Source organism: Achromobacter aegrifaciens, assembly GCF_902859735.1.
In the GTDB taxonomy this organism is placed as follows: Bacteria; Pseudomonadota; Gammaproteobacteria; order Burkholderiales; family Burkholderiaceae_B; genus Achromobacter; species Achromobacter aegrifaciens.
This window is the reverse complement of record NZ_CADIJY010000023.1, coordinates 1-57,211: the sequence shown is the minus strand read 5'-3', so window position 1 is coordinate 57,211 and position 57,211 is coordinate 1. Positions and strand designations below refer to the sequence as shown.

The following is a 57,211-nucleotide window of genomic DNA, read 5'->3' as shown; positions in this document are numbered from 1 at the left end:
GCGCAGAATGCGCATGGCGTCGTCGCGGTCGGCCGGTTTGCCCAGTACTGCGCCCGCCAGGATGACCGTGGTGTCGGCGGCCAGCAGCGGCAGTTGCGGCAGGTCCTGGCTGAGCATCCAGTCGCGTCCGCGCAGGGCCTTGTCGCGCGCAGTGCGCTGGACATAGTCGGCGGCGCTTTCGCCGGGATGTTGGGGTTCGTCCTCGCCCGGCGGGGCGGGTACGAGCAGGACTTCGTGGGCCAGGCCGACCTGGGTCAGCAGCTCGCGCCGCCGGGGACTGGCGGAGGCAAGGTAGAGGCGCGCGGAGGTTGCGGTGTCGGTCATGCGTCAGCAGGATGGGCGCCGGCCCGGCCAGCGGTCAGGCGCGGTGGTAGGGATGATTGGTCATGATGGCCCAGGCCCGGTAGAGCTGTTCGGCCAGCACCACGCGCACCATGGGGTGCGGAAGCGTCAGCGAGGACAGGCGCAATTGGCCGGAACAGGATGCCTTCAGGTCGGCATCCAGCCCGTCCGGGCCGCCGACGAGAAAAGCAACATCCTGACCGCCGGCGCGCCATTGTTCCAGCTTCTGCGACAACGCCATGGTGGTGAGGTCGCGTCCGCGTTCGTCCAGCGCCAGGCGCAAGACGCTGGCGGGCAGGGCGGCGTCGATCCGCTTGGCTTCCGCCGCCATCATCTGGGCGGGCGTCTTGCCGGTGGTGCGGGGTTCAGGCTTGATTTCGCGCAGTTCCAGCGCGCAGTCGGCCGGCAGGCGCTTGGCGTAGTCGTCCCAGGCGGTTTGCACCCAGTCCGGCATGCGCGTGCCCACGGCCACGACGATCAGCTTCACGGCGCGCTCAGTACTCGGCGTCGTGCGCGCCGTCGTTGGCGACCGGCGCGGGGCGGGTGGACTCGGGCAGGAGCTTCACGCGCACCGGCTTGCCGCCCCAGATCTCTTCCAGGTTGTAATACTGGCGGATGGCGGGCTGCATGATGTGCACGACCACGTCGCCCAGGTCGACCACGACCCATTCGCCCGTGTCTTCGCCTTCGATGGTGATGCCGGAGAGATCGAGCGCACGGCCGCGATCCGCCACGCTGGAAGCGAGGGCGCGGGTCTGGCGGTTGGAGGTGGCGCTTGCAATCACGACGCGATCGAACAGGCTGGTCAGATGCGTGGTGTTGTAGACCTTGATGTCTTGCGCCTTGACGTCTTCGAGGGCGTCGATGACGGCGCGTTGGAGTTTTTGTATATCCATAGTCAGTAAATATAACCCGCGGGCGGACAGCGGATGCTGGCCCCGTGGCGCTTTCAGCGCACCGCGGGTGTAGGTTTATCGGTAAAGATGGTGCGCCGCAATATACGCGGCCACCGGAGCGGCAAGCAGGCCTTCGGTGGATTCGCCTTGCGCCAGGCGCTGGCGGATCTGCGAGGCCGAAACCGGCATGGGAGCAAAAGGCAGTTCCTGCAGTTCGCGTCCCTGGCCGCGCAGGTGTTCGGCCAGCGCCGGCGGGGCGCTGAGCGCCGTGCCCGGGCGGGTGGCCACGGCCAGGTCCACCAGGCTGGCGATGTCCTGCCAGTCGCGCCAGGTGCAGAAATTCGCCAACTGGTCGGTGCCCAGCAGCCAGACGTAGCGCGCGTCCTGGGGCAGGGCGCGCAGCGTGTCGATGGTGTAGGTCGCGCCGCCGCGGTCGATTTCGATGGGATTGACCACCAGGCCCGCATGGCCGGCGATGGCCAGTTGCAGCATGTCGCGGCGTTGTTCGGCCGTGGCGTGCAAGGCTGCGCGTTGCCAGGGATTGGCCGCGGGGATGAGCTGCACCTCGGCCAGGCCCAACGTCTGCAAGGCATTCTGCGCCAGGGCGATGTGCGCGACGTGGACGGGGTCGAAACTGCCGCCCAGCAGGCCGATGCGCTTCAAACCCAGTCCCGCGGTTTGAGGTAGGCGGCCAATTCGGCCTCGGGCGTGCCTGCCTCGGGCTGCCAGTCGTAGCGCCACTGCGCCAGCGGCGGCATGGACAGCAGGATCGACTCGGTGCGTCCGCCGGACTGCAGGCCGAACAGCGTGCCGCGGTCGAAGACCAGGTTGAATTCCACATAGCGGCCGCGGCGGTAGGCCTGGAAATCGCGCTCGCGCTCGCCGTAGGCCTGGTCGCGGCGGCGTTCCACGATCGGCATGTAGGCCGGCAGGAAGGCGTCGCCCACCGATCGGGTCAGCGCGAACGAGGCGTCAAAGCCGGGAGCGTTCAGGTCGTCATAGAAGATGCCGCCCACGCCGCGCGTTTCATTGCGGTGTTTTAGGAAGAAGTACTCGTCGCACCAGCGCTTGTAGCGCGGGTAGTAGTCGGCGCCATGGCCGGCCAGGGCATCGCGGCAGGTGGCGTGGAAATGGCGGGCGTCTTCCTCGTAGGGATAGTAGGGCGTCAGGTCGATGCCGCCGCCGAACCAGAAGACGTCGGCCTCGTCGTGGCCGGGCCGGGCTGCCGCCAGGAACATGCGCACGTTCATGTGCGTGGTGGGCACGTAGGGATTGCGCGGGTGCAGCACCATGGACACGCCCATGGCTTCCCAGGACCGGCCGGCCAGTTCCGGGCGGTGCGCGCTGGCCGAGGGCGGCAGCTTGCTGCCCTGGACATGGCTGAACAGCACGCCGGCCCGTTCGAACAGCGAGCCGCCTTCCAGCAGGCGCGACAGCCCGCCGCCGCCCTCGGGGCGGACCCATTCGTCGGTACGGAAGGCCGCGCCCTCGGCGGCTTCCAGGGCGCCGACGATGCGGGCCTGCAAGCCGGTGAGGTAGTCCCGGACGGAAGAGACGGGCAAGGCGTTCATCGACGGTTCCGGCTAGGCGTTGGGCTTGGACTTCTGCTGCGAAGGCTTGAGCGCGCGCCAGCCGATGTCGCTGCGATACTGGCGGCCGTCGAAGTGGATGCCGTCGATCGCTTCGTAGACGCGGTCGCGGGCCATCTTGACGGAGTCGCCCAGCGCCGTGACGCACAGCACGCGGCCGCCGGTGGTCTTGACTTCGTCGCCGTCGAGCTTGGTGGCGGCGTGGAACACCATGCAGTCCTCGGCGTCGGCGGGCAGGCCGCGGATGACGTCGCCGGTGCGCGGCGTGTTGGGGTAGTTGTGCGCGGCCAGCACGGCGCCCAGGGCGGTGCGGCGGTCCCAGGTGATGTCGGCCTGGTCGAGCGTGCCGTCGACGGCATGCTCCAGGGCGTCCAGCAGGTCGCTCTTGACGCGCATCATGATGGGCTGGGTTTCAGGATCGCCCATGCGGCAGTTGAATTCCAGGGTCTTGATCTCGCGGTCGGGGTCGTCGCCCGGGGCGATCATCAGGCCGGCGTACAGGAAGCCCGTGTACGGGATGCCATCGCGCGTCATGCCCTGCACGGTCGGCAGGATGATTTCGCGCATGATGCGGTGGTGCAGTTCCGGGGTGACGATGGGCGCGGGCGAATACGCGCCCATGCCGCCGGTATTGGGACCCTGGTCGCCGTCCTGCAGGCGCTTGTGGTCCTGGCTGGTGGCCAGGGCCAGCACGTTGCGGCCGTCGCACATGACGATGAAGCTGGCTTCTTCGCCCACCAGGCATTCCTCGATGACGACGCGCGCGCCGGCGGCGCCCATGGAGCCGTCGCCCAGCATGGCGTCCACGGCGGCATGCGCCTCTTCCAGCGTGGCGGCGACCACCACGCCCTTGCCGGCGGCAAGGCCGTCGGCCTTGATCACGATGGGAGCGCCTTCCTGGTCGATGTAGGCGTGCGCCTTGGCCGGATCGGTGAAGGTTTCGTAGCGGGCGGTCGGGATGTTGTGCCGGACCATGAAGGCCTTGGCGTAGTCCTTCGAGCTTTCCAGCTGCGCTGCGGCCTTGGTGGGGCCGAAGATCTTCAGGCCGCGGGCGCGGAACACGTCGACGACGCCAGCGGCCAGGGGGGCTTCAGGGCCGACGACGGTCAGGGCGACGCCTTCGCGTTGCACGAAATCGGCCAATTCCTCGGCATTGGTGAACGGGACGTTCTCGATCTGTTCGGCGCGTTGCGTGCCGCCGTTGCCGGGAGCGACGTATACCTTGTGGACGCGCGGGGAGCGGGCCAGCCGCCAGGCGAGGGCGTGTTCTCGGCCGCCAGAGCCAATTACCAGGAGTTTCATGTTGCGAGGTTCTTTAGGTTGCCAGTCGAGCGCCGCAAGGCGCCAGCCCGTGGAGTAGGCCAGGATCCAGGCGGACCCGGATCCGGTGACAGCGTGGCGCCGGGCAGGCAAGGCCCGCCCGGCGCCGGGGTAATGGAGTTACTGCGCTTCGTCGAAAACGACGTTCGTATAGACTTCCTGCACGTCGTCCAGGCCTTCCAGGGCGTCGAGCAGTTTCTGCATCTTGATGGCGTCTTCCCCGGCGAGTTCGGTCTCGTTCAGGGCTTTCATGACGATGCCGTCCACTTCGGCCTTCAGGCCGGCGGCGTCGAAGGCGCCGCGCACGGCGGCGTAGTCAGCCGGGGCGCAGACCACTTCGATCACGCCTTCCTCGTCGGTCGTCACGTCTTCCGCGCCGGCTTCGAGGGCGGTTTCCATGACCTTGTCTTCCGAGGTTCCGGGGGCGAAGACGAATTGGCCGCAATGCTTGAACATGAAGGCGACCGAGCCTTCCTGGCCCAGGTTGCCGCCGTTCTTGGCGAAGGCGTGGCGCACTTCGGCGACGGTGCGGGTGCGGTTGTCTGTCATGCAGTCGACGATGACGGCTGCGCCGCCGATGCCATAGCCTTCGTAGCGGACTTCTTCGTAGGCCTCGCCGTCGGCGCCGCCCGCGCCGCGCTGGATGGCGCGCTGGATGTTGTCCTTGGGCATGTTGGCGTCGGTGGCCTTGTCCCAGGCCATGCGCAGGCGCGGGTTGCTGTCCGGGTCAGGGCCGCCGGCACGCGCCGCCACGGTGATTTCACGAATGATCTTGGTCCAGAGCTTTCCGCGCTTGGCGTCTTGGCGCCCTTTGCGGTGCTGAATATTGGCCCATTTGCTGTGTCCGGCCATGGCTTCCCAGGGTAATTTGTCTGCAAAAATGGCATTTTACCGTGCCAGCGCCCGGCGCGCCCGGGGGCGGACCGCATGTGTCCATATTGCCACGCGCACAAGCGGCGCGGCAGGCTCTACACTTGGGCATCCATCTGATTCCCTGGTCCGGAGAGCTGCACATGCCCAACCCCATCGTCATCGCCAAGAATGCACAGACCGAATTGGCGCTGCTACCCGCCCTGGCAAACCGCCACGGCTGCATTACGGGGGCCACGGGCACCGGCAAGACCGTCACCTTGCAGGTTTTGGCCGAATCCTTCTCCCGTATCGGCACGCCGGTGTTCATGGCCGACGTCAAGGGCGACCTGACCGGCATTTCCCAGGCCGGCACCGCGACTCCCAAGCTGCTGGAGCGCCTGAAGAACCTGGGCCTGAACGAACCGGCCTGGGCGGCCAGCCCCGTCACCCTGTGGGACGTGTTCGGCGAGCAGGGGCTGCCGGTGCGCGCCACGGTGTCGGACATGGGGCCGCTGCTGCTGTCCCGCATCCTGGAATTGAACGACACGCAGGAAGGCGTGCTGACGCTGGTCTTCAAGGTCGCCGACGACGAAGGCCAGTTGCTGCTGGACCTGAAGGATCTGCGTGCCATGCTGCAGAACGTCGCCGACCGCGCTTCGGAGCTGAAGACACGTTACGGTAATGTGTCTTCCGCCAGCATCGGCGCCATCCAGCGCGGCTTGCTGGCGCTGGAATCGCAGGGTGCGGAGAAATTCTTCGGCGAACCCATGCTCGACGTGGCCGACCTGATGCGCACGGATGCGCAGGGCCGCGGCATGGTCAACGTGCTGGCCGCGGACAAGCTGATGCAGGCGCCGCGCCTGTATGCAATTTTCCTGTTGTGGCTGCTGGCGGACCTGTACGAGAAGCTGCCCGAAGTCGGCGACATGGACCAGCCCAAGCTGGTGTTTTTCTTCGATGAGGCCCACCTGCTGTTCAACGATGCGCCCGCCGCTCTGCTGAACAAGATCGAGCAGGTGGTGCGCCTGGTCCGCTCCAAGGGCGTGGGCGTCTATTTCGTGACGCAGAACCCGCTGGACATCCCCGACACCGTACTGGGCCAATTGGGCAACCGCGTCCAGCACGCCTTGCGGGCATTCACGCCGCGCGACCAGAAGGCCGTGAAGACGGCGGCCCAGACGATGCGTCCCAATCCGGGGCTGGACATCGAGGCCGCCATCACCGAGCTGGGCGTGGGCGAGGCGCTGGTTTCCTTGCTGGATCCCAAGGGGCGGCCAATGCCGACCGAACGCGCCTACATCGTGCCGCCGGGCAGCCGGATCGGCCCGGCGACCGACGCGGAGCGGCAGGCGTTGCGCCAGGGCAGTCCGCTGGCGTCGAAGTATGAGAAATCCATAGACCGCGAGTCCGCCTATGAAGTGCTGGCCGGGCGTGCGGCCAAGCCGGCGGACCAGGCCGGCGCGGCCGGGAACGGTTCCGCACAGCCCGCAGGCAAGGGCGCTGCCGAGGAATCGGGTGGCGGCCTCATGGACAGCCTGAACGAGGTCTTGTTCGGGTCGACGGGGCCGCGCGGCGGCAAGCGCGACGGCGTGGTGCAGACCATGGCCAAGAGCACGGTCCGGTCGATCGCGCGTGAACTGACCCGGGGCATTTTGGGCTCCTTGCTGGGCTCGAAAGGCCGGCGTTGAAATCCTGATCCTGCGTGCCTGCCAGCAGTGGCTGGCGCGTCCGATTCGGGGCCGTATCGAGTAACATTTCCGTGCAATGATATGGAGGCTGCGCGTGGCCGCTCAGACCCGCGGCGCGCATAGTGCATCCAAGGAAAACAAAGGAAGACGTGGTGGCAAAGAAACACAAGATTGCGGTGATTCCTGGAGACGGCATCGGCAAGGAAGTCGTGCCTGAGGGCTTGAAGGTGCTGGACGCGGTCGCAACGCGATTCGGCATCGATTTTCAGTGGGACCATTTCGACTGGAGCTGCGACTACTACGCCAAGCACGGCAAGATGATGCCGGACGATTGGCAGGCGCAGATCGGCCAGCACGAAGCGATTTTCTTCGGCTCCATCGGCTGGCCCGCCACGGTGCCTGACCACGAAGCGCTGTGGGGCTCGCTGTTCAAGTTCCGCCGCGAGTTCGACCAGTACATCAACCTGCGCCCGGTGCGCCTGATGCCTGGCGTGCCCTCTCCGCTGAAGGACCGCCAGCCCGGCGAGATCGATTTCTTCATCGTGCGCGAGAACACCGAAGGCGAATACTCCAACAGCGGCGGCCGCCTGTTCGCGGGCACCGAACGCGAAGTGGTCATCCAGGAAAGCGTCTTCACGCGCATCGGCGCCGACCGCGTCCTCAAGTTCGCCTTCGAACTGGCGCAGAAGCGCGGCAAACATCTGACCGCCGCCACCAAGTCCAATGGCATTTCCATTTCGATGCCCTGGTGGGACGAGCGCGTGGCCGAGATGGGCGAGAAGTACCCGGACGTGCGCTGGGACAAGTACCACATCGACATCCTGTGCGCGCATTTCGTGCAGCATCCCGACTGGTTCGACGTGGTGGTGGCTTCCAATTTGTTCGGCGACATCCTGTCCGACCTGGGACCGGCCTGCACGGGCACCATCGGCATCGCGCCTTCGGCCAACCTGAACCCGGAACGCAAGTTCCCGTCCCTGTTCGAACCGGTGCATGGTTCGGCGCCGGACATCTACGGCAAGGGCATCGCCAACCCGATCGGCCAGATCTGGAGCGGCGCGCTGATGCTGGACTTCCTTGGCTATCCGGACGCTTCCGCTGCGGTGGTCAAGGCCATCGAAACCGTCCTGGCGGAAGGTCCGCGTACCCGGGACATGAAGGGCACTGCCTCCACCGCCGACGTCGGCAGCGCGATTGCCGCGCTGATCGCGGCGGGCTGAGGCAAGTCGCCGGCAAGGCCTCCAGGCCAGTCAATGGACGATTCCGTCTTTTCCTCCTCCGCTGCCCAGGTGGGCAGCGGACGGGCCGACCGTTTCGTGCGCAAGCTGTTTCGCGTGCTACGGTCGCGCACGCAGAGGCACAATCAACACTTGTGGCCTTTCGTCCGGATCTGGCGGGGCAGGTCGGGCGCCATCAGCGGTTTTCGAGCCTTTGGCAGGTCGCAGCCGGTCACGCCGCTGGCCGCGGGATACGATTCCGCCGACAAGGAAGTTCATCTGATCCTGAGCGGCCCGTCGGTTACGCAGATTCCATATGATCGGCTGGATATCCGGGCGGCGATGGGCGTGAACGGCGCCATCATGCTGGCGCGCAAGTTCGACCTGCCGTTCAAGTATTACTGCATCATCGACCAGAACTTCGTCCGCGAACGTATCGACCTGGTGCGCGAAATCGTGTCGCGCGACCTGACCCTGTACGTCTTGCCCGAGGTCTTGCGCTACATCATGCAGGGCTTGCCGCAGGAGTCGATCCGCTGCCGCATCTGCATCATCGAACTGATCTCCGAGCGCGCCTACCAGCGCATTTCCGCGCCGTCCGTGCTGCAGCGCATGGCGGCAGCCTCGCCCGACGTGCAGCTGCTGGACGCGAAACGGGGCATGGGGTTCAGCTTCAATGTGGAGCTGGGCGTATTCGACGCCGACACCGTGGCTTATGCGGCATTACAGGTGCTGGTATCCAGCGGCGCGCGCAAGGTCTACGCGCACGGGCTGGATCTGACGCTGCAGAACGGCTTGCGCTTCTATGATGAAGGGCAGACGCCCCAGTCCAGCAGGCTGGCGCGCAAGTTCGCGCAACTGATCGAGCCCTCATTCCGCTTCGCCGCTGCGCAATGGCGCGCTCGTGGCATCTCGGTGTTCAACCTGTCGCCCACCAGCGCCTTGCCGGCCGACGTCATCGAGCGCGCCGACTGGCAGGTCTTGCTGAAGGAATAGCGTTCTTGTGCCGCCAGGCCCTGGACGCAGATCGGTCCGGGGCCTGGCGCTACGCCTCAGTGGGCGCCGGCCGCCGCTTCGGCCGCGCCGCCGCCGCCCGCCTTGGCCGACCGGGGACGAGCGAACCAGACCAGGCCGGTGAGTGCCAGGAAGATGATCGCGGAGGCGTAGAACACGTCTACCGCGGACATCGTGAAGGCTTGCGCATTGATCAGTCCGTCCACCATCGTCAGCGCTTGCTGATGCGTCACGCCCAGCCCGTTCTGCAGCGTCGCCATGGTCTGGTCGAACGCCTGCTGGCCGGGCTTGGCGACTTCGGTGAGCTGCGCGTGATGCATGGTCGCGCGGTTTTCCCACAGGGTGGTGGCGATGGACGTGCCGAACGCGCCCGCGGTCAGGCGCAGGAAGTTCGACAGACCCGAGGCCGCGGGAATGCGCCACGGCTCGATGCTGGACAGCGTGATCGACGTAAGCGGCACGAAGAACGTCGCCATGGCCGCGCCCTGGATGATGGTCGGCACCATCAGCGTGCGGACATCGGTCTGGGTGTTGAAGCCGGAACGCATGAAGCACACCAGCGCGAAGATCAGGAACGCCACCGTCGCGATCTGCCGCGGATCGCGCGTGGCCAGCATCTTGCCGACGATGGGCGTCAGCAGGATCGCCAGCAGGCCCACCGGCGCGGTCACCAGCCCCGCGTAGGTCGCGGTGTAGCCCATGTTGCTTTGCAGCCATAGCGGCAGCAGCACCACGTTGCCGAAGAAGACGCCGTAGGCCACCGCCAGCGTCAGCGCGCCGACCGTGAAATTGCGGATCTTGAACAGGCGCAGATCCACCACGGGGTGGGCGTCGGTCAGCTCCCAGATCAGGAAGAAGACGAAGGCGACGAACGCGGTGGCGGCCAGCGCGATGATGGTGCCGCTGGCGAACCAGTCCAGCTCCTTGCCCTTGTCCAGCATGATCTGGAGCGCGCCTACCCATACCACCAGCAGCGCCAGCCCGACCTTGTCGATCGGCAGCTTGCGCGTGACCGATTCGCGGTCGCCATAGATGCGCCAGCTGATCCAGGCGGCCAGCAGGCCCACCGGCACGTTGATGTAGAAGATCCACGGCCAGGTGTAGTTGTCGGAGATCCAGCCGCCCAGCAAGGGCCCGGCGACGGGCGCCACCAGCGTGGTCATGGACCAGACCGCCAGCGCCATGCCCGCCTTGGACTTGGGGAAACTCGCCAGCATCAGCGCTTGCGACAGCGGAATCATGGGCCCGGCGACCGCGCCTTGCAGCACGCGGAACGCGATCAGCGCTTCCAGCGAGGGCGCAAAGCCGCACAGCCATGACGCCAGCACGAACAGCAGAGTGGAGATCAGGAACAGCCGCACCTGTCCAAAGCGCTGCGTGAGCCAGCCCGTGAGCGGCACTGTGATCGCGTTGGCCACGGCGAACGACGTGATGACCCAGGTGCCCTGGCTGGTGCTGACGCCCAGATCGCCGGAGATGGTCGGGATGGACACGTTCGCGATGGACGTGTCCAGCACGTTCATGAACACCGCCGTGGACAGCGCGATGGACCCGATGATGCGGGTCGCGCCTTCCAGCGGCGGGTGGCCGCCGGGCGGGGGCGCCGGCGCGGCGGCGGGCTGCTTGGCTGCGCTCATGATGCGAGGTTGGCCTCGATGATCTTGCTGATCATGGCGTCGACTTCGTCATGGGCCGGCTCGAAGGCGCGCGTCGACCAGGCCGGCTCCTTGCGTTCGGCCTGCGTCAGCGGTTCGCCTTCCTGCTTGCCCACGTCCACTTCCACGTCCATCGACAGGCCCACGCGCAGCGGGTGCTTCTTCAGGTCCTCGGGGTCCAGCGCGATGCGCACCGGCACGCGTTGCACCACCTTGATCCAGTTGCCGGTGGCGTTCTGCGCGGGCAGCAGGGCGAAGGCGCTGCCGGTGCCGGCGTCCAGGCCGGCGATAGTGCCGTGGTAGGTGACCGAGCTGCCGTACAGGTCGGCCACCATCTTGGCCGGCTGGCCGATGCGCATCTTGCGCAGCTGGCCTTCCTTGAAATTGGCCTCGATCCACACCTGGTCCAGCGGCACCACCGTCATCAGGGCCGAACCGGGCGCGACGCGCTGGCCGACCTGCACGCTGCGCCGGGCCACCACGCCACCCACCGGAGCGGGCAGCACGGTGCGCGATTGCGCCAGCCAGGCGTTGCGCAGGCCGGCTGCGGCCTGCTGCACGTCGGGGTGGTCGGCGACCGTGGTGCCCTGGGTCAACGCCTGGTTGGTGGCCAGCTTGGCGCGGGAGGCTGCCAGCGCGGCGCGGGCTTGCGCCAGGCCTGACTGGGCGGACTTCAGCGCGGCTTCGGCGTGCAGGATCTCTTCGCCGCTGACGCCGCCGGACTTGGCCAGTTGCTGGCGGCGGTTGACGTCGCTTTGCGCGCGGGTCAGTTCGGCCTGGGCGCGCAGGATGTCGGCGTTGCGCAGGTCGACGTCGGCGGCCAGGGCGTCGTTCTGGACGTAGATGGTGCGCACCTGGCGCACCGTTTGCGCAAGTTTGGCCTGGGCCTGCTGCAAGGCCACGTCGGTGTCGGCCGGGTCCAGGCGCACCAGCGGCTGGCCGGCGGCCACGGTTTCCGTGTCGTCGGCCTCGATGGCCACGACCGTGCCGGGCACTTGCGGCGTGATCTGCACCAGGTTGCCATGCACGTAGGCGTCGTCGGTGCTCTCGAAATGAGCGCCGAAGAGCGCCCACCAGATGCCGTAAGCGATCGCGATGAGGATGAAGGCGCCGGTTGCCAGCAGCAGCAGGCGTTTGCGGGCGGGATTGGCGGCGGGAGTGGCTGCGGTCATGACGTCTGAGTCCGGGGAGCGTTCAATGGGTGGAGTTCGTGGCGGGGGCCGGCTCGGCCGCGGGGGCGTAGCCGCCGCCCAGCGCATTGGCGAGATTGGCGTCCAGCTGATAGGCGCGGATGCGCAGATCGGTGTCCAGTCGCGCCTGTGTCAGCACGCCGGTCTGCGCAATGAGCACGGAGATGTAGTTGCCCATGCCGGCCTTGTAGCGCTTGACCGCCAGGTCATAGGCGGCGTCGATGGCTTCGCGGGCCTGGCGCTGCTGGGCCTTTTCCTGGTCCAGCAGGCGCAGGCCGTCGAGCGCATCGGCCACCTGGTGCACGGCGTCCAGCACGGTCTGGTTGTAGTCCGACACCGCGAGGTCGGCGTCGGCGCGCCGGCCCGCCAGGTTGGCGTTCAATTCGCCGCCGTGGAAGATCGGCAGCGTGACCGCCGGGCCGAAGCCGGCCATGCGGGCATCCGCGCCCAGCAGATTGCCGGTGCCCATGGCCTGGAAGCCGACGAACGCCGCCAGGTTCACATTGGGGTAGAACTCGGCCTTGGCGCTGTCGATGGCGTGGCGGGCGGCTTCGGCGCGCCATTTCGCGGCGGTGACGTCGGGGCGATGGCCCAGCAGGTCCAGCGGCACGTTGGCGGGCACGCCGCCGGCGGGAGCGGTCAGCGCCACCGGCTGCAAGGATTGCCCGCGTTGCGGACCGGCCCCGGCCAGCGCGGCGACCTGATTGCGCAGCTGCGCCAACGTGGTGTCGGTCTGGGTCAGTTCCACCTTGCCGGCGGCCAGCGACGATTCCGCCTGTTTGACTTCCACCTGGGTGTCCAGCCCGGCCGTGTAGCGGCCTTGGGTCAGTGACAGTACCTCGGCGCGTTGGGCCAGCACGCGGTTGAGCACGTCACGCTGGGCAAAGGCGTTCTGCAGATTCAGGTAGGCGCGGACCAGGGCGCCGGCCAGCAGATTGCGCGCCGCCTGCGCATCGGCCGCGGCGGCGGCTTGCTGCGATACGGCCGCTTGCAGGCGCGACCGGTTCTTGCCCCAGAAGTCCAGCTCATAGCTGAAGTCCAGCGCCAGCCGGTTGTCGCTGACGACCGAGCCGCCCATGGGAGCGGGGTAGATGTAGTCCTTGGACAGGTGTTCGCGGGTCAGCGTGTAGTTGGCGTCCACCCGGGGCAGCAGCGGGGCGCGTGCGATGCCGACGGCGGCATTGGCCTTGGCCAGGCGCGCTTGCGCCGCGCTCATCGAGGGGTTGTTGGCCAAGCCCTCGTCCAGCAAGGCATTGAGCTGCGGATCGCCATAGCGCTGCCACCATTGGGTTTCGGGCCAGACGGTGTCCTGGCTGGTGAGCCCCAGCTTGGCGCCGTCCAGCGCGGCCACCGGCCCGGAGCCGGATTCCATCAATGCGCAACCGCTCAGGGCCAGCACCAATACGGTAGTGAGAAGGCGTTTCATCCTGACTGTTTGCTGAAAGTAATTGATTGATCTGTATTTGCCTAGGCAATCATTATGCCAAATAAAACCCCGAAAGCCGGGGTTCGTTGGCGGACCTTAGCGGTTTGGGGGGGCTGACGAGGCGGAGCCGTTGGCGATCATCCGGCGCAGCAGGTGCTTGAGCTGCGCGACTTCGTCGCTGGAAAACCCGCGCAGGTGGTAATTCAGTACCCGCGCGATATTGGGCGGGATCGCGCGCGCCTTGGCCTCGCCGATCTCGGTGAGTTCGATCTTGACGACGCGGCGGTCTGTCTGGCACCGATTGCGGCGCAGCAGTCCCTTGGCTTCCAGCCGGTCCAACGCGCGGGTCATGGCGCCCGTGTCCATGCCTGTAAGCCTGGCGAGTTCAGCGGGCGTATCGGCGCGGCCCTGGAACACCAGCAGCACCGGACGCCATTGCATCGCGGTGAGTTCCAGCGGGGCCATTTCCTGGTCCAGCATCCGGTTCAGGGAATTGGAAACCAGTTTGATCAGGAAGCCGGCGTTTTCATCCATTACGCAGCTGGCGTCTGCGCGGTAATGGACGGGTCCGTCGGACGGAGAAGGGGGAGGCGCAGCAGTCATATGCGCCGAATTTTACTGCCTAGTCAGTTATTGTCAAGGCTGCGTTTTCGCCGCGATGTCCGGCTGTGCGGCGGGCGCCTGCTTGCGCAGGCCCGACCAGACGATGGCGGCCACGATCAGGGCGGCGCCCGCCATCATGCGCGGCGTGGGCTCCTGGCTGAATAGCGCCCACGCGAAGGCGATGGCGTAGACCGGCTCCAGCGCGATGACCAATCCGGCGCTGCGCGCGTTCAGCCGCGTCAGGCTGGACACGAACAGATAGTGCGACAAGCCGGTGCAGAAAATGCCCAGCAGCGCCAGCCAGAACCAGTCCAGCGCAGGCAGCGCAGGCAACTGGGATACGGCGAAGGGCAGCATTACCAACGCCACGATCAGGTTCTGCCAGCAGGCCACCTGCATCGGGTCCATGCCCGAGGCCGAACGGCGGTTGCTCAGCGCCAGCAGCGCGAAGCTCAGGCCCGACAACAGGCCCCAGGCCAGGCCGATGGTGCCCTGGTCGGCCAGGTCGAACGCGGGCGTGACCAGCACCAGGCCTGCAGTCACCAGGCCCAGCAGCAGCCATTCGGTCGGACGGATGCGTTCCCGGAAGAGCAGGCCCTCGAACAAGGTGATGAAAGCGGGGAAGCTGGCGAAACCCAGCGTGGCGATGGCGATGCCGCCGACTTTCACGGCGATGAAGAAAGTGACCCAGTGGCCCGCCAGCAGGGCGCCGGACACCACCAGCACGAACAGCTGCGCCGGCGTCAGGGCGCCCAGGAGCGGCTTGCGGCGCATGCGGGCGAACAGCCCCAGCGCGAGCACCGCGAAGACGGCCCGGCCCAGCGTGATCACGGCGGCGCTGGCCTGGATCAATTCGCCGAACACGCCGGTCAGGCCGAAAAGCACGGCGGCAACGTGGATGTAGGTGAGGGCGCGGTGTCGGGTCATGCGTGAGGCAGGCGTATGGCGAAGAAAGCGTGGGTAAAGGCGTGCGGTGTTTTTGCACTGAACATAAAATCATCGCATGAATCGCCTTGCCAAGCTTTCGCCGTCCTTCCGCCTTTCCAACCGCACCGCCGGTTTTTTCCTGGCGACCCTGGGCGCAGTCCTGTTCTCGGCCAAGGCCATCGTGGTGAAGTTCACTTACCGCTACGGCATCGACGCGGTCACCCTCATTGCCTTCCGCATGCTGTTCGCCATGCCGTTCTTCGCTGCGGTGGCCTGGCATCAGTCGCGCCGCGCGGCGCGCGGCGAAATCCCCGTGATGACCTGGAAGGAGCGCGCGCAGGTCTGCGTGCTGGGCCTGCTGGGCTATTACCTGTCCAGCTTTCTGGACTTTCTGGGGCTGCGCTACATCACCGCCAGCCTGGAGCGCCTGATCCTGTTCCTGTCGCCTTCGCTGGTGGTGTTGCTGTCGGCGTTCTGGTTCAAGCGCGCGGTCGAGCGCCGCCAGTGGATGGCCATGGCGCTGTCCTATGCCGGGGTGGTGCTGGTGTTCGCCCACGACCTGTCCTTCGGCGGCGGCGAGGTGCTGTTAGGGTCTTTGTTCGTTTTCGGGTCGGCCGCAAGCTATTCTGTGTACCTGATCTGTTCGGGGGAACTGGTCAAGCGCTTGGGGGCGACGCGCCTGGTGGCGTATGCCATGCTGGTGTCCTGCGTGGCCTGCATCATCCAGTTCTTTGCCGTGCATCCCCCGTCCATGCTGATCCAGCCTGCCGGGGTCTACGGGTATTCGGTGATCCACGCCACGCTGAATACCGTGGTGCCGGTGTTCATGCTGATGTGGGCGGTGGCGCTGATCGGCGCGCCCACCGCGTCGCTGCTGGGCATGATCGGGCCGGTGTCGGTGCTGTTTCTGGCGTCGTGGTTTCTGCAAGAGCCCATCACTGTGTGGCAGATGGCGGGGACCGCGTTGGTGCTGGCAGGGGTATTCGTGCTGATGGGGGGCGGGGCCGGCAGGCTGGCGTCCGCCAGGCAGGACGGGGCCCGGCCATCGCGTTGAATCTGGTTTTTCTCGTTCAGGGGCCGCAGACAGGCTCTCGTTAGCATTTTTTCCAATGAAAGGAGGCCAGCATGGCCAGCAATCTCGTCAAGGCAATTCGTATCGAGCAGCACGGTGGTCCTGAAGTCCTGAAGCTGGTCGAGGTGGAAGTGCCTCCGCCCGCCGCCAATGAAGTCACGATCGAGCAGCACGCCGCCGGCCTGAACTTCATCGATATCTATTACCGCACGGGCTTGTATCCCCACGCGTTGCCGCACGGCCTGGGCTTCGAGGGCGCGGGTGTCGTGACCGCGGTCGGCGCCGACGTCACGCATTTGAAAAAGGGCGACCGCGTCGCCTACGGCCAGAGCCCCATCGGCGCCTACGCCAAGGCGCGCAACGTTCCGGCCGCGCAGGTCGTCAAGGTGCCCAAGGGCATCGGCTTTGACGAAGCGGCGGCTTTGATGCTCAAGGGCCTGACGGTGCAATACCTGTTCCGCCAGACCTACCGTCTGCAAGGCGGCGAGACCATCCTGTTCCACGCGGCCGCAGGCGGCGTGGGCCTGATCGCGTGCCAATGGGCCAAGGCCCTGGGCGTGAAGCTGATCGGCACCGTCTCCAGCCCCGAGAAGGCCGAACTGGCCCGCGCCAATGGCGCCTGGGAAACCATCGACTACTCGCGCGAGAACGTGGCCGAGCGCGTGCTCGAGCTGACCGGCGGCAAGAAGGTGCCGGTGGTGTATGACGGCGTGGGCAAGGACACCTGGGAAACCTCGCTGGACTGCATCGAGCCGCGCGGCCTGATGGTGAGCTTCGGCAACGCGTCCGGCCCCGTGTCTGGCGTCAACCTGGCGACGCTGAACCAGAAGGGCTGCCTGTACGTGACGCGCCCGTCGCTGGGCCTGCACGTGAACACGCTGGCCAAGCTGCAAGCCGCCTCCGAGGAGCTGTTCGACCTGGTCCTGAAGAAGAAGATCAAGGTCCGCATCGACCAGCGCTACACGCTGGAGCAGGCCGGCGAGGCCCAGACCGCGCTGGCCGCGCGCAAGACCACCGGCGCCACGGTGCTGATGCTGGACTGATCCGACGTCCGCGATGCGCGGGCCCCACAAGGGCGCCGCGCCAGGCCCGGCACCGCGCTGCGCGTTGCCGGGTTTTTTTTGCCGTGCGCAGAATGACAAAACGCCATGCACGGTCCGACAAGCCTTCCGGGAAGGCCGTTGCTATCCTGGCTTCAACCATTTCGTTGGAGCTTCGAATGTCTTCAGCAAGCGCAAGCGCCGCCGGCCACGCCGGTTCTGACCGCCCGGAACTGGCCGCCATCCGGGAAGCCATGCTCATCGATGGCAAGCCGGTGCGCGAAGGACAAGGCGCGCCCATCGCCGTCCATGATCCGGCCACGGGCGACGTCATCGCCCATCAGCCCGACGCCGGGCCGCAGCAGGTGGACCTGGCGGTGCAGGCCGCCAGGCGCGCCTTCGGATCCGGTCCCTGGCGTGACATGCTGCCTGCCGGGCGCGAACGCCTGTTGCTGAAATTGGCCGACCTGGTCGAGCAGCACGGCACCGAACTGGCCCGTCTGGAAACCCTGAACAACGGCAAGCTGCTGGGCGTGGCGCAGGGCCTGGAAGTCGGGTCGGGCGCGCAGTGGCTGCGCTACATGGCGGGGTGGGCGACCAAGATCACGGGCGACACCCTGTCGCTGTCCATACCGTTTCCGCCGGGCGTGCGGTACAGCGCCTATACCTTGCCGCAGGCGGTGGGCGTGGTGGCCGCGATCATTCCGTGGAATTTTCCGCTGTTGATGGCGATCTGGAAGATCGCGCCCGCCTTGGCGGCGGGCTGCACCGTGGTGCTCAAGCCTGCCGAGGAAACGCCGTTGACGGCGCTGCGCCTGGCCGAGTTGGTGCTGGAGGCGGGCTTTCCGCCCGGCGTCGTCAACGTCGTGACCGGCCGGGGCGAGACCGCTGGCGCCGCGCTGGTTGCGCATCCCGGCGTGGACAAGATCGCGTTCACGGGGTCGACCGAAGTCGGCAAGCTCATCGGGCGCGCCGCGATGGACGACATGAAGCGGGTTTCGCTGGAGCTGGGCGGCAAGTCCCCCGTGATCGTGCTGGACGACTGCGACGTCGACCGCGCGGTGCAGGGCGCCGCGGCCGCCATTTTCTTCAACCAGGGCCAGGTTTGCACGGCGGGTTCGCGCCTGTATGTGCAAAAAGGCCTGTATCCCAAGGTCGTCCAGGGACTGGCGGACCTGGCCGCCGGCATGAAGCTGGGGTCCGGATTCGACCCCGCCACCCAGGTCGGCCCGCTGGTGTCGGCCCGCCACCAGAAGCGCGTCATGGACTACATCGGCCTTGGACGCAGCGAAGGCGGACGGGTGCTGGCGGGAGGAGGCAGCGGCAGCGGCTCGGGCTACTTCGTGCAGCCCACCGTTTTCGCGGACGTGCCGCCGGGGGCGCGTATCGTTCGCGAGGAGATCTTCGGACCTGTCGTGGTGGCGCAGCCCTTCGATACGCTGGACGATGCGGTGCGGCTGGCCAACGACAGCGCCTACGGCCTGGGCGCCAGCCTCTGGAGCAACGATCTCTCCCGCGTGCAAGGCCTGATCCCGCGCATCGATGCCGGCACCGTCTGGGTGAACACGCACAACATGCTGGATCCCAACATGCCTTTCGGCGGATTCAAGCAGTCCGGCATCGGCCGCGAACACGGCCGCGCCGTGCTGGAGATGTACCTGGAGCGGAAGTCCGTTTGCATCGCTTACTAGAACGATGAGCGCGCGGCCCAAGCCGGGAAATACCGGTGGCCGCGCTTTCATGACACCAAGGGGAAGACATGGCAGGCAGGACAGGTAGCCGGGTGCGTCGGCGGGCCACGCTGTTGCTCGCGTGCGCGGCAGCGTCGCAGGCGGCATGGGCAGGAGACCCCAGCGCGCGGGATTGGATACCCGCGCCGGTGGGCACCAATATCATCGCCGGGTATCTGGCGGGATTACGATCCTCGGGCTTGTATGCCGAGGGGCAGCGGGTGGACGGCGCGTCCGTCGACGTGAATGCGCTGGTGTACCGCCAGATGCACTATCGCGACTTCTACGGCAAGACGATGCAGCTCGAATTCATCGTGCCGATGTACCGGACCTCGCTGGACCTGCCGGGCGCGCCCGGCGACCACCAGACAGGCATCGGCGACGTGACGCTCGGGTCGGCCATCTGGCTGTACAACAACGAGCAGACCAAGACCTGGTTCGCCTGGGAGCCCTTTGTGGTGGCGCCGGTGGGCCGTTATGACGGTTCGCGTCCCGACGTGTCTCCCGGCAAGAACCGCTGGTCCACCATCCAGGATTTCGCGTTCGTGCAGGGCTTCGGCGAATCCACCTATCTCGAAGCCATCGCCGAGGTGGAGATCTACGGCCGCAATACGGACTGGTATGGGCAGACGCTGAAGAAGGATCCCTCGTTCCGTTTCTTCGCGCTGGCTTCGACCAACCTGACGCCCGATACCTACACCGGCATCCGTTACCGCTACGAGACGGGCGGCAAGGAAACCTCGTCCGGCGAGACCGTCGCCACGCGGGCGCGCAATCACCAGCTGGCCGTCGAACTGACGCATCAGATCAACGACGCCAACCAGATTCAGATGCAGTACATCCACGACCTGAAGGTCGAGAACGGACCGCGGATGCGTGGCGTGCAGTTGCGCTACGTCTATGCGTTCTAGGAGAACCGGACCATGAGACCAGGAGAATATCGATGAACGCGCCTAGCGCCAGAACATGCGCATCGCGGGCCGGACGGTGGGCGCTATGCGCCGTCCTGGCGGCGTCGGCGGGGCTAGCCCGGGCGGATCTGCCCGTGGAAGAGCTCAAGGGCGGCACACGCCTGCCGCCGGCCACGCCGCACCGGCTGTACGTGATGGATGCCGTCTTCAATCACCTGGTCGACAGCCGGGTCAACATCTATGACGGCGACTCCTTGAAGTTCCTGGGCATGGTGCCCGCGTCGTTCAACGGCCACATGACCGTGTCCGCGGACGGCAAGGACATCTACGTCATGACGACCTACTACGAGCGCTTGAACCGCGGCAAGCGTACGGACGTGGTGGAGGCCTGGGACGCCGAAACGCTCACGCCCAAGTACGAGGTGCCGATCCCGCAGAAACGCGCCCAGGCGCTGAATTACCGCAACTATCTGCAGCAGAGCACGGACGGGGAACTGCTGTTCGTGCAGAACGCCACGCCCGCGTCCTCGGTCACGGTGGTGAACCTGAAGACGCGCCAGTTCGCGGACGAGGTCACCGCGGCGGCAGGGTGCTGGAGCATCATCGTGCTGCCGTCGCGCCCGCGCAGCTTCGCCAGCATCTGCGGCGACGGCGCGCTGCTTACCGTGGACCTGGACCAGGCCGGCAAGCCGGCGGGGCAGCAGCGCAGCCAGCCCATGTTCGATCCCGAAAAGGACCCCATCTTCACGCACACCGAGAACCTGGGCGACACCTACTACTTCGTGTCCTACAACGGCAATGTCTACAGCGCCGACTTCAGCGGCAAGGACGCGGCTTTCGGCAAGCCCTGGTCCCTGCTGGACGCTTCGGGCAAGGACCAGGGCTGGCGCCCTGGCGGCTACAACCTGCTGGCCATCAACAAGGCCGCCAAGCGGCTGTATGTGGGCATGCATCCCAACGGCGCCGAGGGCTCGCACAAGACGCCGGCCGCCGAGATCTGGGTCTACGACCTGGCCACGCACAAGCGGGTGGCGCGGGTGCCGGGCCAGAATGCCTTGTCGATGTCGGTCTCGCAGGACGACCAGCCGCGCCTGTACACGATCGACGGCGGCAACGTGAACGTCTACGACGCCGCGCCGGCCGCGCCGGTCCTCAAGGGCACGATCCAGGCCGCCGGCGAAACCGCGCTGCAGGTCGAACCGCAACCGCGAGGTGCGCGATGAACGATCCCGTGCTGCTGTATGCCGCGAGCGCGGCGCTGGCCTGCGTGCTGCTCCTGGGGGCGCTGGAAAAGTTGAGGGACATGGCGGGCTTCGCCGCTATCGTGTCGGCCTACCGCATCCTGCCGGCGGGGTGGAGCGGCGCGTTCGCGTGGCTCTTCGTGCTGGGCGAAGCGCTGTCCGGCGCCTTGCTGCTGGCGCCGGCACGACAGGCGGCGGGCGCGCAACTGGCGCTGCTGGTGTTGGCGGCGGCGACGCTGGCGCTGGCCTTCAATCTGCTGCGCGGGCATCGCGACATCGATTGCGGCTGCGGCGGCCCCGCCGCCGGCAGGCCGGGGCGCGGCGCGCAGCGTGGCGGGCTGTCGTGGTGGCTGGTGCTGCGCAACGCGGCGCTGGCGCTGTGGACTGCGCCCGCGCTGATCTCCGCGGCGGGCCAATCGCGCGGTCTGCAGTGGGCCGACTCCGCCGCCGTCTTCGGCCTGGCGATGGCTGCCGTGGGCCTGTACTTCAGCGCCAATCACCTGTTGGCCTCCCATCTCAAATTGCGCAATCTCTGAAGGAAACTCACATGGATGCCTTGATCATTTCCAATTTTCTGTTGTGGGGCGTGGTGCTCTGCCTGGTGCTGGTCATCCTGGCGCTGTCGCGGCAGATCGGCGTGCTGTACGAGCGCGTGGCGCCGATGGGGGCGCTGACGATGGACAAGGGCCCTGGCGTGGGCGAGCCCGCTCCGCGCTTCGAACTGCCGGATCTGCTGGGTCGCCGTATCGTCATCGGCGAACGCGGCCAGCACAGCCAGCTGCTGTTCTTTCTTTCCCCGACCTGCCCGGTTTGCAAGAAGCTGCTGCCTATCCTCAAGTCGGTGGCCAGCACGGAAAGCGCCTGGCTGCGCATCGTGCTGGCCAGCGATGGCGAAATGCCCGAGCACCTGGCGTTCTACAAGCAGGCGGGCCTGGAGCGTTTTCCGTACTTGCTGTCGACCGAACTGGGCATGAAGTTCCAGATCAGCAAGCTGCCCTATGCCGTGCTGATCGATGAAACCGGAACCTTGCGCGCCAAGGGCCTGATCAACTCGCGCGAACAGCTCGAAAGCCTGTTCACCGCGAAGGAGCTGGGCGTGGCTTCGGTGCAGGAATTCCTGGCCGCCGGCGCGTTGGAAGAAACCCGGATTTCCCGCAAGGAGAGCGGCAATGCAATGGCTGGATAAACTCGCGGAGCGCGCCGCGCGCTCGGTTGCGCACACCACTTCCCGGCGCAGCGTGCTCAACCGCATCGGCCGGGCGCTGGTTGGAACGGCATTCCTCATGCCGGTGCTGCCGGTGGCGCGGTCAGCGCCCGCTGATCCCAAGAAACCGCAGATGGACGACACGGCGTGCGACTACTGGCGCTATTGCGCGGTGGACGGCTTTCTGTGTTCATGCTGCGGCGGCAGCATGACGTCCTGCCCGCCTGGCACCTCGCCTTCGGCCGTGTCGTGGGTTGGCACCTGCCACAATCCGCTGGACGGCAAGGACTACCTGATCAGCTACAACGATTGCTGCGGCAAGGCTGCTTGCGGCAAATGCATGTGCGCATCCGCCGAGCGCGAGCGGCCCGGCTATCAGATGTTCCTGCACAACGACGTGAACTGGTGCATGTCCAACGAGTCCTCCATCTTCCACTGCACGACCTCGGTGATCGTGGGCCTGGCCAAGCCGAAGCCGAAATCATGAGGCCAGAAGGGCGACCGCCATGGCGCGGGTGGCGCGGGTTGTGCGCCGCCGTCCTGCTCTGCGTGGGCCGGACGGCCGCGGCGGAGCAGGCGGCCGCCGACGCCGACAGGCTGCGTTTGGCCGTCCGCGCCGACTACGTGCTGCAATGCGCGGGCTGCCATCGCGTGGACGGCCGTGGCAGCGGCCGCCACGGCATTCCTGATTTCCGCAATTCGGTGGGCGCGTTCGTGCATCTGCCGCAGGGCCGCGAGTATCTGGTCCGCGTGCCGGGCGCCGCCCAATCGCAGCTCAGCAATGCCGAACTCGCGGCCGTGCTGAACTGGGTGGTGCGGGAATTCAGCCCGGCGCAGTTGCCGGCGGATTTCCGGCCGTACACGGAACAGGAAGTCGCGCAGGTCCGCCCGCGCCGCTACGAGGACGTGGTGCCGGTGCGTCATGGACTGGCTCAGGCGCTGGCGCGGCTCGGCTTCCAGTTGGCCGACTATTCTTATGGCAGCGACAGAAAACCGTAGAGGAACAGGCACTTAGGGGTTGTCACCGATACTCCCTGGCGCCGACCGATGCTAGAAAGAGGCAGCATTCCATTCAACGCTGTAGCTGTGTCGCCAGGCAGGCCGTTCCAGGCAAACAGGCACGCCGTTTCGAGACGCCGGAGTCGCCATGTCCCCATCCCTTCTGCGCAGCGAGCCCAGGCACTTCCTGGACTGCGCAAGCTGGCAGGAAAATGTCAGCGATACCTTCGTTCCCCTGGAAGTGTCCGCGGTGTTTCCGGCCCGTTTCCGCAATAGCGTGGCGGTGGATTCGCTGGGCTGGATGCAGGTCTGCGAGTTGCGCAGCAGCGCCCAGCGCGTGCGCCGCAGCAAGCTGCTGGCCAACCGTTCCGAGTCGTCCGGCTACAAGGTGACGCTGCAGCTCGCTGGCCGCAGCGAGATCCGCCAGTCGGGGCGCAGCGCCTTGCTGGTACCGGGCGAATGGAGCATCTACGACACCACCCGGCCGTACGAAGTCGACGTCGACGATGGCGCGCACTTCCTGGTCATGCAGGTGCCCGGCAAGCATTTCGAGGCCTGGCAGTCTTTCATGCAGAATGCCGTGGCGCGCAGCTTCAGCGCGCGCCAGGGTTGCGGGCGCATGGCGATGGACCTGCTGCGCGTGGCGCTGACCGAGCACGCGCATCTGTCCGAAAGCGCCTCGCGCGATGCCGCCAATGCGGTGCTGCAGATGATGGGACTGGATATCAGCGAGCGGGCAGGCGGGCAGGCCGAACATGACCAGGCCGAACTGCGGCAGGCGCAATTGCGCCGGGTGCAGCAGCACATGCTTGAAAACCTGCATGATCCGGCGCTGTCGCCAGCGGCCGCCGCAGCGGCCTTCCGGATGTCGCGCCGCTATTTGTACAACCTGTTCGCGCAGGCTTCCACGACCCCGGCCGATTTCATCCTCAGCGCGCGGCTGGAGCGTTGCTGCGATACGCTGTGCGACCCCGCTCAGGCGGCGCGGCCGATAGGCGACATCGCCTACAGATTCGGGTTCTCAGATGCGGCGCGTTTCAGCCATGCGTTTCGCAAGCGTTTCGGCGTGTCGCCGTCGGAATACCGGCGCCATGGACGCCCGTCCTGATCAGAGCTGTTCCTCGTTGATCAGGTCTTCCTTGCCGTAGAACTTCACGCCGATGTGGATGCGTTCGCGGCCCTGCGAGCGGCGATGGCGGTTGGTGTCGCGCAGCGAATAGACGCAGCCGCAATATTCCTGCTGGTAGAAGTTTTCGCGCTTGCTGATTTCGATCATGCGGGCCGAGCCGCCGCCCTTGCGCCAGTTGTAGGTCCAGTAGATCAGATCGTCGTAGCGCGCCGCGGCGCGTTCGCCACAGCCGTTGATCTGGTTCATGTCCTTCCAGCGCGAAATGCCCAGCGAGCTGGTGATGGTGTCAAAGCCATGCTCGTGCGCGTAGAGCGCCGTGCGTTCGAAGCGCATGTCGAAGCAGGCCGTGCAGCGCTCGCCGCGTTCGGGAGCGTTTTCCATGCCCTTGACGCGGTCGAACCAGTTGTCCATGTCGTAGTCGGCGTCGATGAATTCGATGCCGTGCTGCTCGGCGAAGCGGATGTTCTCCTGCTTACGGATTTCGTACTCTTTGACCGGGTGGATGTTCGGGTTGTAGAAGTAGATGGCGTAATCGATGCCTGAGGCGGTCATCGCTTCCATGACTTCGCCGGAACAGGGCGCGCAGCACGAGTGCATCAGCACCTTGCGGCGGCCGGCGGGCAGGTCGAGTTTGGGGCGCACGAGTTCGGACATGGCTTGCAGGAAACAAATAAGGCGGAAAACTCCTTATTTTACGCTGAGTTGCCGCTGAAGGGTGCGCCCCCGTCCCCCAATACGCTCAGCCCAGCACGGCATCCCAGAGCTCGCGCACGGCGGCGCGCTCTTCCTGCAGCTGGTCCTGCGGGACGCGCGCCTTTTCCACCCCCTGCAGGCGCATCTGGTGCTGGACGCGGCGCAGGGTGCGGTAGGCGTCGCCGGCGCGCGCGGCCAGTTCGGGAGCAATCAGGCCCGCCTCGCCGGACAGGCGCAGCAAGGCGATATTGCCCAGGTTGCGCACCAGCACCGGATGCGTGCCCGAATGGCACAGCACCAGGTATTGCGTGACGAACTCCACGTCGACCATGCCGCCGCGGTCGTGCTTCAGATCGAACAGCGGGCTGCTGTTGGGGTGGCCAGCATTGATCTTTTCGCGCATCGCCAGCACTTCCTCGCGCAGTCTGGCGGCGTCGCGTGGCAGTACCAGGATGTCTGCGCGGATCTGCTCGAAACGCGCGCCGACGCTGGCGTCGCCCGAGGCGTAGCGGGCGCGGGTCAGCGCCTGGTGTTCCCAGGCCCAGGCGTGCTTGTGCTGGTATTGCTCGAATGCTTCCACGGACACCGCCAGCAGGCCGGCGTCGCCGTCCGGCCGCAGGCGCAGGTCGACTTCGTACAGGCGGCCCGAAGAGGTCATGGTCGAGAGCCACGACGTCATTCGCCGGCCCAGCTTTGCGTAGACCTCGGCGGCGTCGTCGCGCGGGTCGTCGAACAGGAACACCAGGTCCAGGTCCGAGGCATAGCCCAGTTCCTTGCCGCCCAGCTTGCCGTACGCGATGACGGCGAAGCGCGGTTCGGCGCCCTCGGCCTTGTTGACCAGCGGCCAGGTGCGGTGGATGGTTTCGGTCAGCAACAGGTCGGCCAGCGCGGACAGCTGGTCGGCCAGCTTCTCCACGGTGAGTTCGCCTTCCAGATCCTGCGCCAGCAATTGGAAGCTGGCCTGGCGCTGCATGTCGCGCATCAGGTTCATCTGGCGCTCGATGTCCGGATCGCCGTCGGGCAGCCGGCAGGCGTCCAGGTCGGCGGTCAGCTGGCGCGCGATCTGGCCGAAGTCCAGCGGCTCGAACAGGGTGCGCCAATCGATCAGGCTGTCCAGCAGCAGAGGGTGCTGGGTCAGGTATTGCGCGGCCCAGGGGCTGGCGGCGACCATGCGCGCCACGCGCGCCAGGGTGTCGGGGTATTCGGCCAGCAGGGCCAGGTAGGCGCTGCGCTGGGCGATTTTCTCGATCAGGTCGAACAGCCGCACCGTGGCTTGCAGCGGGGCTGGGGTTTGCAGGGCCGCTCGCAGGGCGGCCGGCAGCAGCGCGTCCATGCGCTTGCGGCTGCTCTCGGGCAGACTGCGCACCCGGTGGCTGCCCAGCAGGGTCTCGGTACGGCGCAACAGGTCCTGCGCGTCGTCGCCGAAGGCCTGGCTGATTTGTTCGGCGAGCTCGCAGCTGCTGTCTGGCTCGTCCGGGCCGGACCCGGGGTCGGTGGCGCCGGGCGCGGGCGCCGGCACTTCGGCGTCGCCCATGCCCACCAGCCGGAACACGTTGCGGAAGGTCTGCGAGACGAATTGGCGGTGCGCGGCCAGCGTGCTTTCGAAGTCAGCGGGGCTCATTCCCAGCGCTGCGGCCAGGCCGGCGCGTTGTTCGGGGTCGCCCGGCAGCAAATGGGTCTGGGCGTCCTCGCGGTATTGCAGGGCATGCTCGGTGCGGCGCAGGTAGCGGTACGCCTCTTCGAGCCGGCGCGCGTCTTCCTCGGGCACCAGGCCGGCGGCGCTCTCCGCGTGCAGCGCTTCCAGCAGGCCGCGTTTTTGCAACGCGGGCATGCGGCCGCCGCGGATCAACTGGGCAAGCTGCACCACGAATTCGATTTCGCGGATGCCGCCATCGCCCAGCTTGATGTTGTTGGCGCTGTCGATGCCGTTGCGCGCGCTGGCGCGCCGCTGCCAATCCTGGCGGATGCGTTCGCGCAGGGCGCGCAGGGCCGAGAGCGCATCGAAGTCGAAATACTTGCGATAGACGAACGGCACGCGCAGGCTTTCCAGCTGGCGCGCCTGGGCGGCGCTGTCGCTGCCTTCGAAGGCCTGGGCCGGGATCAGCCGGGCCTTGAGCCAGGCGTAGCGTTCCCATTCGCGGCCCTGGCCGATCAGGTAGTGCTCCAGCGCGTCCAGGCTCCAGGCCAGGGGACCGGCGTCGCCGTCGGGGCGCAGGCGCAGGTCGGTGCGGAACACCTGGCCGTTGGCGTCGACTTCGGACAGCACCGGCATCATGCGCCGCGTCAGGCGGCCGTAGAACTCGTGATGGCTGATGCGGCGCGGACCGTCGGTTTCGCCTTCTTCGCCGTACAGCATGATCAGGTCGATGTCGGACGAGACATTCAATTCGCAGCCGCCCAGCTTGCCCATGCCCACTATCAGCATTTCCTGCGGCTGGCCGGTGGCCGGATCGCGCGGCACGCCATGCACGGCGGCGAGGTCCGCCGCCACGCTGCGATAGGCCGCGGCCACCGCGGTGTCGGCCAGCGCGGTCATGGCGCCCACGACTTCTTCCAGATCGGCGTGGCCGGTCAGGTCGCGCACGATGAGTGTGTTGAAGACCCGTTCGCGCAGCTTGCGCAGCACCATGCGGCAGACCTCCACGGGTAGCGTCTCGCCTGCCTGCGGTCCGGCCAGCTCCGCCTGCCAGCGCGCGATCTGCGCGGGCGTGACGGGTTCGCGCACGGCATCGTTCAGCCAGGCGGCCAGATCCGGGTGGGCATCCAGGCGGCGGCGCAGATGGCCGGACCAGGCGAGGGCGGGGGCAAGCGTAGAGGGCGTGGACATGGCGAAAGGGGCGGCGCGATGGGCGCGTTTCAGGTATAAGTGGGGACGATACTGCAAGACCTCTTCTCCTGCCCACCGATCCGTGTCTGTTTCAAAAAAAGTGCTCTGTTGGGTGTTCTGGGCCGTGCTGACCGTCTATTGCGTCGTGGCCCTCGGACTGCTGGGCGTGCGCTATTGGGTTCTGCCCCGCGCGGACCAATGGCGTCCCCAGATCGAAGCCTACGCCAGCAAGGCGCTGGGCTCCCGAGTGACCATCGGCTCCATCCAGGCGAACTGGCAAGGCCTGAACCCCAAACTCGATCTCACCTCCGTCCAAGTCTACGACGATGAGGTGGACCCGGTGTTGTCCTTGCCTTCCGTTTCGGCGGTGCTGGCCTGGCGCAGCATCCTGGTCCTGTCGCCCAAGCTGCTGCGGTTGCAGCTCGACCGGCCCGAACTCCTGTTGCGGCGCGATCCCGAAAATCATCTATGGGTCGCGGGCCAGGACATCGATCTCAATGACGACGACCAGCGTTCCGACCTGGACCATCCAGCGCTGCGCTGGCTGGGCGCGCAGCGCGAGCTGCGCATCCGCGGCGCGACCATACGCTGGCAGGACGAGTTGCGCCGCGCGCCGGAGCTCACCCTGACGGGCGTCGACTTCCTGGCGCGCAACGGCAGTTTGTCGCATCGTTTCGTGCTCAAGGCCGCGGCGGGCGAGGCGCTGGCGCGCAACGTCGAGCTGCGCGGCGAATTCAATCGCAGCCTGTTTTCGGTGAACGCGGCGAATCCCGGCAATTGGGGCGGCCAGCTATATGTACAGCTGGACGACGCTGAACCCTTGGCCTGGCAGCCTTGGTTCGAGGTCCCGGCGGTGGCGGGCCGCCTGAGCGGGCGGGCATGGCTGCAGCTGGAACGCGGCAAGTTCACCGATCTGACCGCGGACACTGCCGTGCGCGGCCTGAAATGGACCGAGACCGCGCAAGGGACCGCAGCTCCAGGCTTCAAGGCCGGGTACGTCCAGGCCCGCATCCAGGGCTTGCCGGGCGACTTCATGCAGCTGGACAGCGTGCCGCTGGCGCGCAGCCCTGGCGCCCCGGCGGTGTCGGTCAGCGCCAAGGCCGAACAGCTCACTCTGTCCTTGCCGGGCGTCTTCGAGCAACCCACGCTGGCTGTGCGCGACGTGGCGCTGGATGTCGCGGTCAAAGGGCCCGATGCGAAGCACTGGTTCGTGGACGTAGGCCAACTGCATCTGGTCAACGACGATCTCGACGTGCGCGTGCAAGGGCAGTGGCGGCCAGAAGGCAGGACCGCGGCGGGCAGCGTCGACATGCACGGCGTGATGGCGCGCGGCTCCATGTCCGCCATCCATCGCTACCTGCCGCTGGAGGTCAACGCCGATGCGCGCGAATGGCTGGCCATCGGCTTGCCCGCGGGCGAAATGCAATCGGCCTCCATCACGCTCAAGGGCGATCTCGACGAATTTCCTTTTGGCGCGCCTGGGGCTCAGGGCGATTTCGTGATCGCCGGCGCATTCAGCGGCGCCAAGGTCGACTACGCGCCGGCGCGCGAGCGCCGCAAGGGCTGGCCGATGCTGGAGAACCTGTCCGGCAATTTCCGCATCGACAAGGTCAGCCTGGCGCTGGACAGTCCGGGCGGCGCGGTCGCGCATACCGGATCGGGACATACCGTGACGCTGGGGGCGGTTTCCGCAACCATTCCCAACATGGAAGAGAACTCCGAACTGCTGCTGACCGGCGAGACGTCCGGCGCCGTGCCGGCCTATCTGGCGCTGGCAGCCAACTCGCCCTTGGGCGAGTTGCTGGATGGCGCGCTGGACGAGGCGCGCGGCACCGGCGACTGGCGGGTGGGGCTCAAGCTCAAGGTGCCTCTGTTGAACACCGATGACACCCAGGTCCAGGGGAACATCTTGTTCGCGGGCAACTCCTTCACCTTCATGCCGGAGATGCCGCTGCTCAGCCAGATGCACGGTGACCTGGAGTTTTCGGAGAAGGGCGTCGAGGCCAAGGACTTGCGGGCCCTGTTCCTGGGCGGCCCGGCGCGGATTTACGGACGTCTGGCGCAGAGCACGGACGCCTTGCGCTTCGAGGGTACGCTGGCCGGGCCGGCGCTGACTCAATTAAGCAACACGCCGTCCATGTCGCGCTTTTCGGGCAAAGCGGCCTACAAGGGCAAGGTGGGCTATCAGCGCGGCGGCGCGGTGGACATTTCCGTCGAGTCCGATCTGGTGGGCATGGCGATCGACATGCCCGCTCCGGTCGGCAAGGCCGCCCAGGCTTCGCAGTTGCTGAAGGTGCAATGGTCGCCCGCGCAGGACCGCGGAGCGCAGAACCGGCGCTGGCTCACCGCAAGCCTGGGAGATGCCGTCAACGCGCTGTTCGAACGGGCGCCGTCCGAAGGGTCGCCGTCCTACTTCGCGCGCGGCGCGCTGGGCATCAACCGTCCGGCAAGCCTGCCGGAACGCGGGTTCAGCCTGAACGCGAGCCTGCCTGAACTGGACCTGGATGCCTGGGAAAGCGTGTCCGACGGCTTCAGCGCGCCTGCTGGCAAGGGCCGTGCCGCGCCCAAGCCCATGCTGCCCGCGGCCGAACGCATCAGCTTGGCGGCCGGCGTCTTGCGGACTGGCGGCTTTACCCTGAACGACCTGACGCTGTACGCGACCCGGCCGGGACCCGCCCAATGGCGCGTGGATCTGCAATCCAAGCAGGCCACGGGTTCGCTCGAATGGCGCGAGGCCTCGGGCGCCATCGCCGGCCAGATCACCGCGCGCCTGAAGCATCTGTCGCTGGGCGGCGAGGGCGACACCAACAAGGCCGACGAGGCGCTGTCCTCCGGCAACGACCTGTCAGACATCCCGGCGATCGACCTGCAAGCCAAGGAATTCCTGCTGTACGGCAAGAACGTGGGCGAACTCCAGGTGCAGGGCACGAACCTGCAGCGCGGCCGCCAATGGCGCCTGGACAAGCTGTCCATCGTCAACGACGCGGCCTCGCTCAACGCCACCGGCAACTGGAACCTGGAAGGCCAGAGCCGCGGCCTGACCGTGGACGCTTCGGTCAAGTTCGAAGACGTGGGCAAGTTCCTGGACCGCATCGGCTTCGAAAAGGTGGTGTCGGGTGGCAAGGGCACGATGCAGGGCAAGGCCACCTGGCGCAATCTGCCCTGGACCCACAAGATCGAAGACCTGACGGGCGAGGTCGACGTCAGCCTGGACAAGGGCCGCTTCATGCACGTCAACTCCCGCACCGCGCGGCTGCTGGAGCTGCTGTCCCTGCAATCGCTGCAGCGGCTGGCGCGGCTGGACGTAAATCCCACCAATCTGCTGCGCGACGGCTTCCCCTTCGACACCATCCGCGGCAAGGTCAAGCTGGCCGACGGCACGGCTTCGACCGAAGGCTACAAGATCAACGGGCCGGTGGCGACCATCGTGCTGGCGGGCGGGGTCAACATCATCCGCGAACGCTGGGACATGAAGGCCGTGGTGATTCCGAACCTGGACGCCAGCGGGGCGGCCATGGTGACGGCGCTGGCGGTCAATCCGCTGATCGGCCTGGGAGCCTTCGTGACGCAGTGGCTGCTGAAGCAGCCGCTGGCGCGGGCCATGACCATGGAATACGCCGTCACCGGCAGCTGGGACGATCCCAAGATCGAGCCGATAGACGCGTCCGGCAAGCCGGCCGGCAACAAGCAGACCCCGCGTCCGGCGCCGCAGCCTGGCACGCTGGAGGAGTTCATGGGAGGGCAGTGAGCCGCCTGTCCGGCCCATGAAAAACGCCCTGGGCGCAAGCGCGCTCCAGGGCGTTTTTCATGGCCGGGTCCAAGGCGCGGGCGCCGCGGACCGCAGGCTCTGACCAGGCTTACTTCTTCTTCATCATGTCGAAGAATTCGGCGTTGGTCTTGGTGGCGCGCATCTTGTCCAGGATGAATTCCATCGACTGGACTTCGTCCATGTCGTGGATGAACTTGCGCAGCACCCAGACCTTCTGCAGCAGGTCGGGGGCGATCAGCAGCTCTTCGCGGCGGGTGCCGGACTTGTTCAGGTTGATCGACGGGTAGACGCGCTTTTCGGCCAGGCGGCGCTCGAGGTGGACTTCGGAGTTGCCGGTGCCCTTGAATTCTTCATAGATGACTTCATCCATGCGGCTGCCGGTTTCGATCAGCGCCGTGCCCAGGATGGTCAGCGAACCGCCTTCTTCCAGGTTGCGGGCCGCGCCGAAGAAGCGCTTGGGGCGTTGCAGCGCGTTGGCGTCCACGCCGCCGGTCAGCACCTTGCCGGAGGCCGGCACCACGGTGTTGTAGGCGCGGGCCAGACGGGTGATCGAGTCCAGCAGGATCACCACGTCCTTCTTCATTTCGACCAGGCGCTTGGCCTTCTCGATGACCATTTCCGCGACCTGCACGTGGCGGGTGGCGGGTTCGTCAAAGGTCGAGGCGACCACTTCGCCGCGCACGGTGCGCTGCATTTCGGTCACTTCCTCGGGGCGTTCATCCACCAGCAGGACGATCATGACCGCGTCGGGGTAGTTGGTGGTGACGGCGTGCGCGATGTGCTGCATCATCACCGTCTTGCCGGACTTGGGGCTGGCGACGATCAGGCCGCGCTGGCCCATGCCGATGGGGGCGAAGACGTCAAGAATGCGGCCCGTGAGGTTTTCCTCGCTCTTGATGTCGCGTTCCAGGCGGATGTTGCGGTTCGGGTGCAGCGGCGTCAGGTTTTCGAACATGATGCGATGCTTGATCGCTTCAGGCGCCACGCCGTTGACCTTGTCCACCTTCACCAGGGCGAAATAGCGCTCGCCGTCCTTGGGCGTGCGCACTTCACCTTCGATCGAGTCGCCGGTGTGCAGGTTGAAGCGGCGGATCTGCGAGGGCGAGATGTAGATGTCGTCCGTGCTGGCCAGATACGAGGTCTCGGGCGAGCGCAGGAAGCCGAAGCCGTCGGGCAGGACTTCCAGGACGCCGTCGCCGAAGATCTGCTCGCCTTGCTTGGCGCGCCGTTTCATGATGGCGAACATCAGCTCCTGCTTGCGCAGGCGGTTGGCGTTCTCGATTTCCAGGCCGGCGGCCATTTCCAGCAGCTGCGAGACGTGCAGCGCCTTCAGTTCGTTGAGGTGCATCGCGGTGGATTTTTGGGGGAAAGTGAAGGAGAGTTCTGGCGGCGCGCCACGGACGGGCACACGCGGTATTGAATGAGCGCCGCCCCGAGGGCGGCGCCTTCGTTCACGGCACGCGGCTTACAGCGCGCCGTCCAGGAATGCGGTCAGTTGCGACTTCGACAGCGCGCCAACTTTGGTGGCGGCAGCTTGGCCGTCTTTAAAGAGCATAAGGGTGGGAATGCCGCGGATGCCGTACTTGGTGGCGGTACCCTGGTTTTCATCGACGTTCAGCTTGGCGATCGTCAGGCGGCCAGCGTACTCCGTGGCGACTTCTTCCAGGATCGGGGCAATCATCTTGCAGGGGCCGCACCAGGCAGCCCAGTAGTCCACCAGCACCGGCTGGCCGGATTTCAACACATCGGCATCGAAGCTGGCGTCACTGACGTTCTTGATTTGGTCGCTCATGATGGTGATTCTCGGTTCGGCAGCAAAAGGCGCGTAAAAAGGGACGCGCCCCGCCGTTGTTCTTGTTTGTGGATGGACTCAAGCATACCACTGTCAATATCAACAGGCATACCACTGTTAATAACAACAGGAGTTGCTGGATTTGTGTAGGATGTTGCGGCGCAGTTGTCGCGATCCGGGCGGTACCGACCCGATGCGCTGGCTGTGACTGTCATCATCCTACCGAATTCGGAGCTGGTCAGGTCGTGCTCATCCCACTGGGAGCCGCGCAGAATCTGGACTTATCCGTAAAATGTCGGTTTTTTTCCACAGATGTTGGGGATAACTTGGCCACTCCACGTTACACCGAGGCGTCCATTCGCGTCCTGAAGGGACTGGAGCCCGTGCGCCAGCGCCCGGGCATGTACACCCGAACCGAAAACCCCCTGCACGTCGTGCAGGAGGTCATTGATAACGCCGCAGACGAGGCATTGGCCGGATACGGCAAGCAGATCCAGGTCACGCTGCACGTCGACGGCAGCGTTTCCGTCGAGGACGACGGGCGCGGCATTCCCGTTGGCCTGCACCCTGAAGAGAACGCTCCCGTGGTGGAGCTGGTGTTCACGCGCCTGCACGCAGGCGGCAAGTTCGACAAGGCGGGCGGCGGCGCCTACGCCTTTTCCGGCGGCTTGCACGGCGTGGGCGTGTCCGTCACCAACGCCCTGGCCACGCGCCTGGAAGTGGTGGTGTGGCGCGATGGCGCCGTCAACCGCCTGGTCTTCAAGGGCGGCGACGTGGCCGAGCCCCTGGCGCCCTACGAGCAGGGTGGCCGCAAGAAGTCCGGCACCCGCGTGCGCGTCTGGCCGGACGCCAAGTATTTCGACAGCCCCAACATTCCGCTGGGCGAGCTGACGCACCTCCTGCGCAGCAAGGCCGTGCTGCTGCCGGGCGTCAAGGTTTCCCTGGTCAACGAGAAAACCGGCGACACCAAGACCTGGCAGTACCAGGACGGCCTGCGCGGCTATCTGTCCGAGGCGCTGGCCGGGGCGGAGCTGATGGTGCCGTTCTTCGAAGGCGAACAGTACGCCGGGGCCGACCACGAGAACTTCGCCGAAGGCGAGGGCGCCCAGTGGGTGGTGGCCTGGACCGAGGACGGCAACGCCGTGCGCGAGTCGTACGTGAACCTGATTCCGACGCCTGCCGGCGGCACCCATGAATCGGGCCTGCGCGAAGGCCTGTTCGGCGCGGTCAAGGGTTTCGCCGAGCTGCACAGCCTGCTGCCCAAGGGCGTCAAGCTGCTGCCGGAAGACGTGTTCGCCCGCGCCAGCTTCGTCTTGTCGGCCAAGGTGCTGGATCCGCAGTTCCAGGGCCAGATCAAGGAACGCCTGAACAGCCGCGACGCGGTGCGCCTGGTCGGCGGCTTCTCCAAGAGCGCGCTGGACCTGTGGCTGCACAGTAACGTCGAATACGGCAAGAAGCTGGCCGAACTGGCCATCCGCCAGGCCCAGGCGCGCCAGCGCTCGGCCCAGAAGGTCGAAAAGCGCAAGAGCTCGGGCGTGGCCGTGCTGCCGGGCAAGCTGACCGATTGCGAATCCAGCGACGCGACCCGCACCGAAGTCTTCCTGGTCGAGGGCGACTCCGCGGGCGGTTCGGCCAAGATGGGCCGCGACAAGGAATTCCAGGCCATCCTGCCGCTGCGCGGCAAAGTGCTCAATTCCTGGGAAGTGGATCGCGACCGGCTCTTCGCCAACAACGAAATCCATGACATTTCCGTCGCCATCGGCGTGGACCCGCACGGTCCCGGCGATACCCCGGACCTGTCGGGCCTGCGCTACGGCCGCATCTGCATCCTGTCCGACGCCGACGTCGACGGTTCGCACATCCAGGTGCTGTTGCTGACGCTGTTCTATAAGCACTTCCCCAAGCTGGTCGAAGCCGGCAACGTGTTCGTGGCCAAGCCGCCGCTGTTCCGGCTGGACGTGCCGGCGCAGGGCAAGCGTCCGGCGCGCAAGATCTACTGCCTGGATGAAGGCGAACTTGAAGCCGCGCAGGACAAGCTGCGCAAGGAAGGCGTGCGTGAAGGCGCCTGGGCCGTCAGCCGCTTCAAGGGCCTGGGCGAAATGAATCCCGAGCAACTGTGGGAAACCACCATGAATCCGGACACGCGCCGCCTCTTGCCCGTGGGCTATGGCGACCAGACGCCCGAAGACACCACCCGCATGTTCGACATGCTGATGGGCAAGGGCGAGTCCTCGCAGCGCCGCGCCTGGATCGAAGAGAAGGGCAATCTGGCGGAGCTGGACATCTGATGGCCGGGTCCGCGCCCGGCTCGGCCCGCATGGACGTCCAGATGACTGCCGACGACTACGCCGACTTCGCCGCTTACGTGTACAAGCGGCCGGAGCTGCGCCGTCGCCGCTACCGCTCCCATCTGCGTTTCGCGGTCCTGATGATCGTGGCCCTGCTGGCCTACCTGATCTGGCAGACCTGGGACGGCAATACGCCGAACTGGGGGCGGATCCTGCCCGTGTATTTCCAGGGCTTGGCGGTGGGCCTGGGCATTCTTGCGCTCCTGGCGCTGGCTTACGAGTACGTCCTGCCCTCGATGGTCAGGATGAACACGCGCCGCATGCTGAAGCGTCAGCCCGACGAGCTTTTCCTGGGACGGCATCAGCTGGACTTCGGCCCCGACGGCATCACGGATACCACTGCCACCGCCTCCGGACGCATGGACTGGTCCGATGTGCGGCGGGTCGAGGAAACCCCACAGCATCTCTATGTCATTCTCGGCACCTTGCAAGGCGTGATCATCCCCAAGCGCGGGCAGGACGCCGCCACGTTGGATGCGGTGCGGACCCAGTTGCGCGCGCATGTCGCCGATACGCAGCTGATGTCGTCCGCGCAGGCGCTTTGACGCCGTTTCGATGAAATTGTCTACCTGAATACATCATGACCGACAGCAATCAACCCGGCTTGTTCGATTCCAATCCGCCCGGCGGCGATGGCGGTGGCGATGGCGACGCCGCCATCACCCTGGCGCGCTACGCCGAGCAAGCCTATCTGGACTACGCGGTGTCCGTGGTGCGCGGCCGCGCCCTGCCGGACGTGGGCGACGGGCAGAAGCCCGTGCAGCGGCGCATTCTCTTCGCCATGCAGGCGATGGGGCTGGCCGCTGGCGCCAAGCCCGTCAAGTCCGCGCGCGTCGTGGGCGACGTGCTGGGCAAGTATCACCCGCACGGCGACCAGGCCGCCTATGACGCCATGGTGCGCATGGCGCAGGATTTCTCGCTGCGCTATCCGCTGATCGACGGCCAGGGCAACTTCGGTTCGCGCGACGGCGACAACGCCGCCGCCATGCGCTACACGGAAGCCCGCCTGACTCCTATCGCCAAGCTGCTGCTGGACGAGCTGGACGAAGGCACCGTGGACTTCGTGCCCAACTACGACGGCAGCCAGCAAGAGCCGCAGATGTTGCCGGCGCGCCTGCCCGTGATGCTGCTCAACGGCGCCTCGGGCATCGCGGTCGGCATGGCGACCGAGATCCCACCGCACAACCTGCGCGAAGTGGCGCAGGCTTGCGTGGCGCTGCTGAAGCACCCGCAGATGCCGGACGCCGAGCTGCACGCCCTGATCCCGGGGCCGGACTTCGCGGGCGGCGGGCAGATCATCACGCCGGCCGAGGACATCGCCCAGATCTACGCGGGCGGCCGCGGTTCGCTCAAAGTGCGTGCGCGCTGGCAGTTCGAGGAAATGGCGCGCGGCCAATGGCAACTGGTGGTCACCGAGCTGCCGCCGGGCACCTCGGGCCAGAAGGTGCTGGAAGAGATCGAGGAAATCACCAACCCCAAGGTCAAGACCGGCAAGAAGAGCCTGACGCCCGAGCAGACGCAGGCCAAGGCGGTGATGCTGAACCTGCTGGACGCCGTGCGCGACGAGTCGGGCAAGGACGCCGCCGTGCGCCTGGTCTTCGAACCCAAGACCTCGCGCGTGGACCGCGACGAATTCGTCAACACGCTGCTGGCGCAGACCAGCATGGAAAGCAGCTCGTCGATCAACCTGGTGTGCATCGGCACCGATGGCCGGCCGCGCCAGAAGGGGCTGCGCGACATCCTGGTCGAGTGGCTGGCGTTCCGTACCAATACCGTGGTGCGCCGCACGCGCTTCCGCCTGGACAAGGTCATCGACCGCATCCACGTGCTGGAAGGCCGCATGGTCGTCTACCTGAACGTGGACGAAGTCATCCAGACGATCCGCGAATCCGATGAACCGCGCGCCGCGCTGATGGAACGCTTCAAGCTGTCCGAACGCCAGGCCGAGGACATCCTGGAAATGCGCCTGCGCCAGCTGGCCCGCCTGGAAGGCTTCAAGATCGAACAGGAACTGGCCGACAAGCGTGACGAACAGGTGCGCCTGCAGGAACTGCTGGACAATCCCGCTTCGCTCAAGCGCCTGCTGGTCAAGGAAATCGAGGCCGACGCCAAGCAATACGGCGACGACCGCCGCACGTTGATCGAGACCGCCGAACGCGCCGTGCTCGAAACCAAGGTGCTGGACGAGCCCGTCACCGTGATTGTGTCGCAGAAGGGTTGGCTGCGCGCCCGCCAGGGCCACGGCCACGATGCGTCGCAATTCGGCTTCAAGCAGGGCGACGATCTGTACGGCGCCTTCGAGTGCCGCACCACCGACACGCTGATCGCCATGGGCGACAACGGCCGCGTCTATTCGGTGCCGGTCGCCGGGCTGCCTTCGGCCCGCGGCGACGGCCAGCCGGTCACCACCATGATCGACCTGGGCAGCGGCACGCGTATCGTCCACACGATCGCGGCCGCGCCCGACAGCCGCTGGCTGCTGGCTACGCGCGGCGGCTACGGCTTTGCCGCCAAGCTGTCCGACATGGTCAGCCGCCAGCGCGCCGGCAAGCAGTTCATCACCCTGGAAGAGGGCGACGAACTGCTGCGTCCGGTGCCGCTGTTCGACGGCGCCAAGCAATTGGCGCTGCTGTCGCACAAGGGCAAGTTCCTGGTGTTCGGCCTGGACGAGGTCAAGACGCTGTCCGGCGGCGGCCGCGGCACCATCCTGATGGGGCTGGACGGGACCGACAAGCTGGACCAGACCGTGCCCATCGGCGCGGGCGGCCTGCGCGCGGCCGGCATCTACCGCAACAAGCACACCGAGGACATCCTGGCGGGCGACGCGCTGGCGCCTTACATCGGCAAGCGCGCCCGCAAGGGCCGGGCGCTGGATGTGCGGCCCAAGCAGCCGGTGGTGCTGTCGCCGGTGCTCGGCTAGGCTCCGGGCGGGCAGACCAGAGAATGGCGGGCTGCGGCCCGCCATTTTTTTCGTCTGTTGACCGGCTGCGCGATCCCGGTATTTAATAGATAGATCATTCAGTCTATTAATAGCATGCGCAAGATCGACCCCATCAAGCAGCAGGAACGGCGCACCCAGATATTGGCCGCCGCAGCGGATTGCTTTGCCGAGCACGGCTTCCATTCGACCTCGACGGCGCAGATCTGCGCCCGCGCCGGCATGAGCCCCGGCAACCTGTTCCACTACTACGGCAGCAAGGCGGAAATCATCGAAGCGATGATTGCGTCGGATACCGAGTCCGCGCGCGAACGCATGCGGCAAGCATGCGCCGAGCCCGACGCGAGGCAGGCGTTGACGGATTGGGTCGCCGCGCAGTTGGCGCAGCATCAAGACCCGGCCTACGTCCGGCTGGGCATGGAGATCCTGGCCGAAGCCGTGCGCAACCCGCGCGTGCACGCGCTGGTGCTGGAGAACGAGGCGGCGCGCAAGGCCGGGTTGATGGCCTTGCTGGAAACGGTGTGGGCACAACGCACGCCGCCGCAGGCGGCAGCCGAGATGGCCGATACGCTGTTGCTGCTGCTGGACGGCGTCTACAGCCGGTCGGTGGTCGACCCCGCCTTTGGCGCGGCGGCCGGCAGCCGTCTCCTGGAACAGGCCTTGTCGCGGTGCCTGCCTGGCGACGCGCAACAAGGCGCAGCCGCAGGGGGGCAGGCATGAACGCGGCAGCAACCCATGCGCGGCTGGAGCAGGTCGATGCGCTGCGCGGCTTCGCGCTCTTCGGCATCCTGGTGGTCAACATCGGCGTGTTCTCGTCGCCGTTCTATGGCGCCGGCGTGGCCGACCCGGCGTACTCGCAGCCCTTGGACCTGGCCGTGCGCTGGCTGATCGCGTGGCTGTTCGAGACCAAGTTCTACCTGCTGTTCTCTTTCCTGTTCGGGTACAGCTTCACCTTGCAGATGACCGCTGCCGAACGCAGCCAGGCGGCTTTTGCGCCGCGCTTCCTGCGCCGCTTGGCGGGCCTGGCTTTGCTGGGGCTGGCGCACGCGGTGCTGTTCTACCAGGGCGACATACTGCTGACCTACGCATTGCTGGGCCTGGCTCTGCTGCTGTGCCGGCGGATGGAGCCGCGGCGGGCGCTGCGCATTTCGCTGTGGCTCATCGTGCTGACGGCCTCGTTGTGGGCCATTCTGGGCGCATTGAGCTATCTGGACCCGGTGTCGCCCGGGTACGAGGCGCAGTACCACGCGGACGCCCTGGCGGCGATCGACGCCTACCGGGGCAGCATAGGCACGACCATCGCGCAGCACTGGAAAGAGCTGACCGGGGGCGTGTGGTTCACGGTGCTGTTCGTGCAAGGGCCGTTCGCGTTCGCAATGTTCCTGGCGGGCTACGCGCTGGGCCGCCGTAACGCGCTGGCCGATCCCTGGCGTCAGCCGCGTGTGCTGTGGTTGCTGTGCGCGCTGGGCCTGGCGCCAGGCCTGGCCGGTTCTGCGGCCTACGCCTTCAGCACGCTGCCGTCAGCGGGGGCAGCCTGGGAACTGCCGGGCCTGGCGGTGGACCTGCTGACCGCGCCGTTGCTCAGCATGTCGTACGCGGCGGCCTTGCTGCTGGCCATGCGCACGCAGCCGGGGGCGCGGCTGGCGGGCTGGCTCGCGCCCGCCGGGCGGATGGCCTTGAGCAACTACCTGATGCAATCCGTGGTCTGCGCCTTTCTTTTCACCGCTTGGGGCCTGCGCCTGTTCGGTTCGGTCTCGCCGCTGGCGACGTTCTGCATTGCCGTCGCGATATTCGCGGCGCAGTTGCCGCTGTCCGCCTGGTGGCTGCGGCGCCACGCCTACGGCCCGGTCGAGTGGTTCCTGCGCGCGCTCACCATCGGCGCCTGGCCGGCCTGGCGGCGCGCGCGGGCTGACTGATCAGACCGGCTTGGCGCGCAGCCGGCCGACGGGGGCGCCGCCGTCGCGCCGGCCCTGGCGCGCCCACATGCCTGCCAGCAGCAGCAACGCGGGCACATATACCCAGAAGTCGGACCAGCGCTGCGGGTTGGGCGCCTTCACTTCCAGCACGTCCCAGCCTTGTTCCCAGCCGGCGCGCTGGGCGCGGCTGCCGAAACGCACGCCGCCGATCTGCGTCTGCTCGCCCAGGCTCATCAGTGTCAGTCCGGCCTCGGCCAGGCGCTTGCGGCCCGCGTCCTGCCCGCCCGGGTTGTCCGTCAATTCGGGCAGGGCAACGGCCACCGTCTTGGTCAGTTCGTCGCCTTCCAGGTTGATGCCGCGCAGCACCACCGTCAGCCTTCCATTGTCGGGCAGCGCGCCCGCGATGGCCTGCATCTCGGAGGCCGGACGGCTTTCATGGCGCGGCGCGAAATGGTCCATGAACCAGTCCGGACGGAACAGCATGAACGTGACCAGCAGCAGCACGCCGACTTCGGCCAGCGTGCAGCGCACGCGGAACCAGCGCATGGTGGCGGCGGCGAAGGTCAGCGAGGCGATCGTGGCGCCCGTCACGACCAGCGCCAGTTCCCAACCGTAGGTGACGTCGATCAGCAGCAGCATGGGGTTGAACACGAACATGAACGGCAGGATGGCCGTGCGCGCCGCGTAGGTCACGCCCTGGATGCCGGTCTTGATCGGGTCCTCGCCCGAGATGGCGGCGGCCGCGAAGGTCGCCAGGCCGACGGGTGGGGTGATGTCGGCCATGATGCCGTAGTAGAAGACGAACATGTGCACCGCGATCAGCGGAATCACCAGGCCGCTCTGCGCGCCCAGCTCCACCACCACGGGCGCCATCAGCGTCGCCATCAGGATGTAGTTGGCCGTGGTCGGCATGCCCAGGCCCAGGATCAGGCACACCACCGCCGTGAAGATCAGCATCAGCAGCACGTTGCCCATGGACACCAGTTCGACGAAGGCCGTCATGCGCAGGCCCAGGCCGGTCAGGGTGATGGCGCCCACGATCAGCCCGGCGGTGCCGCAGGCGATGGCGATGCCTATCATGTTGCGGGCGCCGTCCTCCAGGCCGCCGATGGCGTCGCGCCAGCCGTGGCGCCAGGCCGCGGACACCGGCTGCTTGCGGAACCAGGCGATCAGCGGACGCTGTGTCACCATCTGGAACAGCATCGCCATCGCCGCCCAGAACGCCGACAGTCCGGCCGACAGCTCTTCCACGCTCAGGCACCAGACCAGGATGCCGATGGGAATCAGAAAGTAGAGCCCGGCGCGCACCGTGGGCCAGGGTTGCGGGCGCACGGGGTGGTTGATGTCGATGTCCTGCGGCAAGTCGGGGTGGCGCGCCGCCACGCGCAGCAGCCACAGATAGAGCACGGCCAGGATGGCCAGCAACACCCAGATGGCCGCGGCGCCTGCCACGGCCTGCACGCCCGTGCCTATCCAGTAGACCGCGCCCATCACCAGCAAGGTGCCGCTGATGCCCATGCCCCATCCGGCCAGCTTCTGCAGCGGCGTGCGCGCGGGACCCGAGGCCATCATGGGCTGGATGCCCAGTTTCAGGGCTTCCAGGTGGACGATGTAGAACAGCGCGATGTAGGAGATCGCGGCCGGCAGGATCGCGTGGCGGATGATGTCGGTGTAAGGAATGCCGACATACTCGATCATCAAAAAGGCGGCTGCGCCCATCACGGGCGGCATGATCTGGCCGTTGACGGACGAGGCGGTCTCGATGGCCCCGGCGCGCACGCCGCCGTATCCGGCCTTCTTCATCAGCGGAATCGTGAAGATGCCGCCCGTCACCACATTGGCCACCGACGACGCCGACACCAGGCCGTTGACGGCGGAGGACACCACCGCCACCTTGGCCGGCCCGCCGCGCAGGTGCCCCAGCAGCGCGAACGACACCTGCATCATGTAGTTGCCCGCGCCGCACTTGTCCAGCATCGAGCCCAGCAGCACGAAGATGAAGATGTACGACACCGATACGCCCAGCGCCACGCCATAGACGCCTTCCGTTGTCAGCCACATGTGCGACATCAGGCGTTCCAGCGACGCGCCGCGGTGCGCCAGCACGTCGGGCAACCAGGGGCCGGCCAGCGCGTAGGCCACGAACACCAGGCCCAGCACGGTCATGGGCAGGCCGAGCGCGCGGCGCGTCACCTCCAGCAGCAGCGCCAGGCCAATCGCGGCAGTGGCCACGTCCATGGTGGTCGGCTGGCCGGGACGGCCCGCCAGCTCGTTGTAGAAGACGTACAGATAGCTGCCGCAGAAGCCCGCCATCAGCGCCAGCGCCCAGTCGTACCAGGGCATGCGGTCGCGCGCCGAGCGCTTGCTGGCGGGGTAGGCCAGATAGCCCAGGAACATGGCGATGCCCAGGTGCAGGGCGCGCGCCTCGGTGTCGTTGAAGATGCCCCAATTCAGGGAGAACGGCAGCGGCGACGCGTACCAGAGCTGGAAGAGGGACCAGATCAGCGCGCCCGCCGCCAAGGTGGCGCCCGCCAGGCCGCGCACATTGCGGCCTCCGCGGTCGGCGTCGGCGACCAGCTGTTCCAGGTCCGGGGCCGGCGTATGCGGCTCTTTATTCATGAAATTCCCCTACGTGTCATGGCGCGCGCCGGCGGCGCGGCGCGCGTTGAGCCCCCGCGCTTGCTGTGCGCAGGGGACGGCAGCCTGCGTGGCGGGGTTGGACCCGGCCACACATGCGTGCCGTTTCAGCGGCCCTTGGGCCTGGGCCTCAGAGCAGGCCCTTTTCCTTGAAGTACTTCTCGGCGCCCGGATGCAGCGGCGCCGACAGTCCGTTCTTCACCATGTCCGCCGCCTTCAGGTTGGCAAACGCGGGGTGCAGCTTCTTGAAGTCGTCGAAGTTGTCGAACACCGCCTTGACCACGGTGTAGACCGTCGCCTCGGGCACGTCGGCGGAAGTGACGAAGGTAGCGGTCACGCCGTAAGTCTTGGTTTCCGTCGGGTTGTTCGGATACAGCCCGGCCGGAATCGAGGCGTGGGCGTAGTACGGGTACTTCTCGACCAGCTTGTCCACGGCGGGACCGGTCAGCGACACGAGCTTGGCGCCGCAGCTGGTGGTGGGGTCCTGGATGTTGGCCGAGGGGTGGCCCACGCCATAGAAGAAGCCGTCGATCTTGCCGTCGCACAGCGCGGAACCGTGCTCGTCGGGACGCAGTTCGGACGCCAGCGAGAAGTCCTTCAGCGTCCAGCCCATGGTGCTCAGCAACTCCTCCATCGAGGCGCGCGTGCCCGAGCCGGGGTTGCCGACGTTGAAGCGCTTGCCCTTGAGGTCTTCGAAGCTCTTGATGTTCGCTTCCTTGCGCGTCACGACGGTGAAGGGCTCGGGGTGGATGGAGAACACCGAGCGCAGCTTGGTGTACGGTCCGGCCTGCTTGAACTGGCCTTCGCCCTTGTAGGCGTTGAAGCCGACGTCGGATTGCACCACGCCCAGGTCCAGCTCGCCGGCCTTGATGGTGTTGGCGTTGAAGACCGAGCCGCCGGTCGATTCGACCGAGCAACGGATGCCGTGGCTGGAACGATCCTTGTTGACCAGGCGGCAGATGGCGCCGCCGGCGGCATAGTAGACGCCGGTGACGCCGCCCGTGCCGATACTGACGAACTTCTGTTGGGCGGCGGCGGGCGCCGGCGCCGTGGACAGCAATGCCGTGGCAAGGCCCGCGGCTGCGAGCGTCCAGGCGTTGCGATGGCCCAAGGGGTGTTTGACGGACGTGGTCATGCAAACTCCTTTTGGGGTTTTTCCCCGTGATATTGCCGGTCTTGGCCGGCGGTTGGTGCGCCCCGCGAGCCGCGGAGCACCCTGTGCGTATCATCACGAGCCCGCGCCAGGCGGGCGGCACGGCGCAATCGCTTGCGCCGCGCTTGCAGCAGGCGGCTAGGCGCGCGCCTGCGCGATGGCGGCGTCGATGGCGCCGCTCAGACGTTCGGTCAACTGGTCCAGTTCATCGTCGGAGATGATGAAGGGCGGGGCGAGCAGCACGTGGTCGCCGTGGCGGCCGTCGATGGTGCCGCCCATCGGGTAGACCATCAAACCGAGCGCCATGGCTTCGCGCTTGATGCGCGCGTGCAGCGACAGCGCGGGGTCGAAGGTCTGCTTGCTGGCGCGGTCCTGCACCAGCTCGATGCCCATGAAGAGGCCGCGGCCGCGGATGTCGCCGACGTGCGGATGCGCGCCCAGCGCGCTCTCCAGCCGCTGGCGCAAGCCTGCGCCCTGCGCTTGCACGCGCGCCAGCAGGCCGTCGCGCCGGATCACCTCCTGCACGGCGAGCGACGCGGCGCAGGCAATCGCATGGCCCAGATAGGTGTGGCCATGCTGGAAGAAGCCGCTGCCTTGCTGCATGGCATCCACGATGCGCTGCTGCACCATCACCGCGCCGATCGGCTGATAGCCGCCGCCCAGGCCCTTGGCGATGGTGATCAGGTCAGGCGTGACGCCTTCCTGTTCCACTGCGTACAGCGTGCCGGTGCGGCCCATGCCGCACATGACCTCGTCGGCGATCAGCAGCACGCCGTGACGGTCGCAGACTTCGCGGACGCGGCGGAAATAACCCGGCACAGCCGTGACGGCGCCGGCGGTGGCGCCGACCACGGGTTCGGCCACGAAAGCCATCACCGTGCCCGGACCCAGGCGCTCGAAGGTCTGTTCCAGTTCCTGCGCCAGGCGCTCGCCGTATTGCTCGGGGCTTTCGCCCTCGCGCTGGTCGCGGTAGGCGTAGCAGGGCGACACGTGCTCGACCTCGATCAACAGCGGCGCGAACTGCGCGCGGCGCCAGGCATTGCCGCCCACCGCCAGCGCGCCCAGCGTGTTGCCGTGATAGCTCTGGCGCCGCGCGACGATGTGGCGGCGTTCCGGCTGGCCGATTTCCACGAAGTACTGCCGCGCCATTTTCAGCGCGGCTTCGACCGCTTCCGAGCCGCCCGAGACGAAGTAGGCATGGGAAATGCCCGGCGGCGCATCGGCCACCAGGCGCTCGGCCAATTGCTCCGCGACCTCGGTCGTGAAAAAGCTGGTGTGGGCATAGGCCAGCGCGTCGATCTGCGCATGCATGGCGGCCTGGATGTCGGGGTGGTTGTGTCCCAGGCAGGAGACCGCCGCGCCGCCCGAACCGTCGAGGTAGGAGCGGCCGGCGCTGTCGTAGACCCACACGCCCTGGCCGCGGACCGCGACGGGAGGCGTCTGGCGCAATGAACGATGCATGACATGGGTGTGGCTCATGGGGCAATTCCGCAGTGCAGGAGGTTGAAGGCGAATCCGGACGGGATGTCAGGCGGGGCGGCGCGGCGGCGCGCTCCAGTAAACGTTGTCGTTGAGCAGGCGCTGTTCCACTTCGGTCAGCCGGTTCAGCACCTCCTCGCCGCCGCGCGCGGTCAGGCGGGCGATCAGGTGCTCCGCCAGGCCCAGCAGGCCGGCGGTGGTGTGGAAGAACGACCCGGGCCCCTGGCGCGCCGGGCGGGCCCGCACGCCTTCGCGGTCAGGAGGCGCGAAGCGCAGGGTGTGGCGGGCGTCGACCGCCAGCGGCGACAAGGGGTCATCGGTCAGCGCGATCAGCGCCACGCCGCGCTGCGCGGCCTGGCGGGCCAGTTGCACGGTGGCGGTGGGATAGGGCGCCTGCGAGATCACGATCAGCGCGTCGCCGGGTCCCAGGTTGTCGGCTTGCTCGGCGGGCGCGCCGCCCAGGCCGTCTATGAGCACGCTGTTGCGCCGCACCAGCTGGTAGGCGTAGCGCATCTGGAAGGCAATGCCGAAGGCTGAGCGCGTGCCCAGGAAGCCGACCTGCCTGGCTTCCAGCAGGGTCTGCACCGCGGCGTCGAAGGCGGAGGGCGGGTTCAGCGCGCAGACGGAGCTCATGGCCCGAACCTGATAGTCGGTGAGCACGTCGTGCCCGGGCGCCGCGGGTTCGCCCGCCGCGGCCTGCAGCGCGGCGGCGCGCTCGCGCAGTCCCGGCGCGGCCTGCCCTGCCAGGGCCTGCTGGAAGGGCTGACGGAAATCCTCGTAGCTGGAAAAGCCGACGGCCCGCGCCAGCCGCAGCATGGTTGCCGGCGCCACGCCCAGGGTCTGGGCCTGGCGCCGCATGGACCACAGGCCGACCTCGGCGGGGTGCGCCACGACCCAATGCGCCGCCCGCTGCAGTTCCGGCGGCAGTTGTTCCAGTTTTTCCTGGAGGGTCAGGAGGAGGTCGGACGGCAAGGGCATGTACGGCGGGAAGAGGCTGTAAAAAAACAGATGATAAATCTTGAATCAATAAAAAAACATATGTTTTTATAAGGGGTTCCACCTAGAGCGCGTGACGGTTCAGGCAAGCTCGCTCGCAGGTAAGTCCTTGAAATTCGCTGCCAATTCCCGCAATTCGGCGCTCATTTACTTACATCACGCAACGGGATTTTTGTTTGACGGGAATGAATCGTGCGCATATCATTTGTGTAGAAATGAATTTGACCGAACACGTTTTCCCATGACTGACACTGCGAAATCCGACCCTGCACAGCAATACGATTTGCGCATCTTGCGGGCCCTGCGCCGCATCACGCGTTCCATCGCCTTGCATTCGCGCCAGTTGTCCGCCGTCAGCCACATTACGGCGCCGCAACTGATGTGCCTGCGCACCGTGATCGCCAACGGTCCGATGACGGCCACCGCGATCAGCCGCGAAATGCACGTCAGTCCCAGCACCGTGGTCGGGATCCTGGATCGCCTGGAAGACAAGGGCTTGATCCGCCGCGAACGCGGCCGCGAAGACCGTCGCATCGTATTCGTCACGGCCACGGACGCGGGCCGCGAACTGGCGCAAGGCGCGCCGTCGCCGCTGCAAAAGCATCTGGCCGACGCGCTCAATGCCTTGCCCGAACTGGAACAGGCCACCATCACGCTGTCCCTGGAGCGCATCGTGGCGCTCATGGAGCAGGACGGCCAGGCCGCCGTCGACACGCATGGCGACGTGTCTTCGCCCATCCTTGAAGTGCCCACGGGCGGGGCACCCCCTGAATCGGGAATCGTTGCATGAAGAAAACCGAACTGGATACCCCAACCCTCTCAAGTGCCGTGGCGCCGGCGGTCAGCGCGCAGACCCATACCATGCGTCTGCCCGACCGCAAAGACGGCGCCGCCATCCACCGCCTCATTTCCGAGTGCCCGCCGCTCGACCTGAATTCCCTCTACGCGTACCTGCTCCTCGCTGAGCATTTCCGCGACACCTGCGTCCTGGCCGAAAGCGCCGGCGGACGCATCGACGGTTTTATCTCCGCATACGTGATCCCGGACCGGCCCGACACCTTGTTTGTCTGGCAGGTCGCGGTGCACACCCGCGCACGCGGCCATCGACTGGGCCGCGCCATGCTCCGCGAGCTCTTGCGCCGCAAGGGTCTCGAGCATGTCCGCTATCTCGAAACCACGGTGGGGCCTGACAACCAGGCATCGCGCCGCAGCTTTGCCGGCCTGGCCAGCGAACTCGGCGCCCACGTCTCCGAGCAGCCGTTCTTCGACCGGCAGCTTTTCGGCGGCGCGGACCATGACGACGAGATGTTGTTGAGGATAGGTCCGTTCGCCTTGCCAGCCCCCTAGGGGCGGCGCAAGCCCAGCGGTCTTATCGAATTACCGGGATGGTTGGCCGATCCGGATGCGCAAGCGCACCCGGAAGGGTTCTGGCCGTCCGTCCACTCATGAGATGAAAAGGGAGGATTAATCATGGACTTGAAGATCTTTGACCGGATGGAGTCGGAGGTACGGGGCTACATCCGGTCGTTCCCCGTGATATTCAGCCAGGCCAGGGGCTCGACCCTGATCGATGAGGACGGCACCGAATACATCGATTTCTTCAGCGGCGCCGGCACGCTGAACTATGGCCACAACAATCCTGTTCTCAAGGAAAAGCTGCTGGAGTACGTCCAGTCGGACGGCGTGGTGCATGGCCTGGACATGGCCACCAGCGCGAAGAAGCGTTTCCTGGAGACGGTGGACCGCGTGCTGCTCAAGCCGCGGAACTGGCAATACACCTTGCAGTTCACCGGTCCCACCGGCACCAACGCGGTTGAAGCCGCGCTGAAGATCGCGCGCCAGGTGAAGGGACGTCCCAACGTCATCTCTTTCACCCATGGTTTCCATGGCGTGAGCGGCGGCTCGTTGGCGGTGACGGCCAATATGAAGTTCCGCGACGCGTCCGGCTATGCGCTGGGCAACACCACCTTCATGCCCTACGACGGATACTTCGGTCCGGACGTGGACACCATGGCCTATCTTGAACGCATGCTGGAAGATCCCAGCAGCGGCATGGACAAGCCGGCGGCCGTCATCGTGGAAACGGTGCAGGGCGAAGGCGGCGTCAACGTGGCGACGCTGCGCTGGCTGAAGGAACTGGAAAAGCTGTGCAAGCGCCACGACATGCTGCTGATCGTGGACGACATCCAGGTTGGCTGCGGGCGCACCGGCACGTTCTTCAGTTTCGAGTCCGCGGGTATCCGCCCCGACATCATTACCCTGTCGAAATCGCTGTCGGGCTTCGGCCTGCCGATGTCGCTGGTGCTGATGAAGCCCGAGCTGGACATCTGGAAACCCGGCGCCCACAGCGGCACCTTCCGCGGCAACAACCTGGCCTTCGTCACGGCCGCGCAGGCGCTGGAAACCTATTGGGCCAACACCGCCTTCGCCACCGAAATCCAGCGCAAGGAGCGCCAGGTGCGCGACTGGCTGGAGAACCTGGTTCACAGCTATCCCAACGCCGGCCTGTCGGTGCGCGGCCGCGGCCTGATCCAGGGCCTGGTGTGCAACGCCACGCCCGCGCTGGCCAACCGCATCGCGCAGAACGCCTTCAAGAAAGGCGTCGTGATCGAGACCTCGGGCGCGCACGATGAAGTGCTCAAGCTGCTGCCCGCGCTGACCATCGAGGAAGAGCTGCTCGGCAAGGGCCTGGACGTGATCGAAGCCAGTGTCGCGGAAGCGCTCGCCGAAGAAGGGCAGTCCGCCCGCATCCTGAAATTTGGAGGAAAACGTCAATGATCGTACGCAATGTCAAAGATGTGATCGGCACCGCCGACGAAGTCCGCACCGACACCTGGGTCAGCCGCCGCGTGCTGCTCAAGAAGGACGGCATGGGTTTCTCCTTTCACGAGACCACCATCTTTCCGGGCGGCCGCACCCACATCCATTACAAGAACCATCTTGAAGCGGTGTGGTGCATCGAAGGCGACGGTTCCATCGAGACCATCGCCGACGGCAAGAAGTACGAACTGGGACCCGGCGTGGTCTACGCCCTGAACGAACACGACGAGCACTGGCTGTGCGGCGGCAAGGAGCCGCTGCGCGTCATCTGCGTCTTCAACCCGCCGCTGACCGGCCAGGAAGTGCATGACAAAGAAGGCGTCTACGCCTTGCCTGAAGCCGAAGCCCAAGCGGCCTGAAACACAAGGAGGTTCGCATGATCTCACCTGCACAGGATCCGTACGCCTCCCGTACGGATCGAAGTTCCGCCATCATCGCCCGCCAGGACCCGGTGGTCTATGAAAACGGCCAGTACGCCAGCGCATTGAACGCCGGCCAGGTCGAGCAATACGAGCGCGACGGCTTCATCCTGCTGGAGAACCTGTTTTCCGAAGATGAAATCCGCGCGCTGTCCACCGAGGTCGAGCGCATGACGCGCGACCCCTCGATCGTGCGCCGCGAAGAGTCCATCACCGAGCCCGGCAGCAATGCGGTGCGCTCGATCTTCATGGTGCACGTGCTCAATCCCATTCTGTCGCGCCTGGTGCGCGATCCGCGCCTGGTCAATGTGGCGCGGCAGATCCTGGGGTCCGAGGTGTACATCCACCAGTCGCGCGCCAACATGAAGCCCGGTTTCAAGGGCAAGGAGTTCTACTGGCACTCCGACTTCGAAACCTGGCACGTCGAGGACGGCATGCCGGCGATGCGCGCGCTGAGCTGCTCGGTGCTGCTGACCGACAACAACGAGTGCAACGGCCCCTTGATGCTGGTGCCCGGATCGCATCGCCAGTTCATCTCGTGCGTGGGCGAGACGCCGAATGAACACTACAAGCAGTCGCTGAAGAAGCAGGAATACGGCGTGCCGGATCCGGTCAGCCTGCAGCTGCTGGTGGAGCAGGGCGGTATCCGCTCCATGACGGCCAAGGCCGGTTCGGTGGTGTTCTTCGACTGCAACACGATGCACGGCTCCAACAGCAACATCTCGCCGTGGCCGCGCGCCAACGTGTTCATGGTCTACAACAGCATGGAAAACACGCTGAACCCGCCCAAGTACGGCCTGACTCCGCGTCCCGAGCACATCGCGACGCGCAAGGGATTCAAGGCGGTCACCCCGCTGGATACCTTGAAGCTGGTGGGGGGCTGAGCCTCCTGTGAAAATGCCCAGGCGCTGCCTGGGCATTTTTTCTTCCGGGCGTCTGCTATTCTCTGCGCACTTCGCCCCATCGAGACTCCGCACGCCATGTCCGCCCGCATCCTCAGCCTGCACATCTACCCGGTCAAATCCTGCGCGGGCATTGCCCTGGACGAATCGCCCATCGACCGCGCTGGGCTGGCCCACGACCGCCGCTGGATGCTGATCGGCGCCGATGGCCAGTTCATGACGCAGCGCCAATGGCCTGCGATGGCCCTGATCCGCACGGCGCTCACGGCCGACACGCTGCGCCTGTCAGCGCCGGGCATGTCCGATCTGGACGTTGCCCTGGACGGATCGGGACTGGAACAAGAGGCGCAGTCCGTGGCCGTGTGGAGCGATACCACGTCCGGCCGGCGCGAAAGTGCGGCGGCCGGGCAGTGGTTTTCCGACTTCCTGAAGACGCCGTGCCGTCTGTACAAGGTGGACGCGGCCGCGCAACGCAACGCCAAGCCGGACTGGGTGTCGCGCTGGGTGGACGCGCATCCAGACCTGGCCGAACCGTTCGCGGGCCAGCACTGCTTTGGCTTTGCTGACGGCTTCCCGCTGCTGGTGGCCAACCAGGCCTCGCTGGACGACCTGAACGCCCGCCTGCAGGCCAAGGGCGTGGCGCCGGTGCCGATGGACCGCTTCCGACCCAACATCGTGGTCCAGGGCGAATGGGAAGCCTTCGAGGAAGACCACACCGCCCTGATCGAAGCCGCGGGCGTGAAGATGGCTTTCGTCAAGCCTTGCACCCGTTGCTCGATTCCCGACATCGACCAGAACACCGCCCAGCAGTATGAAGAGCCCGGCCGCACGCTGGCCGGCTACCGCAATCTGGAAATCGGCGTGGTGTTCGGCCAGAACGCCATCCTGGACGCGCCCGAGGGCGCGCGCCTGAAGGTCGGCGACGAGGTCGGGATCGAACTGGATTTCTGAATCCGGGGCCTCGCCGCCGGGGCCTTAGGCCGAGGACAGCTTCAGGCCTACCAGGCCGAGCACGATGAGGGCGACGCTGGCGATGCGCATCCAGCTGGTGGATTCGCCGAACAGCACGATGCCGGCCACGAAGGCGCCGATCGTGCCGATGCCTACCCACACCGCATAGGCCGTGCCCAGGGGCAGGGATTTCATGGCGACCGCCAGCAGCCAGACGCTGATGGCCATGCCTCCCGCGGTGATGGCCGAAGGCCAGAAACGGGTGAATCCGTGGGTGTATTTCAGGCCTACGGCCCAGACGATTTCAAACAGGCCTGCGAGTACCAGGATGATCCAGGTCATTACGACTCCTACCTTGTGCTGCCGGCGTGTCGCCGGCGCGAGGGGCCGTCCCCAGAATCAAACGCGCCAGCCTAGTCGCCGCGCGCGGCAGCGGGCCGTCCCGCTGCGGCAAAAATTATAGAATACCGGGTTCATACGGCAAAACCGGGTGCCGGGCATCACTCTTGCAACACTTCGCGTTCCGGGCCGCGAAACCAGGATATTTATCATGCAACGCATCATGCTGCGGGCAAAACTGCACCGCGTCACGGTCACCGAAGCCGACCTCCACTACGAGGGATCTTGCGGCATCGACGAAGACTTGCTGGACGCTGCCGGCATGCGCGAGTTCGAACGCATCGAGCTCTATAACGTCACCAACGGTGAACGTTTCGACACCTACATCATCAAGGCGGCCCGCGGCAGCGGCGCCATCTCCTTGAACGGCGCCGCCGCGCGCCGCGCCCAGGTCGGCGACCTGATGATCATCTGCACCTACGGCCCGATGTCCGAGGCCGACTCGGCCACGCACAAGCCGCTGGTGGTGCTGGTGGACGACGCCAACCGCGTCAAGGAAATCCGCAAGTTCCCGGCCTGAGGCCGGGCCGGGCGGAGCGCCTCGCGAACGAGGCGCTCCGCTAACACCCTGAACCGTTTCATCATGAGCTTCCAGGTCATCATCCAACCCAGCCAGCATCAATTCCCGGTCGAACCCGGCCAGACCGTGCTCGATGGCGCGCTGGCCGCTGGCATCGTCCTGCCGTACAGCTGTCGCAACGGCGCCTGCTCCACCTGCAAGGGCCGCGTGGTGTCCGGGGAGTTCGACGCGGGGCAGTATCCCGCGCAGATTCTTTCGCCCGAGGAACTGGCCGGCGGCTACACGTTGTTCTGCCAGGCCCGGCCTGAATCCGACATGGTGGTCGAATCCACCGAAGTCCGCCTGGCCAGCGATATCCAGATCCGCAAGCTGCCTTCGCGCGTGCAGGCGCTGGAACGCGTGGCCCCGGACGTCACCGTGATCAAGCTGCAGTTGCCCGCCTCCGAGCAGTTCCGCTACTACGCCGGCCAGTACATCGAAGTCATCCTGAAGGACGGCCGCCGGCGCAGCTATTCGATGGCCGGCGCGCCCCACACCGGCAGCCCGCTTGAACTGCACATCCGGCATATGCCCGGCGGCGTGTTCACCGACCACGTGTTCGGCGCCGGCGACACGCAGATGAAAGAGCGTGAGATCCTGCGCCTGGAAGGGCCGTTCGGTTCCTTCTTCCTGCGTGAAGACAGCGACAAGCCAGTCGTGCTCCTGGCCAGCGGCACGGGCTTTGCCCCGGTCAAGGCCATTGTCGAGCACATGATCCACAACAACATCAAGCGCCCCGTGGCGCTGTATTGGGGCGGACGCCGTCCGCGCGACCTCTACATGGACGCGCTGGCCCAATCGTGGACCGGCATGCTGCCCGATTTCCGCTACGTGCCGGTAGTCTCCAATGCCGTACAGGAAGACGGCTGGACCGGGCGCACCGGCTTTGTCCACGAAGCCGTCATGCAGGACATCGCCGACCTCTCGGGCCATCAGGTCTATGCCTGCGGCACGCCCCTGATGGTGGACGCCGCAAGGCGCGAATTCAGCGCCCAGAATGGCTTGCCGCCCGAAGAGTTCTACGCCGACGCCTTCACATCCGAAGCGGACCTGGCCAAGGCTGCAACCCAGTCTTGAGTAACAGGGCATGAGCGAATCGGGGTGGAACGAGCGGGCCTGGAAAGGTTTGTGACTTCCGCCCCTTTTTATTCCATAGGCGCGGGCAAAGCGCCGGGGTAAACTGCCGGGCAGCAGCTTGCCATGGGGCGCGGACATCGGGTCGGCGGACCGAGCTGGCACGCAAGGAGCAATGCGGGCATGAAAGTAGCGGTATTGGGTGGCGGCATCATCGGAATCTCCAGCGCCTGGTGGCTGAACCAGGCCGGCCATGACGTCGTCGTCATAGATCGCTGCACCGGTCCCGCCCAGGAAACCAGTCTGGCCAATGGCGCGCAGATCTCGGTCTCCTACGCCGAACCCTGGGCCAATCCCCAAGCCCCGCTCAAGCTGCTCAAATGGATGTTCCAGGACGACGCCCCGCTGCTGTTCCGTCCGCAACTGGACTGGCGGCAATGGATGTGGGGGCTGGCGTTCCTGCGCGAGTGCCTGCCCAGCCGCCTGGCTCCCAATATCCGCGCCATGGTCCGCATGGCGGAATACAGCCGCGCGACCCTGCGCAGCATGCGCGCTGAACTGGGCATCCAATACGATCACCTGGAACGCGGCATCCTCAATTTCTACCGCGATCCGCACGAATTCGAAAACTCGCAGCGCGCCGCGGGCCTGATGCGCGACTTCGGCGTGGAACGCCGTGTGGTATCGACCGACGAGGTCATCGCCATCGAGCCCGCGCTGGCGCCGCACCGCCAGACCATCGTCGGCGGCGATTACACGCCCGAGGACGAGAGCGGCGACGTGCACCTGTTCACCGTGGCCCTGGCCGAGCGTTGCGCCCGGGCCGGCGTCGAATTCCGCTACAGCACGCGCGCCACGCGCCTGCTGACCACCGGCGGCACGGTGCAAAGCGTCGAGATCATCGAACCCGATGGCCGTTACGGCGCCTTGTCGGCCGACGCCTACGTCGTGGCGATGGGCAGTTTCAGCCCCTACCTGCTGCGGCCGCTGGGCGTGCCCTGCAACGTCTATCCGGCCAAGGGCTATTCCGCGACTTTCCCGGTGATCAAGCCGGACGCCACGCCCACGGTCAGCCTGACGGACAGCAGCCACAAGGTGGTTTTCTCGCGCCTGGGCGACCGCCTGCGCATGGCCGGAACCGCCGAGCTGTCGGGCTATTCCCGCAGCCTGAACACCGGACGTTGCGAAGCCATGACCCGCTTGGCGCGCGAACTTTTTCCCGACGCGCTCGATTTCGAGCGCGTCAGTTATTGGTCGGGCTTGCGCCCGTCCACTCCCTCGAACGTGCCCATCATCGGCCGCAGCCGTATCCCCAACCTGTACGTCAACACAGGACACGGTACGCTCGGCTGGACGATGGGCGTTGGCTCGGGCCGGGCATTGGCCGATCTGCTCAGCGGAAGGCGGCCGGAACCGGAATTTCCTTTTCTTGGTCTGTGAACCTATGAAGAATCTGCAATTGGCGGGCGTTGCCCGCGCGATGTTCGCCAGCCGGCGCGCATGGTTGTTCGGCGCCGCCATGGCGATGGCGGGTGCGGCGAATGCCGCCGCGGTCGAGATCCAGGTCTGGCACACGCTGACCGACGCAAACAAGGCCGAGTTCGAAAAGCTCGCCAAGCAATACAACAAGGAGCAGGACGAGGTCCGCGTGACGCTGCGCGGCTTCGCCTCGCCCAGCGCGCTGGAACAGGAAGCCGTCACGGCGGTCAAGGCCAAGAAGGGCCCGAACCTGCTGCAGTTGACCGATAACCATTCGCCTGAAGTCGTCGCCCAGCACAAGGCCGTGCTGCCGCTGTACGAACTGCTGGCCAAGTACCCGATCAAGGACCTGAACTGGTTCGTGCCGGCCACCAGCAGCTTCACGCGCGACAGCAAGGGCCGCCTGCTGGCCTTCCCCTGGATGGCCGAAGTGCCGGTGATGTTCTACAACACCGCCGCCTACAAGAAGGCCGGCCTGGATCCCAACAAGCCCGCGCGCACGTGGACCGCTCTGCAAGGCGAGCTGCTGAAGCTGCGCGACGTGGCGGATATCGACTGCCCCTACGCCTCCAGCGACCAGGTCACGGTCCACCTGGAGAACCTGGCGCCGATCAACAACCAGCAGTTCACCAGCAACAACAACGGGCTGGACGCGGTCACCAAGAAGTCGGCTGCGCCGGCCATGCAGTTCGACACGCTGTACATGCGCCACATCTCGCTGATGGTCAGCTGGAAGCGTTCGCTGCTGTTCATGGCGCATTCGGGCGACAACGCCAGCGACAAGCTGTTCGCCAAGGGTGAATGCGCCGTGCTGACCGCCAACACCGGCGCGTTCGGCCAGTTCCTCAACACCAAGTCGCTGTCCTTCGGCGTGGCGCCGCTGCCTTACTACGAGCAGGCCACCAAGGACGGTGGCAAGCCCTTCGTGAGCGGTTCGGCGCTGTGGGCGCTGGAAGGCCATCCCCAAGCCGAGGAAAAGGCCACCGCCCAGTTCCTGGCCTGGCTGTCCAAGCCCGTCATCGCCGCGGAATGGCACCAGCGCACCGGCTACCTGCCCTTGACCGAGGCCGCTTTCCGCGCCTCGGACGTGTCGTTCTATAACCGCATTCCGGGCGTCCAGGCGCTGATTGCCTCCATGCGCACCAACCCCACGGCAAACAGCCGCGGTTTCCGCATGGCCAACTACACGCGCATCGAGCCCGTGCTGAACCAGCAACTGAACGATGCCTTCGAAGGCAAGGTGCCGCCGGTGGCGGCGCTGAACAACGCCGCCACCCAGGCACGCAGCATCGCGGCGCAACGCTGATCCAGGCAGGCGGCGCAGGCGCCGCCGAATCCTGATGCAAACCCGGTCCCTGGACCGGGTTTTTTTTCGTCCGTCCGCCGCGCGACCAAACCATCCATGCGTACATGCCAGTCTGGTGACGCTGGGGCCGCTCGTCCACCATGCCTCTCATGCGTATCGATTCCGGTGCGCCTTTTGCTCGCGGTGAGGCATGGTTCGTTTCTTCTTTCTGGCGGCAGGGCTGTCCTGCCTGGGGGCCTGCACAGGGGCCGGCAAGAGTCCGGCCGCAACGTCATGGGAAGCCTCGCGGCAGGCGGCCCAAGGCTTCCGCTTCGACTGGCAATTGTCAGGCGATCCCTCGGTTGCGCCCATGCAGGTGTTCGACGACGGCAAGGAAACCTGGCTGCAATTCGCGCCGGGCCAGCCGCTCCCGGCGATTTTCGGCGTAGGCAGCGACGGCGAGCGCGCCTTGCCCTACTTGCGGCGCGACCCCTATGTCGTGCTGGCGGGAGGGTGGAGCGGGCTGCTGTTTCGCGGCGGGCGTCTGAGCGCCCGCGCGCAGCGCCTGCAACCGGTCGCCGACGCCCGGGCGGAGAGCAGGCCGCAGGATGAGCCTGCGCCGCTGGCGCCAGCCGTCGTGGCTGAGCGCATCGGTCCGGCGCGGCCCACTGAACCGGCGCTGCCCGCCATCGGCGCGCTGCAAGCCGCCGGGCCGTTGGCGGGCGCGGCT

General features: G+C 66.5%; 51 protein-coding genes (1 of these 51 cut by a window edge). 30 read left to right on the top strand and 21 right to left on the bottom strand.

The annotated features are described in order from the left end of the window. From HV766_RS29675 to HV766_RS29645, 7 genes are all read right to left on the bottom strand, one after another. Positions 1 to 324 carry the 5' portion of a Maf family protein gene (locus HV766_RS29675; protein ID WP_054458764.1) on the bottom strand. 291 nt of this gene lie to the left of the window's left edge, so 324 of the gene's 615 nt are visible here — the first part of the coding sequence; the start codon lies at positions 322 to 324; the stop codon falls past the left edge of the window. 34 nt (positions 325 to 358) lie between these two features. After that, the gene (rlmH, locus tag HV766_RS29670) at positions 359 to 829 is read right to left on the bottom strand and encodes a 23S rRNA (pseudouridine(1915)-N(3))-methyltransferase RlmH (protein ID WP_175164216.1); all 471 of its coding nucleotides are present in this window, start codon (positions 827 to 829) and stop codon (positions 359 to 361) included. Positions 830 to 836: 7 nt separating this feature from the next. Beyond that, on the bottom strand, positions 837 to 1,238 hold the full coding sequence (gene rsfS, locus HV766_RS29665) for a ribosome silencing factor (RefSeq protein WP_013392761.1): 402 nt from the start codon (positions 1,236 to 1,238) through the stop codon (positions 837 to 839). Between the two features lie 75 nt (positions 1,239 to 1,313). Next, complete coding sequence (nadD, locus tag HV766_RS29660) at positions 1,314 to 1,901, bottom strand: nicotinate (nicotinamide) nucleotide adenylyltransferase (RefSeq protein WP_054458761.1); 588 nt, start codon at positions 1,899 to 1,901, stop codon at positions 1,314 to 1,316. Next, a complete protein-coding gene (gene hemF, locus HV766_RS29655; protein ID WP_054458759.1) occupies positions 1,898 to 2,809 on the bottom strand; it encodes an oxygen-dependent coproporphyrinogen oxidase in 912 nt (303 codons plus the stop codon). Before hemF ends, nadD begins: the two co-directional genes overlap by 4 nt. A gap of 12 nt (positions 2,810 to 2,821) precedes the next feature. Next, positions 2,822 to 4,129, bottom strand: coding sequence for a phosphoribosylamine--glycine ligase (purD, locus tag HV766_RS29650; RefSeq protein ID WP_054458757.1), 1,308 nt, complete (start codon positions 4,127 to 4,129; stop codon positions 2,822 to 2,824). Positions 4,130 to 4,267: 138 nt separating this feature from the next. Then, positions 4,268 to 4,999: a YebC/PmpR family DNA-binding transcriptional regulator gene (locus HV766_RS29645; protein WP_054458755.1), complete on the bottom strand. Its 732-nt coding sequence runs from the start codon at positions 4,997 to 4,999 to the stop codon at positions 4,268 to 4,270. Between the two features lie 161 nt (positions 5,000 to 5,160). On the opposite strand from HV766_RS29645, the gene HV766_RS29640 reads away from it, so the two are divergent. The 3 genes from HV766_RS29640 (at position 5,161) to HV766_RS29630 (ending at position 8,900) form a co-directional block, all read left to right on the top strand. Continuing rightward, on the top strand, positions 5,161 to 6,687 hold the full coding sequence (locus tag HV766_RS29640; RefSeq protein WP_175182338.1) for a helicase HerA-like C-terminal domain-containing protein: 1,527 nt from the start codon (positions 5,161 to 5,163) through the stop codon (positions 6,685 to 6,687). A 152-nt stretch (positions 6,688 to 6,839) separates the two neighbouring features. Next, positions 6,840 to 7,907 carry a tartrate dehydrogenase gene (locus tag HV766_RS29635; protein WP_054458781.1) on the top strand — a complete coding sequence of 356 codons (1,068 nt, stop codon included), beginning with the start codon at positions 6,840 to 6,842 and terminating at the stop codon, positions 7,905 to 7,907. 33 nt (positions 7,908 to 7,940) lie between these two features. Then, positions 7,941 to 8,900 (top strand): WaaZ-like lipopolysaccharide core biosynthesis protein, encoded by a 960-nt coding sequence (locus HV766_RS29630; protein ID WP_175182337.1) that lies wholly within the window; start codon positions 7,941 to 7,943, stop codon positions 8,898 to 8,900. A 56-nt stretch (positions 8,901 to 8,956) separates the two neighbouring features. Here HV766_RS29630 and HV766_RS29625 read toward each other — a convergent pair whose 3' ends face one another. From HV766_RS29625 to HV766_RS29605, 5 genes are all read right to left on the bottom strand, one after another. Beyond that, positions 8,957 to 10,555, bottom strand: coding sequence for a DHA2 family efflux MFS transporter permease subunit (locus HV766_RS29625; protein WP_125473729.1), 1,599 nt, complete (start codon positions 10,553 to 10,555; stop codon positions 8,957 to 8,959). Then, entirely contained in the window at positions 10,552 to 11,745 is a 1,194-nt protein-coding gene (locus HV766_RS29620; protein WP_119451017.1) for an HlyD family secretion protein, read from the bottom strand. The genes HV766_RS29625 and HV766_RS29620 overlap by 4 nt, the downstream gene beginning before the upstream one ends. A 22-nt stretch (positions 11,746 to 11,767) precedes the next feature. Next, the gene (locus HV766_RS29615; RefSeq protein ID WP_175182336.1) at positions 11,768 to 13,189 is read right to left on the bottom strand and encodes an efflux transporter outer membrane subunit; all 1,422 of its coding nucleotides are present in this window, start codon (positions 13,187 to 13,189) and stop codon (positions 11,768 to 11,770) included. Positions 13,190 to 13,285: 96 nt separating this feature from the next. Further along, positions 13,286 to 13,792, bottom strand: coding sequence for a MarR family winged helix-turn-helix transcriptional regulator (locus tag HV766_RS29610; RefSeq protein ID WP_054458746.1), 507 nt, complete (start codon positions 13,790 to 13,792; stop codon positions 13,286 to 13,288). 33 nt (positions 13,793 to 13,825) lie between these two features. Next, positions 13,826 to 14,719 carry a DMT family transporter gene (locus tag HV766_RS29605; protein ID WP_054458744.1) on the bottom strand — a complete coding sequence of 298 codons (894 nt, stop codon included), beginning with the start codon at positions 14,717 to 14,719 and terminating at the stop codon, positions 13,826 to 13,828. A gap of 76 nt (positions 14,720 to 14,795) precedes the next feature. Here HV766_RS29605 and HV766_RS29600 point away from each other — a divergent pair, with 76 nt between their 5' ends. From HV766_RS29600 to HV766_RS29555, 10 genes are all read left to right on the top strand, one after another. Beyond that, the gene (locus HV766_RS29600) at positions 14,796 to 15,773 is read left to right on the top strand and encodes a DMT family transporter (protein WP_054458743.1); all 978 of its coding nucleotides are present in this window, start codon (positions 14,796 to 14,798) and stop codon (positions 15,771 to 15,773) included. Positions 15,774 to 15,844: 71 nt separating this feature from the next. Continuing rightward, entirely contained in the window at positions 15,845 to 16,834 is a 990-nt protein-coding gene (locus HV766_RS29595; RefSeq protein WP_054458742.1) for a quinone oxidoreductase family protein, read from the top strand. A gap of 176 nt (positions 16,835 to 17,010) precedes the next feature. Beyond that, positions 17,011 to 18,522 (top strand): phenylacetaldehyde dehydrogenase StyD, encoded by a 1,512-nt coding sequence (gene styD / locus HV766_RS29590; protein WP_175182335.1) that lies wholly within the window; start codon positions 17,011 to 17,013, stop codon positions 18,520 to 18,522. 68 nt (positions 18,523 to 18,590) lie between these two features. Continuing rightward, complete coding sequence (locus HV766_RS29585; protein ID WP_175182334.1) at positions 18,591 to 19,472, top strand: transporter; 882 nt, start codon at positions 18,591 to 18,593, stop codon at positions 19,470 to 19,472. Between the two features lie 32 nt (positions 19,473 to 19,504). Then, positions 19,505 to 20,695, top strand: a complete 1,191-nt coding sequence (locus HV766_RS29580; protein WP_054458736.1) for an amine dehydrogenase large subunit — start codon at positions 19,505 to 19,507, stop codon at positions 20,693 to 20,695. Beyond that, positions 20,692 to 21,249 carry a MauE/DoxX family redox-associated membrane protein gene (locus HV766_RS29575; protein ID WP_175182333.1) on the top strand — a complete coding sequence of 186 codons (558 nt, stop codon included), beginning with the start codon at positions 20,692 to 20,694 and terminating at the stop codon, positions 21,247 to 21,249. The genes HV766_RS29580 and HV766_RS29575 overlap by 4 nt, the downstream gene beginning before the upstream one ends. Before the next feature lie 11 nt (positions 21,250 to 21,260). Further along, positions 21,261 to 21,899 (top strand): methylamine dehydrogenase accessory protein MauD, encoded by a 639-nt coding sequence (gene mauD / locus HV766_RS29570; protein WP_054458732.1) that lies wholly within the window; start codon positions 21,261 to 21,263, stop codon positions 21,897 to 21,899. Continuing rightward, on the top strand, positions 21,883 to 22,404 hold the full coding sequence (locus HV766_RS29565; RefSeq protein WP_054458730.1) for a methylamine dehydrogenase light chain: 522 nt from the start codon (positions 21,883 to 21,885) through the stop codon (positions 22,402 to 22,404). The genes mauD and HV766_RS29565 overlap by 17 nt, the downstream gene beginning before the upstream one ends. 38 nt (positions 22,405 to 22,442) lie before the next feature. After that, positions 22,443 to 22,916 carry a c-type cytochrome gene (locus HV766_RS29560; RefSeq protein WP_254593380.1) on the top strand — a complete coding sequence of 158 codons (474 nt, stop codon included), beginning with the start codon at positions 22,443 to 22,445 and terminating at the stop codon, positions 22,914 to 22,916. A gap of 148 nt (positions 22,917 to 23,064) precedes the next feature. Next, a complete protein-coding gene (locus tag HV766_RS29555) occupies positions 23,065 to 24,024 on the top strand; it encodes an AraC-like ligand-binding domain-containing protein (protein WP_054458728.1) in 960 nt (319 codons plus the stop codon). Here HV766_RS29555 and HV766_RS29550 read toward each other — a convergent pair whose 3' ends face one another. Then, positions 24,025 to 24,699: an epoxyqueuosine reductase QueH gene (locus tag HV766_RS29550; protein ID WP_054458727.1), complete on the bottom strand. Its 675-nt coding sequence runs from the start codon at positions 24,697 to 24,699 to the stop codon at positions 24,025 to 24,027. Positions 24,700 to 24,784: 85 nt separating this feature from the next. Beyond that, on the bottom strand, positions 24,785 to 27,565 hold the full coding sequence (gene glnE, locus HV766_RS29545) for a bifunctional [glutamate--ammonia ligase]-adenylyl-L-tyrosine phosphorylase/[glutamate--ammonia-ligase] adenylyltransferase (protein WP_175182343.1): 2,781 nt from the start codon (positions 27,563 to 27,565) through the stop codon (positions 24,785 to 24,787). A gap of 82 nt (positions 27,566 to 27,647) precedes the next feature. Here glnE and HV766_RS29540 point away from each other — a divergent pair, with 82 nt between their 5' ends. After that, positions 27,648 to 31,313 carry a YhdP family protein gene (locus tag HV766_RS29540; protein WP_415823430.1) on the top strand — a complete coding sequence of 1,222 codons (3,666 nt, stop codon included), beginning with the start codon at positions 27,648 to 27,650 and terminating at the stop codon, positions 31,311 to 31,313. Positions 31,314 to 31,422: 109 nt separating this feature from the next. Here HV766_RS29540 and rho read toward each other — a convergent pair whose 3' ends face one another. Together rho and trxA are read right to left on the bottom strand one after the other, a co-directional pair. Next, positions 31,423 to 32,682 (bottom strand): transcription termination factor Rho, encoded by a 1,260-nt coding sequence (gene rho / locus HV766_RS29535; protein ID WP_175182331.1) that lies wholly within the window; start codon positions 32,680 to 32,682, stop codon positions 31,423 to 31,425. A gap of 117 nt (positions 32,683 to 32,799) precedes the next feature. After that, positions 32,800 to 33,126, bottom strand: a complete 327-nt coding sequence (trxA, locus tag HV766_RS29530; RefSeq protein WP_006218534.1) for a thioredoxin TrxA — start codon at positions 33,124 to 33,126, stop codon at positions 32,800 to 32,802. A gap of 326 nt (positions 33,127 to 33,452) precedes the next feature. Between trxA and HV766_RS29525 the strand changes: the two genes are divergently transcribed. From HV766_RS29525 to HV766_RS29505, 5 genes are all read left to right on the top strand, one after another. Then, positions 33,453 to 35,414: a DNA topoisomerase IV subunit B gene (locus HV766_RS29525; RefSeq protein WP_175182330.1), complete on the top strand. Its 1,962-nt coding sequence runs from the start codon at positions 33,453 to 33,455 to the stop codon at positions 35,412 to 35,414. Then, positions 35,414 to 36,019, top strand: a complete 606-nt coding sequence (locus tag HV766_RS29520) for a YcxB family protein (protein ID WP_175182329.1) — start codon at positions 35,414 to 35,416, stop codon at positions 36,017 to 36,019. Before HV766_RS29525 ends, HV766_RS29520 begins: the two co-directional genes overlap by 1 nt. Positions 36,020 to 36,054: 35 nt before the next feature. Next, positions 36,055 to 38,394 carry a DNA topoisomerase IV subunit A gene (gene parC, locus HV766_RS29515; protein WP_054458716.1) on the top strand — a complete coding sequence of 780 codons (2,340 nt, stop codon included), beginning with the start codon at positions 36,055 to 36,057 and terminating at the stop codon, positions 38,392 to 38,394. Positions 38,395 to 38,508: 114 nt separating this feature from the next. Beyond that, a complete protein-coding gene (locus tag HV766_RS29510) occupies positions 38,509 to 39,132 on the top strand; it encodes a TetR/AcrR family transcriptional regulator (RefSeq protein WP_175182328.1) in 624 nt (207 codons plus the stop codon). After that, positions 39,129 to 40,328 carry a DUF418 domain-containing protein gene (locus HV766_RS29505; protein WP_175182327.1) on the top strand — a complete coding sequence of 400 codons (1,200 nt, stop codon included), beginning with the start codon at positions 39,129 to 39,131 and terminating at the stop codon, positions 40,326 to 40,328. Before HV766_RS29510 ends, HV766_RS29505 begins: the two co-directional genes overlap by 4 nt. Here HV766_RS29505 and HV766_RS29500 read toward each other — a convergent pair whose 3' ends face one another. The 4 genes from HV766_RS29500 to HV766_RS29485 form a co-directional block, all read right to left on the bottom strand. Next, on the bottom strand, positions 40,329 to 42,947 hold the full coding sequence (locus HV766_RS29500) for a TRAP transporter permease (protein ID WP_175182326.1): 2,619 nt from the start codon (positions 42,945 to 42,947) through the stop codon (positions 40,329 to 40,331). Positions 42,948 to 43,095: 148 nt separating this feature from the next. Further along, positions 43,096 to 44,100: a TAXI family TRAP transporter solute-binding subunit gene (locus tag HV766_RS29495; RefSeq protein ID WP_054458708.1), complete on the bottom strand. Its 1,005-nt coding sequence runs from the start codon at positions 44,098 to 44,100 to the stop codon at positions 43,096 to 43,098. Positions 44,101 to 44,256: 156 nt separating this feature from the next. Next, positions 44,257 to 45,597, bottom strand: a complete 1,341-nt coding sequence (locus HV766_RS29490) for an aspartate aminotransferase family protein (RefSeq protein WP_175163896.1) — start codon at positions 45,595 to 45,597, stop codon at positions 44,257 to 44,259. A 48-nt stretch (positions 45,598 to 45,645) separates the two neighbouring features. After that, positions 45,646 to 46,575 carry a MurR/RpiR family transcriptional regulator gene (locus HV766_RS29485; RefSeq protein ID WP_175182325.1) on the bottom strand — a complete coding sequence of 310 codons (930 nt, stop codon included), beginning with the start codon at positions 46,573 to 46,575 and terminating at the stop codon, positions 45,646 to 45,648. A 259-nt stretch (positions 46,576 to 46,834) separates the two neighbouring features. Between HV766_RS29485 and HV766_RS29480 the strand changes: the two genes are divergently transcribed. The 6 genes from HV766_RS29480 to HV766_RS29455 all read left to right on the top strand — a co-directional run bounded on the left by HV766_RS29480 (position 46,835) and on the right by HV766_RS29455 (position 51,685). Next, on the top strand, positions 46,835 to 47,383 hold the full coding sequence (locus HV766_RS29480; protein WP_054458703.1) for a MarR family winged helix-turn-helix transcriptional regulator: 549 nt from the start codon (positions 46,835 to 46,837) through the stop codon (positions 47,381 to 47,383). Beyond that, positions 47,380 to 47,940: a diaminobutyrate acetyltransferase gene (gene ectA / locus HV766_RS29475; RefSeq protein WP_054458701.1), complete on the top strand. Its 561-nt coding sequence runs from the start codon at positions 47,380 to 47,382 to the stop codon at positions 47,938 to 47,940. Before HV766_RS29480 ends, ectA begins: the two co-directional genes overlap by 4 nt. 123 nt (positions 47,941 to 48,063) lie before the next feature. Then, positions 48,064 to 49,371, top strand: a complete 1,308-nt coding sequence (gene ectB / locus HV766_RS29470; RefSeq protein WP_054458699.1) for a diaminobutyrate--2-oxoglutarate transaminase — start codon at positions 48,064 to 48,066, stop codon at positions 49,369 to 49,371. After that, the gene (locus tag HV766_RS29465; protein WP_006387829.1) at positions 49,368 to 49,772 is read left to right on the top strand and encodes an ectoine synthase; all 405 of its coding nucleotides are present in this window, start codon (positions 49,368 to 49,370) and stop codon (positions 49,770 to 49,772) included. The genes ectB and HV766_RS29465 overlap by 4 nt, the downstream gene beginning before the upstream one ends. A 17-nt stretch (positions 49,773 to 49,789) precedes the next feature. Continuing rightward, positions 49,790 to 50,716, top strand: a complete 927-nt coding sequence (gene thpD / locus HV766_RS29460) for an ectoine hydroxylase (protein WP_054458697.1) — start codon at positions 49,790 to 49,792, stop codon at positions 50,714 to 50,716. Positions 50,717 to 50,812: 96 nt separating this feature from the next. After that, a complete protein-coding gene (locus HV766_RS29455) occupies positions 50,813 to 51,685 on the top strand; it encodes an MOSC domain-containing protein (protein ID WP_175163894.1) in 873 nt (290 codons plus the stop codon). A gap of 24 nt (positions 51,686 to 51,709) precedes the next feature. Here HV766_RS29455 and sugE read toward each other — a convergent pair whose 3' ends face one another. Then, positions 51,710 to 52,027, bottom strand: coding sequence for a quaternary ammonium compound efflux SMR transporter SugE (gene sugE, locus HV766_RS29450; RefSeq protein WP_013392803.1), 318 nt, complete (start codon positions 52,025 to 52,027; stop codon positions 51,710 to 51,712). A gap of 208 nt (positions 52,028 to 52,235) precedes the next feature. On the opposite strand from sugE, the gene panD reads away from it, so the two are divergent. From panD to HV766_RS29425, 5 genes are all read left to right on the top strand, one after another. Then, a complete protein-coding gene (gene panD, locus HV766_RS29445) occupies positions 52,236 to 52,604 on the top strand; it encodes an aspartate 1-decarboxylase (protein ID WP_013392804.1) in 369 nt (122 codons plus the stop codon). 63 nt (positions 52,605 to 52,667) lie between these two features. Then, a complete protein-coding gene (locus HV766_RS29440) occupies positions 52,668 to 53,720 on the top strand; it encodes a CDP-6-deoxy-delta-3,4-glucoseen reductase (protein WP_054458694.1) in 1,053 nt (350 codons plus the stop codon). 180 nt (positions 53,721 to 53,900) lie between these two features. After that, entirely contained in the window at positions 53,901 to 55,157 is a 1,257-nt protein-coding gene (locus tag HV766_RS29435; RefSeq protein WP_054458692.1) for a D-amino acid dehydrogenase, read from the top strand. Positions 55,158 to 55,161: 4 nt separating this feature from the next. Then, entirely contained in the window at positions 55,162 to 56,502 is a 1,341-nt protein-coding gene (locus HV766_RS29430) for an extracellular solute-binding protein (RefSeq protein WP_054458690.1), read from the top strand. Positions 56,503 to 56,692: 190 nt separating this feature from the next. After that, the coding region (locus tag HV766_RS29425) for a TrbG/VirB9 family P-type conjugative transfer protein (RefSeq protein ID WP_175182324.1) at positions 56,693 to 57,211 on the top strand (519 nt) is incomplete at its 3' end.

Coding starts and splice junctions, on each gene's coding strand:
- HV766_RS29640 (WP_175182338.1), top strand. CDS start 5,161: ATGCCCAACCCCATCGTCATCGCCAAGAATGCACAGACCGAATTGGCG.
- hemF (WP_054458759.1), bottom strand. CDS start 2,809: ATGAACGCCTTGCCCGTCTCTTCCGTCCGGGACTACCTCACCGGCTTG.
- HV766_RS29550 (WP_054458727.1), bottom strand. CDS start 24,699: ATGTCCGAACTCGTGCGCCCCAAACTCGACCTGCCCGCCGGCCGCCGC.
- HV766_RS29620 (WP_119451017.1), bottom strand. CDS start 11,745: ATGACCGCAGCCACTCCCGCCGCCAATCCCGCCCGCAAACGCCTGCTG.
- panD (WP_013392804.1), top strand. CDS start 52,236: ATGCAACGCATCATGCTGCGGGCAAAACTGCACCGCGTCACGGTCACC.
- HV766_RS29625 (WP_125473729.1), bottom strand. CDS start 10,555: ATGAGCGCAGCCAAGCAGCCCGCCGCCGCGCCGGCGCCCCCGCCCGGC.
- trxA (WP_006218534.1), bottom strand. CDS start 33,126: ATGAGCGACCAAATCAAGAACGTCAGTGACGCCAGCTTCGATGCCGAT.
- HV766_RS29480 (WP_054458703.1), top strand. CDS start 46,835: ATGACTGACACTGCGAAATCCGACCCTGCACAGCAATACGATTTGCGC.
- sugE (WP_013392803.1), bottom strand. CDS start 52,027: ATGACCTGGATCATCCTGGTACTCGCAGGCCTGTTTGAAATCGTCTGG.
- ectB (WP_054458699.1), top strand. CDS start 48,064: ATGGACTTGAAGATCTTTGACCGGATGGAGTCGGAGGTACGGGGCTAC.
- HV766_RS29575 (WP_175182333.1), top strand. CDS start 20,692: ATGAACGATCCCGTGCTGCTGTATGCCGCGAGCGCGGCGCTGGCCTGC.
- HV766_RS29600 (WP_054458743.1), top strand. CDS start 14,796: ATGAATCGCCTTGCCAAGCTTTCGCCGTCCTTCCGCCTTTCCAACCGC.
- parC (WP_054458716.1), top strand. CDS start 36,055: ATGACCGACAGCAATCAACCCGGCTTGTTCGATTCCAATCCGCCCGGC.
- HV766_RS29500 (WP_175182326.1), bottom strand. CDS start 42,947: ATGAATAAAGAGCCGCATACGCCGGCCCCGGACCTGGAACAGCTGGTC.
- HV766_RS29505 (WP_175182327.1), top strand. CDS start 39,129: ATGAACGCGGCAGCAACCCATGCGCGGCTGGAGCAGGTCGATGCGCTG.
- HV766_RS29455 (WP_175163894.1), top strand. CDS start 50,813: ATGTCCGCCCGCATCCTCAGCCTGCACATCTACCCGGTCAAATCCTGC.
- HV766_RS29510 (WP_175182328.1), top strand. CDS start 38,509: ATGCGCAAGATCGACCCCATCAAGCAGCAGGAACGGCGCACCCAGATA.
- ectA (WP_054458701.1), top strand. CDS start 47,380: ATGAAGAAAACCGAACTGGATACCCCAACCCTCTCAAGTGCCGTGGCG.
- HV766_RS29645 (WP_054458755.1), bottom strand. CDS start 4,999: ATGGCCGGACACAGCAAATGGGCCAATATTCAGCACCGCAAAGGGCGC.
- HV766_RS29485 (WP_175182325.1), bottom strand. CDS start 46,575: ATGCCCTTGCCGTCCGACCTCCTCCTGACCCTCCAGGAAAAACTGGAA.
- HV766_RS29520 (WP_175182329.1), top strand. CDS start 35,414: ATGGCCGGGTCCGCGCCCGGCTCGGCCCGCATGGACGTCCAGATGACT.
- styD (WP_175182335.1), top strand. CDS start 17,011: ATGTCTTCAGCAAGCGCAAGCGCCGCCGGCCACGCCGGTTCTGACCGC.
- HV766_RS29595 (WP_054458742.1), top strand. CDS start 15,845: ATGGCCAGCAATCTCGTCAAGGCAATTCGTATCGAGCAGCACGGTGGT.
- mauD (WP_054458732.1), top strand. CDS start 21,261: ATGGATGCCTTGATCATTTCCAATTTTCTGTTGTGGGGCGTGGTGCTC.
- HV766_RS29615 (WP_175182336.1), bottom strand. CDS start 13,189: ATGAAACGCCTTCTCACTACCGTATTGGTGCTGGCCCTGAGCGGTTGC.
- glnE (WP_175182343.1), bottom strand. CDS start 27,565: ATGTCCACGCCCTCTACGCTTGCCCCCGCCCTCGCCTGGTCCGGCCAT.
- HV766_RS29610 (WP_054458746.1), bottom strand. CDS start 13,792: ATGACTGCTGCGCCTCCCCCTTCTCCGTCCGACGGACCCGTCCATTAC.
- thpD (WP_054458697.1), top strand. CDS start 49,790: ATGATCTCACCTGCACAGGATCCGTACGCCTCCCGTACGGATCGAAGT.
- HV766_RS29555 (WP_054458728.1), top strand. CDS start 23,065: ATGTCCCCATCCCTTCTGCGCAGCGAGCCCAGGCACTTCCTGGACTGC.
- HV766_RS29630 (WP_175182337.1), top strand. CDS start 7,941: ATGGACGATTCCGTCTTTTCCTCCTCCGCTGCCCAGGTGGGCAGCGGA.
- HV766_RS29585 (WP_175182334.1), top strand. CDS start 18,591: ATGGCAGGCAGGACAGGTAGCCGGGTGCGTCGGCGGGCCACGCTGTTG.
- purD (WP_054458757.1), bottom strand. CDS start 4,129: ATGAAACTCCTGGTAATTGGCTCTGGCGGCCGAGAACACGCCCTCGCC.
- HV766_RS29495 (WP_054458708.1), bottom strand. CDS start 44,100: ATGACCACGTCCGTCAAACACCCCTTGGGCCATCGCAACGCCTGGACG.
- rsfS (WP_013392761.1), bottom strand. CDS start 1,238: ATGGATATACAAAAACTCCAACGCGCCGTCATCGACGCCCTCGAAGAC.
- HV766_RS29465 (WP_006387829.1), top strand. CDS start 49,368: ATGATCGTACGCAATGTCAAAGATGTGATCGGCACCGCCGACGAAGTC.
- rho (WP_175182331.1), bottom strand. CDS start 32,682: ATGCACCTCAACGAACTGAAGGCGCTGCACGTCTCGCAGCTGCTGGAA.
- HV766_RS29580 (WP_054458736.1), top strand. CDS start 19,505: ATGAACGCGCCTAGCGCCAGAACATGCGCATCGCGGGCCGGACGGTGG.
- HV766_RS29430 (WP_054458690.1), top strand. CDS start 55,162: ATGAAGAATCTGCAATTGGCGGGCGTTGCCCGCGCGATGTTCGCCAGC.
- HV766_RS29435 (WP_054458692.1), top strand. CDS start 53,901: ATGAAAGTAGCGGTATTGGGTGGCGGCATCATCGGAATCTCCAGCGCC.
- HV766_RS29605 (WP_054458744.1), bottom strand. CDS start 14,719: ATGACCCGACACCGCGCCCTCACCTACATCCACGTTGCCGCCGTGCTT.
- HV766_RS29565 (WP_054458730.1), top strand. CDS start 21,883: ATGCAATGGCTGGATAAACTCGCGGAGCGCGCCGCGCGCTCGGTTGCG.
- HV766_RS29440 (WP_054458694.1), top strand. CDS start 52,668: ATGAGCTTCCAGGTCATCATCCAACCCAGCCAGCATCAATTCCCGGTC.
- HV766_RS29490 (WP_175163896.1), bottom strand. CDS start 45,597: ATGAGCCACACCCATGTCATGCATCGTTCATTGCGCCAGACGCCTCCC.